The organism is Amycolatopsis sp. WAC 01375, assembly GCF_003947325.1.
In the GTDB taxonomy this organism is placed as follows: Bacteria; Actinomycetota; Actinomycetes; order Mycobacteriales; family Pseudonocardiaceae; genus Amycolatopsis.
In genome coordinates this window covers 224,819-266,809 of the sequence record NZ_QHHW01000025.1, presented here as the reverse complement: position 1 = coordinate 266,809, position 41,991 = coordinate 224,819, and the positions used below count along the sequence as shown (strand labels likewise).

The following is a 41,991-nucleotide window of genomic DNA, read 5'->3' as shown; positions in this document are numbered from 1 at the left end:
CTCACCCAAACCCACTGCGACGCCATCGCCCTACGCCTCAACACCCGACCACGCCCTACCCTCGACCTCCTCACACCAGCACAAGCACTCGACAAAGCACTACTTGCAACAACCAGTTGAAACCGCCGACCTTTCATGGCACCCGGCGAGCGGGTCAGCGCTCGGAGAAGAGCATCCCGCCCGCCGCCCAGTGTTCGGTGGGAATCTCGTTGATCGTCACCCAGACGCCTTCGGGCTTGCCGCCGCAGGTGCGGACGAAGGCATCGGTCACCTCGCGTACGAGGGCTTGCTTCTGCTCGGCTGTGCGGCCGGGGAACATCGAAACGCTGATCATCGGCATGGCCGGAACTCTAAAGGCCGCGGTCGTGCTTCCGGAGCCTGTCCACCGCGTAGGCGTCGCCCTCGAAGGTGAGGCGGACGGCGTCGCGGCCGAAGACGAACAGCAGCAGCTCGATCGGCGCGCCGATCACGGTCACCGTGTCCGGACCTTCCTTCACCAGCGCTTCGCGACCTTCGGGGGTCTTCAAGATCACGCCGACCGGCGATTTCCGCAGGTTCAGCTTCGAGGCCTGCTTCGCCGATTTCCACGCCGCCGCGTCCCGCGCGGGTTCGGCCGGACGCGGCTCCCAGCCGGACTGCCCTCGGCGGACGTCCTCGTGGTGCACCAGGAATTCCGGGCCGTTCACCAGTTCGTCGAGCGCGCCGATCGACGTCGGCCAGAACCAGGCGGGGCCCGACCGGACCTTGCCGACGACCTCGGACCAGGGCTGCGCGGCGTAGGAGTCCTGCACCCGCTGCGTGTACGACGCCAGCGCGGGGACCAGGATGCCGGGCGCCGCGTCGGGCCGCCGCTCGCGGACCAGCAGATGCGCCGCGAGATCCCGCGTCTTCCAGCCCGCGCACAGGGTCGGCGCGTCCGGGCCGACCTCTTCGAAAAGCTCGCTCAACGCACGACGTTCGTCTCCGGCGACTCCCATAGACCCCGACGTTACGCGCCGGTAGAGCCAGGGGAAATCCGGCGTGACGCAGGGCACCCGGCTCAGTGATGGAACGCGGTCCGCTGTCGCGGGCCGTGATCGAGCTCGGGAAGCAGGCGCCGGAGGTCGGCGAGTAGCAGATCCGCGAGGTCGTGCGTGAAACCGTTGCGCACCACGATCCTCAGCACCGCGAGATCGGTCCGGTGCGCCGGGAACGTGTACGCCGGGACAAGCCAGCCACGCTCGCGAAGCCGCCGCGATACGTCGAAGACGTCGAAGCTCTCGACGTCCGCCTTCGTCGTGAAGGCGAACACGGGCAGCTGATCGCCTCGCGTCAGCAGTTCGAACGGGCCCAGCTCGGCGATCCCGTCCGCCAGCTGGGTCGCCACGTCACGCGAAGCCTGTTGCACGGCACGGAAACCTTCACGGCCGAGCCGGACGAACGTGTAGTACTGCGCGGCCACCTCGGCGCCGGGGCGCGAGAAGTTCAGCGCGAAAGTCGGCATGTCGCCACCGAGATAGTTGACGTTGAAGACGAGCTCCTCCGGCAGCGCGGCCTTGTCACGCCACACCACCCAGCCGACGCCGGGGTAGACCAGCCCGTACTTGTGCCCGGAAGTGTTGATCGACGCCACCCTCGGCAGACGGAAGTCCCAGGTCAGCTCGGGGTCGAGGAAGGGCGCGATCATCGCGCCCGAAGCGCCGTCGACGTGCACCGGGATGTCCCAGCCGGAGCGTTCCGCCAGTCCGTCGAGCGCGGCCACGATCTCGGCGACGGGCTCGTAACTGCCGTCGAAGGTGGACCCCAGGATCGCGACGACGCCGATGGTGTTCTCGTCGCACCGGGCGATCGCCTCGTCCGCGGTGAGGTGGAAGCGGTCGCCGTCCATCGGCACCAGCCGCGGCTCGACCTCCCAGTATTCGCAGAACTTCTCCCAGCAGACCTGGACGTTCGCACCCATCACCAGATTCGGCTTCCCGGTGCGGCCCAGTTTCGACCAGCGGCGTTTCAGCGCCATCCCGGCGAGCATGCAGGCTTCCGACGAACCGGTCGTGGAGCAGCCCATGATCGCGGTGGGATCGGGCGCGTGCCACAGGTCGGCGAGGATGTTCACGCAGCGCCGCTCGAGTTCCGCGGTCTGCGGGTACTCGTCCTTGTCGATCATGTTCTTGTCGACGCATTCGGCCATCAGCTCGCGGGCCTGCGGCTCCATCCACGTGGTGACGAACGTGGCGAGATTCAGCCTGGCGTTTCCGTCGAGCATCAGCTCGTCGCGCACGAGCTGGAGCGCGGTATCGGGCGGCAGCGGGTCTTCGGCGAGGCTGTCGTGCGGGAGGCGGATACCCGCGGCGAGCGCGGGATACGCGCCGGCGTGCAGCGGGTTGGCTCCGCCCTTGCGATCCGGATCGGTCGCCTTCCCCTTGTGCAGCACCATGGACCGAACGTAGCCCGGCAGCGTGAAACCGGCACTCGGACTCGCCCTCCGCCAAGTGCAATGAAGGGGCCTTTCATAGCAAAATTTGCTATGAAAGGCCCCTTCATTGCACGCTAGAGCGGCGCGAGAGGGCGGGTCAGCCCTGCTGCGCCTGCCACATCCAGTGCGCCTTCTCGAGCTCCTGGGTGATCTCGATGAGCAGGTCCTGGGTGACCAGGTCGCTCTTGTCGGTCTCGTCGATGCGCTTGCGCAGCCGCTCGATCAGCGTGGCGAGGATGTCGACGATCGCGGCGACCGTGGCCTCGACGGACTGCCAGTTGTCGGGGTAGTCCGGCAGGCCGGAGCTCTCCACGACGGCCTTCGCCTGGCCGTTCGGCGAGATGCCGATGGCGTTGGCGCGCTCGGCGACCTCGTCGACGTACTGGCGCGCGGTGGCGACCAGCTCGTCGAGCTGCAGGTGCGCGCTGCGGAAGTTCGCGCCGACGACGTTCCAGTGGGCCTGCTTCGCGATCAGCGACAGGTCCACCAGATCGACCAGCGTGGCCTGCAAGGCGTTACCGGTGATCTCCTTGTCGGCTTCGCTCAGCGGACTCTTGATCGGAGACTTGCCCATATTCGGTCTTCCTTTCAGAAACTAGCCGGTTCGGGAATGGACCTGCCGCGGTCGGGATCAGACCGTCGCGGACAGCGCGACCTCGATGTTGCCGCGGGTCGCGTTCGAGTAGGGGCACACCTGGTGCGCCTGCTCGACGAGCTGATCGGCCTGCGCCTGCTCCAGGCCGGGCAGCGAAACGTTGAGCGCCACCCCGAGACCGAAGCCCTCGCCCTGCTTGAGCACGCTGACCTCGGCGGTCACGGTGGAGCCGTCCAGCGTCACCTTCGCCTGGCGCGCGACGAGCTGCAACGCGGAGTGGAAGCAGGCGGAATAGCCGGCGGCGAAGAGCTGCTCGGGGTTCGTCTTGTCCCCGCCCGGCCCGCCCATCTCCTTCGGGACCGCCAACGACTCGTCGATGACGCCGTCAGAGGACGTGACCTCACCGTTGCGGCCGTCGCCGCGAGCGGTGGCAACAGCGGTGTACAGAGCCTCAGCCATTCTTCGCCTACCTCCTGGTCTCAAGACACGCCCCGTTGAGCGTCTCTTCGGTGTCAACGTCCCGCAACCGCGAAACCTTGCCACCCCATGGCAGGCATCACGTCCGGGAATTACCCGGACGACGACGGAGGCAAACCGGCTAGTGACCGGCGCGACTCAAGGCGAACTCGGCGACCTGGGTTCCGATCAGGCGAAGGGTGCGGACGCTCTTCTCGTCCGAGGCGCCGCCCGCTTCGTCGAACTTGGTCTCCGCGGTGTTGATGGAACCACCCAATGGGGTGGCCCAGCCGCGCAGCGCGTGCGTGATCGTGCGCAGCTGCTCCAGCGTGGTCACCGCCGCCTGCCAGCCGAACGCGACGGCGGCGAGGCCGACCGCGCGGCCGTCGAGGTACGGACGGGCGTCGTCACGGAGGTCTTCGACGTAGTCCAGGGCGTTCTTGACCAGGCCGGACAACGCGCCGTGGTAGCCGGGCGAGACCACGATGATCCCGTCGGCGCGGCGGATCGCCTCGACGAGGCGCACGGCCCGTTCGTGCCGTTCCTCCAACGCGGTGTCGTAGAACGGCAGCACCAGCTCGGGACCGGAGATCAGTTCGGTGGTGACTCCCGCTTCGGCCGCGCTACCGAGCGCGATGCGCAGCGCGCGCTCGGATTGCGAGCCCTCCCGCAGAGAGCCGCCGATACCGAGGACATGCACCGCGTTCGTCGAAGTCACGCTTTCGAGGCTAACCCCTCTACTTAAGTGGAGGACCAGGATCTGGAACGGAGGTCTGCGTCACACCCGTTCGCCGCAACGGCGCCGGTTCCCGCTGGACGGCATACCTACTCGAAAGTAACCTGACCGGAAGCCCCCAGGAGGAAGTATGGCGATACCGCTCCAGATCCGTGCCGAGGCCGCGTTTTCGCAGCTGGCGTTCTGGCTCCCGAAGCCGGTCAGAAGGGCCATCGCCGGGCCGCCGCTCCGCCTCGACGGCCAAGAACTCGCACTGGACGCCCAGCTCCTGCTCCGCCTGCAGAAGCTTGCGAAGGCCTCGCTGGTGCGGGGAAGCGTCGAAGAGTCGCGCAGCATGCTCCTGGCGAGCAGGCATCTGGTCAGCGGGCCGACGATCGAACCGGTCGCCACCCGGGAACTGCTCATCCCGACGGGTGACGGCGACGTGCCCGCCACGCTCTACACGCCGGCAGGGCTTCCGGATCCGTCCGGGCTGCTGGTGTTCTTCCACGGTGGCGGCTGGGTGGTCGGCAGCCGCGCCTCCCACGACAACACCGTCCGCTACCTGGCGAAACAGGCGGGCGTGCGGGTTCTTTCGGTGGAGTACCGGCTCGCACCGGAGACTCGGTTCCCCGGCGCCACCGAAGACGCACTCGCGGCGTTCGAGTACGCCTTCGCGAAGGCACGCGACCTGGGCGCCGACCCGGCGCGCATCGCCGTCGGCGGTGACAGCGCGGGCGGGAACCTCGCGGCGGTCACGGCGCAGCAGGCGGTGAAACGCGGCGGCGGAGTCCCGGCGTTCCAGCTGCTGTTCTATCCGGCGACCGATTTCACCGTGCGCCGCCGCTCCCGGGAATTGTTCGCGGAGGACCTGTTCCTCACCGATACGGATATGACCTGGTTCGAAGGACATTACGTGCCGAAAGGCACCGATCTGTACAACCCGAAACTGTCACCGCTGCACGGCGACGTTTCCGGATTGCCGCCCGCGTATATCGCGACGGCCGGTTTCGACCCGCTGCGCGACGAGGGCGAGGCTTACGCGGAGAAATTGCGGAAGGCCGGGGTCCCGGTGGCGCTCAGCCGCCAGCCGGACCTGATCCACGGGTACATCAACTTCCTCGGCGTCGGGCGGCGGTTCCGCGAGGCGACGGCCGAAGCGGCGGGAGCCCTGCGGCTGGGCCTCGCACCGAAGTGAAAGCCGGAGCCCGAGTGAGGAGAAATGTCCCCACTCGGGCTCCGGCCCCCATATCGTGGCCCGCCGCCCTGCACGGCGAACCCTGACGATCCTCGACCGAACTAGGCCTGCCTCTCGGTAGCGCGTCAGCGCGCGGAAATATCAGGGCGTGGGAAGCGGAACGGGCGGGACCGGCAGCGGCGGGACCGGAAGTCCGCCGAGCAGCCCGCCGAGAATGCCGGTCACGGCCGCGAGCAGGGCTTTCACCAGGTCACTGACGATCTTCAGCGGTCCGGGCAGGTCCGGAAGCGACGGGATCGGCACCGGCAACGGCGGCAGCTGACGGGCCTTGGCCGCCGGGTCGGCCAGCAGCCTGCTGGACTCGACGGAACGGCCCTGTGCCAGGTCGCCGAGCTTCTGGGTCTCGGTCTGGATCTGGTAGCGCTTGCCCGCGGCGATGTCGCCGAGGACGGGGCTGAGCTTGTCCAAGTCCGCCCGCGTCTTGGCGACGTCTCCGGCGTAGGCCACCTTGGTGAGGCCGTCTCGCATCTGCAGCACCTGCGCGGCGAGTGCCTGCGTGTTCGACGAACCCTTTCCACCATCGGTGCTAGCCGTCGCGGCGCCGGCTGAGGCCACCGCCAACAGACTGCCTGCGGCGACCGCGGCAATCGTCCGGGCAATGTTGCCTTTCATTCCCTTACCTCCTGGCCTCTGGGACCTGACGAGGTAAATCGATACCCGCCGTATCGGCCGAACACCACCCGATCACCGGTTAGGACAGTTTTCTAACCCTTACGTGCCGGATTCATTCCAGGGGAAGACCCCCGCAATTGATTAACGTCGAAATCTTGTGCTTCCCCCTGAAGATCATCCTTTTCCCGCCGTTTTATGACCACCTGTGACCGATCGACCCGGTAGTGCGGTTCGTTCACCCACAGCGGTGTAAACGGTGATCGTTTCGCTTCATCACTCCGTCGGACAGGCGTGTCGCGCTGCTCCACTCGGGTTGTCCCCCACGCACGCCACGCCACCTTCTGGTTTCACATGCGAGTGGGGACATGGGAACGCCCCCGGTGCGGGCACCGGGGGCGTTCAGTGGTGGGAGCAGCCTCTCAAAGGAGGTCTTCTACTCACGGAAGGCGTCCGCGACCTTGTCGCCGAGGTCCTTGTCGACGTTTCGCCAGTACTCGAAGACGCGCTCGAGCACCGGACGCGAGACGTCGTTCGAGGCGTGGCCGATGATGTTGTTCGCGAGCCGCTCACGCTGCTCGTCGTCCATCACCTCGCGGACGAGCGTGCCAGGCTGGCCGAAGTCGTCGTCCTCGGCGTGGAGCTTGTACGCCGACCGGATGACCTCGTCCTCGACCCCGTAGCCCGAGGCGGTCTCGGAAGCGATCTCCGCGCTGGCGTGCGGGCCGCCGTAGGAGTTCGGCGCGTACACCGGGTCGCCCGGGTTGTTGTAGCGCATCGCACCGTCGCGCGAGTAGCTGTTGACCGGGGATTTCGGCGCGTTGACCGGCAGCTGCGTGTAGTTCGCGCCGATCCGGTAGCGGTGGGCGTCCGGGTACGCGAACAGGCGGCCCTGCAGCATCTTGTCCGGCGACGGGCCGATGCCCGGCACCAGGTTGGACGGCTCGAACGCGGCCTGCTCGATCTCCGCGAAGTAGTTCGCCGGATTGCGGTCGAGCACCCAGCGGCCGACCTTGATCAGCGGGTAGTCGCCCTTCGGCCACACCTTGGTCAGGTCGAACGGGTTGAAGCGGTAGTCCGCGGCTTCGGCGTACGGCATCACCTGGACGTACAGCGTCCAGCTGGGGTGGTTGCCCTGCTTGATGTTCTTGAACAGGTCGCGGATGTAGTAGTCCGAGTCCTCGCCCGCGATGCGGTCGGCGTCGGCCTGCGGCAGGTAGCCGATGCCCTGGTCGGTCTTGAAGTGGTACTTGACCCAGAACTTCTCGCCGCCGGCGTTCTCCCACAGATAGGTGTGCGAGCCGAAGCCGTCCATCTCGCGCCAGTTCGACGGGATGCCGCGGTCGCCCATCAGCCAGGTGACCTGGTGCGCGGATTCGGGCCGCAGCGTCCAGAAGTCCCACTGGATGTCGTGGTCGCGCAGGTGGTTGTCGGCGCGGCGCTTCTGCGAGTGGATGAAGTCGGGGAACTTGATCGGGTCGCGGATGAAGAACACCGGGGTGTTGTTGCCGACGAGGTCGTAGTTGCCCTCGGAGGTGTAGAACTTCACCGCGAAGCCGCGCGGGTCGCGCCACGTGTCGGGCGAGCCGTTCTCACCGGCGACCGACGAGAAGCGGACCAGGCTCTCGGTGCGCACGCCCGGCTGGAACAGGGCGGCCTTCGTGAACTGGCTGACGTCTTCGGTGACCTCGAGGAATCCGTGCGCGCCGCCCCCCTTGGCGTGCACGACGCGTTCCGGCACGCGCTCCCGGTTGAACTGGGCGTTCTTCTCGATCAGGTAGTGGTCCTGGAGCAGGATCGGGCCGTTGGCGCCCACCGTCAGCGAGTCGTTGTCGCTCGCGACGGGGATGCCCACGTTGGTCGTGGTCGGCAAGCTCACGCAGTGCCTCCTTGTTCGTGGTGGTGGAGCGGTCAGCTGCCTCCACCCTCTCGCTCAATCTGGAATCAGTCAAGAAAACACCCCGGGTCGGGTGACGGACCCCGCGAAATAAAGTTGCACGCGCGTACCAAGTTACGTTCTCATCGGACGTATGGCCCTCGCTCCGTACCGTCGCGTGTTAGCCGTGCCCGGAGTTCCCAGCTCGATGCTGCTGATGTTCCTGGCGCGGCTCCCGATGACGGCCATGGGCGTGACGATGACGCTGTACGTGGTCAACGACCTCGGCCGCGGCTACGGCGCGGCCGGGCTGGTCGGCGCCGCCACCACCCTCGGCAGCGCGATCGGGGCACCGCTCGTCGGCCGGTACGTCGACCGCTACGGGCTGCGGCCGGTGGTCGCGATCTGCGGGCTGGCCTCGACGACGTTCTGGATCAGCGCGCCGCATCTGCCGTATCAGGTGCTGCTGGTGGTCGCGCTCCCCGCGGGTGTGCTGTCGGTGCCCGCCGGAACACTCGCACGGCTGGTGCTCACCGCGCTCGTGCCGCTGGAGCAGCGGCGGGCGGCCTACTCGCTGGACACGATCCTGGTGGAGGCGTCGTTCATGATCGGGCCGTCGGCCGGGATCATGGCGATCACGCAACTGCCCGCGGTCTACGCGCTCACCGGTATCGGAGTCTGCTTCGCGCTTTCGGCGACGCTGATCTACCGGCAGAACCCGCCGATCCGCGCCGAAGCCGACGCCGGCGTGTTCACCGGGGAGCGGCCGACGGTGCGAAGCTGGCTCACCGGACGGCTCGTGATGGCGATGTTCATCGCCGCCGGCGCGCTGTTCTGCCTGGTCGGTATGGAACTCGCCGCCTTGGCGACGCTGCGCGCGAGCGGCGACATCGCCTGGTCCGGATTGTTGATCACGGTGATGTGCGTCGCGTCCGTGCTCGGCGGCGCGATCCACGGCGCGGTCCGGCGGTCACTCTCGCAGGGCACGCTGATGCTGCTGCTCGCGGTGCTCACCCTGCCGGTCGGGCTGATCGCCGGGCCGTGGTGGCTGCTGGCGATCGTGCTGTTCCCGAGCAACGTGCTGTGCGCGCCGACACTCGCGGCGAGCACGGAGACGGTCAGCGCGGCGGCGCCACCGCGGGTGCGCGGCGAGGCGATGGGCCTGCTGGACGCGGCCAGCCGGATCGGACTGGCGATCGGGAGCCCGATCATCGGGTTCGTGATCGACCATTCCAGCCCGGGCTGGGGATTCGCGGCCTCGGCGCTGGGCGCGCTGATGATCGCCGCGGTCGGCCTGTTCTGGCGTCGCTCCCGCACTCCCGCCCGGGTGCCCGCGCTCACTTCCTCCTGACGCGATTCGGCACCTGGTTGCGATAGTTGCGCACGCATCCATCGCAAGCAGGTGCCGAATCGCGGGAGACGAGCTAGGCGCAGACCTTGCGGAGGGTGTCGACCCGCTCGATGTTGCGTTTGGTCCAGTCCGCGATCTTGCCCGCGTCCTGGATGTTCTCCTTCTGGACCTGCAGATACGAGTCGGCCATGCCGGTGAGCGCGCCCGCCACGTTCTGCTCGCCGACGCTGTTCGCCAGCTCACGCAGGCGCTTTTCCTTGTCCGCGGCCCGCTCCTTGATGGTCGCCGGGTCCGGGTTGAGGTCGACGAGGCTGAGTGCCTCGGCGCACGCGCCGACCTTCGTCGCGGCCTTGTTCGTCTGATCGACGGCGTTCGTGACCTCGCTGCAGCCCGCCAGCGCGAGTCCGGCGGCCGCCAGGAGCGCCGCGATTCCCAACCTCTTCATGACGACCACAGTAGCGAGAAACGTGGGTGGTATGTCGGGTTCCCCCGGCACACCACCCCGCTTCACCCCTTGACGCAGACGACCTGCTTCAGATGCGCGACCACCTCGACGAGGTCGGTCTGCGCCTTGATCACCGTTTCGATGTCCTTGTACGCGGCCGGGATCTCGTCCACCACGCCGGAGTCCTTGCGGCATTCGACGCCGGCGGTCTGCGCGGCGAGGTCTTCGGCGGTGTACAGCTTCTTGGCCTTGTTCCGCGACATCCGGCGGCCCGCGCCGTGCGACGCGGACTGGAAGGACGACGCGTTCCCGAGGCCGCGCACGATGTACGAACCGGTGCCCATGCTGCCCGGAATGATCCCGAGGTCACCCGAACCCGCGCGGATCGCGCCCTTGCGGGTCACCAGCAGATCGACTCCGTCGTAGGTCTCTTCGGCGACATAGTTGTGGTGACAGCTGATCGCGTCGTCGAAGGTCGTCTGCGGGACGACGTCCTTCAGCGCCTGCTTCACGAGCGCGACCATGGTGGCGCGGTTACGCGCCGCGTAGTCCTGCGCCCAGAACAGGTCCCGCCGGTACGCCTGCATCTCCGGCGTGCCGGCGACGAACACGGCGAGGTCCGGATCCGGCAGGTCCGCGTTGTGCGGCAGCTTCCGCGCGACGGCCATGTGCCGTTCCGCGAGTTCCTTGCCGATGTTGCGCGAACCCGAGTGCAGCATCAGCCATACGCGGCCTTCGTCGTCGCCGCCCTGTTCGAGGCAGACCTCGATGAAGTGGTTGCCGCCACCGAGGCTCCCGATCTGGCGCGACGCGCGGTCGTGCAGGTCCTGGACGCCGGGATGCAGGTCGCCGAAGGACTTCCAGAACGCGTCCCAGCCACCGACACCGTGCACCTTCGCCGGGTTCACCGGGGTCTTGTGCAGGCCGAAGCCGACCGGAACGGCCGATTCGATCCGGCGGCGAAGCTTCAGCAGGTCGTCGGGCAGATCGGCGGCGGTGAGCGAGGTCCGTACCGCGCTCATCCCGCAGCCGATGTCCACGCCGACGGCGGCCGGGGACACCGCGTCGCGCATCGCGATCACGCTGCCGACGGTCGCGCCCTTGCCGTAGTGGACGTCGGGCATGACCGCGACGCCGTGCACCCACGGCAGGTTGGCGACGTTGTGCAGCTGTCGCATGGCCTGGTCCTCGACCGATGTGGGGTCCGCCCACATCCGGATCGGAACCCGCGAGCCTTCGACCGCCGTGTACATGATTTTCCCTTCGTGGAAACGTTTGTCGCCACAGAGCATGCACCGGCCGAAGGCCCCCGACAACGCAATTAGTCACCTACTTGCCCCCGACCGCGGTCAGGCGCCGGAGGGCGTGCAGGCAAGTAGGTGACTAATTGCGTTGTGGCGTCAGGAGTTCGCAGCGACCAGTTCCGCGATCTGGACGGCGTTGAGCGCCGCGCCCTTCCGCAGGTTGTCGTTCGACAGGAACAGCACCAGGCCGCGACCGCCGTCGACACCCGGGTCCGTCCGCAGGCGCCCGACGTACGACGGGTCCTGGCCGGCGGCCTGCAGCGGCGTCGGGATGTCCGACAGCTCCACCCCGGGAGCGCCGGTGAGCAGCTCGGTCGCGCGGGCGACCGAAAGCGGCTGCGAGAACTCCGCGTTGATCGAGATCGAGTGCCCCGAGAACACCGGCACCCGCACGCAGGTGCAGGAGACCAGCAGCTCCGGGATGCTCAGGATCTTGCGGCTCTCGTTGCGGAACTTCTTCTCCTCGTCCGTCTCGAACTCACCATCGTCCACAATGGACCCGGCCAGCGGGAGGACGTTGTGCGCGATGGGCCGCGCGTACTTCTTCGGCTCGGGGAAGGTCACCGCCGCGCCGTCGTGGGTCAGCGCGCCCGCGTTCGACGCCGCCGCGGCGAGCTGGCCTTCGAGCTCTTCGACACCGGCGAGCCCGCTGCCGGACACCGCCTGGTAGGTGCTCGCGACCAGCCGCACCAGGCCCGCTTCGGCGTGCAGCGGCTTGAGCACCGGCATCGCGGCCATCGTGGTGCAGTTGGGGTTCGCGATGATCCCCTTGCGCGCTTCCTTGATCGCCTCCGGGTTGACCTCGCTGACGATCAGCGGGACGTCCGGGTCCATGCGCCACGCCGACGAGTTGTCGATCACCGTGGCGCCGGCCGCGGCGAACCGCTCCGCCTGCGCCTTGGAGGTCGAGCCACCGGCGGAGAACAGCGCGATGTCCAAACCGGACGGATCCGCGGTCGTCGCGTCCTCGATGACGATTTCCTCGTCCTGCCAAGGAAGCTTCGAACCGGCGGACCGCGCCGAAGCGAAGTACCGCATTTCGGCGACCGGGAAACCCCGTTCGGCCAGCAGGCGGCGCATGACACCACCGACCTGACCGGTCGCCCCGACGACCCCTACCCGCAGACCTTCCGACATCAGCGACCACTCCCCGCGTAGACGACGGCTTCTTCGTCGCCGCCGAGTTCGAATGCCTCGTGGATCGCGCGCACCGCGTCGTCGAGCTGCGCGTCCCGGATCAGCACGGAGATCCGGATCTCCGAGGTGTTGATGATTTCGATGTTGACGCCCGACTGCGCGAGCGCCTCGCAGAACGTCGCCGTGACACCGGGGTGCGAACGCATCCCCGCGCCGACGAGCGAGACCTTGCCGACGTGGTCGTCGTAGAGGACCGACTCGAAGCCGATCTCCTCCTTGATCTTCTCCAGCGACCGCACGGCCTTGGCGCCGTTGGCCTTCGACAGCGTGAAGGTGATGTCGGTGCGGCCCGAGACGGTGCTGGACACGTTCTGCAGCACCATGTCGATGTCGATCTCGTCGTCGGCGATCACCCGGAAGATCCTGGCGGCGGCACCGGCGTGGTCCGGCACTCCGGTCACCGTGATCTTGGCTTCGGAGCGGTCGTGCGCCACACCGGTGATCAACGCTTGTTCCACGGGGATCTCCTCGATAGAACCGGTCACCGTGGTGCCCGGCTTGTCACTGTAGGAAGAACGGACTCGGATCGGGACGCCGTAGCGGCGCGCGTACTCGACGCAGCGGAGCATGAGGATCTTCGAACCGCTGGCGGCGAGTTCGAGCATCTCCTCGTAGGCGATGGTGTCCAGCTTGCGGGCGTCGGGCACGACCCGCGGATCGGCGGTGTACACACCGTCCACATCGGAATAGATCTCGCAGACGTCGGCGTTCAGCGCCGCGGCCAGCGCGACGGCCGTGGTGTCCGAACCGCCGCGGCCGAGGGTGGTGATGTCCTTGGTGTCCTGCGACACGCCCTGGAAACCCGCCACCAGCGCGATGTAGCCCTGGTCGAGGGCTTCCGTCACGCGGCTGGGGCTGACGTCGATGATCCGCGCGTTGCCGTGCACGGACGTCGTCACCACGCCGGCCTGCGAGCCGGTGAACGACCACGCCTCCGCGCCCTGCGCCGAAATCGCCATCGCCACCAGCGAGTTGGAGATGCGCTCACCCGCTGTGAGCAGCATGTCCATCTCGCGTTCCGGCGGCGCCGGGTTGACCTGCTGAGCCAGGTCGAGCAGCTCGTCCGTCGTGTCACCCATGGCGGAGCAGACGACGACCACGTCGTTGCCCGCCTTCTTGGTGGCGACGATGCGTTCCGCGACGCGTTTGATCCGGTCGGCACTTTCCAGCGACGAACCGCCGTACTTCTGGACCACGAGGGCCACGCCCGAACCTCCTCGACGGGCCGGGCGTGCTCCTGGTGGGCACCGAGGAGCCCCCGCGTCCCTTATTTGGGCGAAAGCCTACCGGGGTGACGCACGCTCGCCACCCTCGTAAGTGGTCCTGACCACCACTTCGAGGACTCCTGGAAGTAAATCTTCCTTAACACCAACGAAATAGTCGGAGGGCTTTCACTTTAGTGACGGAGAGCACCCCTTGTTATCGTCCCGTCGTGAAGAAACCCGCCGACACAAGTACCCCGATCGCGTCGATCCTGGCTCACCGCTGGAGCCCGCGCGCCTACGACGAGTCAGCGATCGTCACCGAAGACCAGCTCCGCGCGCTGCTCGAAGCGGCCCGCTGGGCGCCGTCGTTCGGCAACACCCAGCCCGCCCGTTACCTGGTCGGGCTGCGCGGCACGCCGTCGTTCGACCGCATCCTCTCGACGCTCAACTCGGGCAACCGCGCGTGGGCCCAGCGCGCCGGGCTGCTGCTGATCGGCGTGATGGTGACCACGAACGAGAAGGGTGACGTCCCGTACGCCGAATACGGGCTGGGGCTGGCGAGCGAGAACCTCGTGCTCCAGGCCGTCGACCTCGGCCTGATCGCGCATCAGATGGCGGGCTTCTCCGCCGAAGCGGCGAAGGACTTCTTCGGGCTCCCCGACGACGTCGTCCCGAAGGTCGCCATCGCCGTCGGCTCGCCCGCGGACGCCTCGGTGCTCGAAGAGGACTGGCGGATCGAGCGCGAGAAGGCGCCGCGTGAGCGAGTCCCGCTGGCCGAATTCGCCTACGCCGACACCTGGGGCACAAGCGCTTTCTCCGAGTGAGGAAGCCATCGCAGAGCGAGAGATCCCAGCCCGGCGTGCAGCAGGCTCAGCACGGCGACGGCGATGTGCAGACCCGAGACGAACGCCTCCTTCGCGTCAACGACGGCAGCGGACGCGATGCCGGGAACCTGGAGGGTTTCGCCGAGCGTCGGCGCGAGGCCCGGGCCCGCCAGGCGGAACACCAGCGCGGCGAGCGAACCCATGAGCGCGATGCCCAGCGCGTTGCCGATCTCGTTGCTCGTCTCGGCGATCGCGCCCGCCGCTCCCGCCCGGTCGGCGGGCACCGCGGCGACGGCCGTGTCGGCCACCACACTGAACGAGATGCCGTAGCCGGCACCGGCGACCACGGTCGACGCGACGTACCAGCCCGCTCCGCCCGTGACACCGGTCATGAGCAGCAGGGCGAGCCCGGCGGCGATGGAGAAGTGGCAGACCACCAGCGCCACGCGTTTGCCGATGCGGTCGACCAGCGCGGGTGTGGTGACGCACATGATCGTGAGCACGGCCGCCCCCGGCAGCGCGAGCAGCGCCGCGTGCAGAACGGGGAGGCCGAGCACGGACTGCAGGTGGATCCCCGACAGATACGCGGCCGCCGACCACGCCGCCAGCGGCAGCAGCCCGGTGACGATCGCGATGGTGAAGACGCGGTCGCGGAACAGGGAGAAGTCGACCAGCGGGTGGTCGAGGCCCCGCTGACGCCGGGCGAACCACACCAGCAGCACCGCTCCGGCGATCCCCGCGGAGACCGCGACCACGGACAGGCCGTCGGCGGCCGCGTGTTTGATCCCGTAGATCGCGAGCAGGAGACCCGCGGCGGAGAGCACCACGCTGAGCACGTCGACACGTCCCCGTCCCGTGGCCCGCACCTCACGCAGCAGCACCGGCGCGAGCGCCAGGAACACCACGATCACCGGCAGGTTGACCAGGAAGACCGAACCCCACGGGAACCGCTCCAGCAGGATCCCGCCGACGACCGGGCCGATCGCGAAACCGGCGGCGAACGCGGCCGCGAAGACGCCGATGGCCTGCGCCCGTCGCCGAGGGTCGGTGAAGAGTTCGCTCAGCACCGCCAACGCGGACGGCAGCAGCGTCGCACCCGCGAGCCCCATCAGGGCCCGGAACGCGATCAGCAGCTCCGGGCTCGGGGCGAACGCCGCCCCCGCCGAACCGATGCCGAACACGGCCGCGCCGATCATCAGCAGCTTCAAGCGGCCGTACCGGTCGCCGATGGTGCCGAACGCGACCAGCAGCGAGCCGACCGCGAACCCGTAGACGTCCAGGATCCACAACGCCTGATCGGCCGTCGGGGTGAGCGCCTGGCTGATCCTGGGCATCGCGAGGAACAGGATCGAGCCGTCCATGGAGACCAGGAAGACCGGGCAAAGGATCACCAGCAGGCCGAACCAGGCCCGGGAATGCTGTCGTGTCATGCCGTCGACGGTGCGCGGTCGCCGCCGCGGCAACCATCCCCGTGGCGTGGGTACACCCAGCAGGTACACCCACGAGGCGGGCGAAGTACTTAGGCTCGGAGTCATGGAAAGCCTCGGCGTGTACCTCAAGAGCCGTCGTGACCGGGTTACGCCCGACGAGATCGGCCTGCGCACGTACGGCACTTCCCGCCGCGTGCCCGGTCTGCGCCGCGAGGAACTCGCCCAGCTCGCCGGAGTGAGCGCCGGGTACTACACGCGGCTGGAGCAGGGCCTGGCCGAAACCGCTTCACGACAGGTGCTCGACGCGCTCGCCCGCGCGCTCCGGCTCGACGACGTCGAGACCGTCCACCTGCACAACCTCGCCCGGCAGTCCCCGCTCCCGAAGCTGTCCGACCCCGGCCAGGAGGATCCGCATCCCCGCGTCCTCGCGCTGCTGGAGAACCTCGGCGAGGCCGTACCCGCGCTCGTCTTCGGCCGTCGCGGCGACGTGCTCGCGTGGAACCACGCCGGGCACGTGCTCATGGCCGAACACCTCGATTTCGGCGCGCCGTCGGATCCGGAACGGCGGCCTTCGCTGCCGCGCATGTTCTTCCTCGACCCGCTCACCCGCGACCTGCACCGGAACCGGGCCGAACTCGCCCGCGTCCACGTCGCCTATCTGCGGTTGACCGCGGGCCGCCACCCCACCGACGCCCGGCTGGCCGCGCTCATCGGCGAACTCTCGATGCGCAGCGACGAATTCGCGACCCTTTGGGCGACCGGCGACGTCGCCGACTGCACCGTCGGCGCCATGCATCTCCAGCATCCGACGGTCGGCACAGTGAGCGTCGATTACCAGGTGTGGCTCCAGCCGGACAGTCGCGACCACCGGCTGGAGATCTACACACCGAAGGATCCGGGTTCCGCCGACGCACTGAAGATCTTGACGCATTTCGATCGGGAGTCGTGAGTGGCGACTCCTATGTCGTGAAGGGTCTCGTCTCAAAGGGACCCTTCACGACATACCCAAGACCGCGGATCATGGGGCTTTACACGGTCTCGTCCGCGTCGTGAAGTTCCAGGCGGACGACCCGAAAGCCGCCATCGAGGCCTACGAACGGCTCGCGCTCAGGTGAGGCGATAAGTCCCGGCCACGATGGCCTGAGCGAGTTCGGTGACGCTCTCCTCCCGGGCGAAGGCGTGCGCCCGGAGCATGGCCTGCGCGTCCGAGACCGAACAGTCGTGGGCCGCCATCACCATCCCGGTGGCCTGATGCACCACGACCCGGCGGTCCAGGTCGCCGAACAACGGGTGCACAGGAAGTCCGTCGGCGAGGTCGAGCCGCACGGCCGGGTTCAACGCGGTTTCGGTCAGCGCTTCGGCGAACACTCCCACGGACCGGGCCACCCCGACGTCCGGTTCGGCCTCGGACCGATATGCGGTGAAAGTCCCCAACAAGGCTTCCGGCAGGCCCAGCGGCGCCGAAACCACCGCGTGGATCCCGAATTCCCGCGCGGCGGGGCCGAACCGGGGCCACCGCCAGGAGAGCTCCGGTTCGCTGCAGACACCGGCTCTCAGCGGCGTATCCCGTGACGGCCCTTCACCGAGGACTTCTTCGAGGTCGTGCACGCGGGCGGCGACGGGATCGGACACCACGACCGCCGAATCCCGCCCGGCGATGCCGAACAGGGTCACCACCAGGCTCTCGACGCCGGACGCGTCGGCCACCGCCGTCATGAACGCCGGGGGAACGACGGCCGGTTCCGCCGGCCGGTCCGCCCAGCGCCCGACGGCGTCGAGGTAGCCGGAGTGCAGCGTCGCCGCGGCACGGTGTTTGCGCTCGGTCGCCCGGTGGAGTTCCGCCATCCGGCGATGGAACGGCCGCATGGCCTCGGTGGCCGTGCCCAGCAGGCCTTCATGCCGCCGGGCGACGGCGGCCGCGCGATCCGCGCGCCCGCGCTCGGTTTCGATCAGTCCGCGCAACGCCGACGGGTCGTACCGGCCACCAGTGCCGTCCCACATGGGCTGAGCGTACGCCCGCACCAGGCCGGCCGAAGTGACCCGAATGGCTGAGCCCCAGGGGTTTTCGGTCTTCCGGCGGAGGACTAGCGTTGAGTGCACAGCGCCTCTGACAACTGCAATCCGCAGGAAGGCCGCTTCTGATGCGAAAACGCGAAAGCTGGGTCGCCGATACCTTGCTGGAACTGGCCGACACGCTGGCCCCGGCCCTCGACCCGGTGAATTATTGGCTTTGTGTGGCGGATCGGTACGCCCAATTGATTCCCTCGTCGTCGATCCGGCTGGCCGCCTTCGGCGTCCACGACGCCTTGCCCGTCGTGGTGAACACGGACGAGCGGCTCGGCGAACCCGGGATCGGCGGCATCCTCGCCGAAGAGGGCCCTGGAATCGACTGCTGCGAAAGCCGGGGGCCGGTCGTCGGCGTCCGGCTCGACGAGGCGGCCGAACGCTGGGAACGGCTGGCGCCCGCCTCCCTTTCCCTCGGTTTCCGCACCGTGCACGCGTTTCCGTTCAGCCGCCACGGAGAGGTCCTCGGCGCGGTGACGATCCTGACCACGGACACCACCCGGCTGCCGGAAGCCGACGTGCGCATCGCGGTCGCGCTCGCCGACGCCGCGACGATCGGCATGCTCAACCACCGGGCGATCACCGGGCTGACCGCGACCTCGGAACAGCTGCAAGGGGCGCTCAGCAGCCGGGTGATCATCGAGCAGGCCAAGGGACTCGTGTCCGCCCGGCTGGAGATCGGCACGGACGACGCTTTCCTCCTGATCCGCCGCTACGCGCGCAGCCACAACCTGCGGATCGGCGAGGTTTCCGAAAGCCTCGTCGGCCGCCGCACGACCGCGGCCGACCTGGTGGTGGCGCTCAACGAGCACGTGATGAAGGCGAACCGCCGCCCCTGACTCAGTTGGGCTGCCGCTTCTCGATCATCAGCACGACGCCGCCGCCCGGCCCCCGCAACGGCGAACAGCTGACCGACGCGACGAGTGACCTGCCCTTCCTGTCCACCGCGTCGATCTCGACCGGATCCGCCCGGTGCCCGGTCTCGTTGCAGGCCTCCACGACACCGCGGAGCGTGGTCGTGGGCAAGCCGAAGTCCAGGTCGAAGAAGTCCTGCCGGTAGACCTCGCCGGTACGGAGGCCCCACAGTTCCTCCGCGCCGCGGTTCCAGCTGCGTATCTGGAGTTCGCCGTCGAGTACGACCACGCCCGCCTCGACGCTGGCCAGCACCCCTTCGAAGAACATGCGCGTCTCGTCGAGCTCCGCGGTCCGGATGCGCATCTCCTCGTTCATCGTTTCGAGTTCTTCGTTGCCCGACTGGAGCTCTTCGTTGGTGGTCTCCAGCTCTTCGTTCGTGGACTGGAGTTCCTCGTTCGTCGTCTCGAGTTCCTCGATGCTCGACTGGAGTTCCTCGTTGACCGTCTCGAGTTCCGCGTTGGTGGACTGGAGTTCGGTGTAGGCGGTCGCCAGATCCTCCTGCACGCGTTTCACCTCGTGCTGCAGCCTGGTGGCTTCGGTGGTGTCGACGAACGTGATCGCCGCACCGATGTCCTCGCCGTCGACGGTGATCAGTGGCCGGACGATGACGTCGAAGTACTGCGCCTCTTCCGCGCCCCTCCGGCGCCACACGGAGTCGAGCCGGATGCTGCGGCGCTCGCTGTGCGCCTGGTCGATCACCGCCCGGAGCTCGATCGGCCGGTAGGACACCTCCAGATCGTGGAAAGGCCTGCCCACGTCGTGCGGGGAGAGCCCGAATTGGAGCCTCGCCGTACCGTTGATCAGGGCGACCGTGCCGTCGCGGTCGAGCCCCAGCACGGAATCCGGTGAGGACGCCAAGGCGAGCTCGCACACCTGCCGCCGCCGGGTCGCGTCCCGCGTCCCCGCGCCCGCCCGGGCGTCGAACCGCGCGGACTTCACCGCCGGACCGCTCGATCGCAGCTTGAACACCCGGTTCCGGATGTTGGCGACGTCGAAGCGGACGCCGTCGGAAAGCAGCATTTCGGCCTTCCCGAGGAACAGGTGCCCGCCTTCGTTGAGCGCGAAATGGAACCGTTCGATGATCTTCGCCTGCGCCTCGACGTTGAAATACATCAGGGTGTTGCGGCAGGCGAGCAGATCGACCCGGGAAATGGGGGCGTCGCGCGTGATGTCGTGCCTGCCGAAGATCACCCGGCGGCGGAGGTCGCGCCGGAAAGCGAACAGGTTGCCGGTCGGCTCGAAGTACTTCTTCTTCAGTTCGCCGGGAAGGTGCTCCAAGGACTTCGCCGGATACAGCCCCGTCCTCGCCTCGCGTAAGGCTTCTTCATCGACGTCGGTGCCGTAGATCTTGACCCGTCTGGTGCTTTCCTCGATACCGAGTTCTTCCGCGAAGATGATCGCGAGGGAATACGCCTCTTCCCCGCTCGAACAGCCGGCGCTCCAGATCCGGATCTCCTCGTCGGCCCCGACCTTCGCGACGAGTTCGGGTACGACGGTCTTCCGCAGATAGCTCCAGGCTTCGGCGTCACGGAGGAAACTGGTGACGTTGATCAGGATGGTGTTGAACAGTTCCGGGAACTCGTCGGCGTTGGTCTCCAGGAAATCGCGGTACTCGCCGTACCCGGCGATCTTCACCGTCTGCATCCGCTTCTGGATCCGGCGGGCCAGCGAAGTGCGTTTGTAACCGGTGAAATCGAAACCACGGGAGTCCCTGATGAACGCCAGCAGGGTTTCGAGTTCCTGACTGTCTTCGATTTCGCCGTCCGGCGCGGTCATACCGTCCTCGTTCCGTTGACCAGGCCGACGAGCGCACCGGCGACTTCGTCCAGTGGCAGCACCAGGTCGACCGGCACGGCCTTCGCCACCGCGTGCGGCATTCCCTTGAATTCGGCGGTCTCCGGATCTTGGGAGACAACGGTACCGCCACCGGCCTTGATGGCCGCGGCGCCCGCCGCACCGTCGGAACCCGTCCCGGTCAGGACGCAGGCGAGTGCCGCCGGACCGTGCACGGCGGCGACGGACTCGAAGAGCAGATCGGCCGACGGCCGCACGAACTTCACCTGATCGGTCACCGTCAGACCGGCCACGTCGCCGGATTCCACCAGCAGGTGGCGGTCCGGCGGCGCGACATAGACGACACCGGGCCTCAGGACGTCACCGGCCTCGGCCAGCTTGACGCTGAGCGAAGACCGGCGGTCGAGGATGTCGGCGAGGAGCGTTTCGCGGCGAGGGTCGAGATGCTGGACGACGACCACGGGCACGGGAAAGTCCGCGGGCAGCGCACCGAACACCTCGATCAGCGCCTTGACCCCACCCGCCGAGGAGGCGATCGCGACGATCTCGTAAGCCGCCTCGTGGCGGCTGGGCCCGGGCATATTCCGAGCGTAGTGCCCCCGGCCCCACGAAGCGCGCTTCCGAATGGTTAGGCGGAACCGCCTACGCGCCGGATGATCTTCGCGAGGATGCCCGTGACGACCATCCAGAAGATCGCGGCGATGCCGTAGTTGATCAGCACGCGGAGCTTGGCGTCTTCGGGCATGAAGAGGTCCTTGAAGCCCAGCAGGAGCCCGTCGGCCCAGCCGCGGACGAACGACACGATGCCGTTGTCGGGGTTCGCCTCGCCGATCACGAAGACGACGTGCAGCACCAGGATGGCCGCGAAGACCAGGCCGACCCAGCGGACGACGCTCGCCAGTATCCCGGCCGCGCGCCCGCCGCCTGCCCGCCAGTCGACCTTGCGTCTGGTCGGCTGATCAGCGGTTTCCTTCTCTTCAGCGTGGTCGCCCATGCCGGGCAGTGTGGCACGCCTCCTGGTCCGATTGCTACCCGCGAGTAACCCGAATGGGCGCCACCGTGGTCACGGTTCGATCGCGGCCCGGGTTTCCTTTCGGGAGATCTCGCGGTTAAGGTGGCGTCGTGGCTCGAGCTCTCCTGCTTCGCTGCCGCGACGGGGCCTGATCGGACCGGCTCCCCGTCGCGGGGCTTCGTGGTGCCGGTCGTCGCACCCGATTCTTCAGGAGAACCCTCCCCTCATGAGCATCCGTAAGCCCACGCGCCCGGCCCCTTCAGAGCAGGCTTCGTGGAACACCCAGCGCGGCACTTCGATGCCCGTACACCGCTATCGCCCCTGGTACGACCTGGTCGAGGACATCTCGCTGCCCGACCGCACCTGGCCGGACAAGCGCATCGACACCGCGCCGCTGTGGTGCGCGGTCGACCTGCGCGACGGCAACCAGGCCCTGATCGACCCGATGTCGCCCGCGCGCAAGCGCAAGTTCTTCGACCTGCTGGTCCGCATGGGCTACAAGGAGATCGAGGTCGGCTTCCCGGCGGCGTCGCAGACGGACTTCGACTTCGTCCGCGAGATCATCGACGAGGGCGCCATCCCGGACGACGTCAGCATCCAGGTGCTGACCCAGTGCCGCCCGGAACTGATCGAGCGCACCTTCAAGGCGCTCGAAGGCGCGCCGCGCGCGATCGTCCACATCTACAACTCGACCTCGATCCTGCAGCGTCGCGTCGTGTTCCGCGAGGAGCGCATCGGCATCACGAAGATCGCTTCGCAGGCCGCTGAGCTGGTCGTCGACTACGCCGCGAAGCAGCCGGACACCGACTTCCGCTTCCAGTACTCGCCGGAGTCCTACACGGGCACCGAGCTGTCGTACGCGCTCGAGGTCTGCAACACGATCACCGAGATCTGGCAGCCGACGCCGGAGAAGCCCGCCATCCTGAACCTGCCCGCCACCGTCGAGATGGCGTCCCCGAACGTCTACGCCGACTCGATCGAGTGGATGCACCGCAACCTGGAGCGCCGCGATTCGGTGATCCTGTCGCTGCACCCGCACAACGACCGCGGCACCGGCATCGCCGCCGCCGAACTGGGCTTCCAGGCAGGCGCGGACCGGATCGAAGGCTGCCTGTTCGGCAACGGCGAGCGCACCGGCAACGTCGACCTGGTCGCGCTGGGCATGAACCTGTACAGCCAGGGCGTCGACCCGCAGATCGACTTCTCCGACATGGACGAGATCAAGCGGACCGTCGAATACTGCAACCAGCTGCCGGTGCACGAACGCAGCCCGTGGGCCGGCGATCTGGTGTTCACCGCGTTCTCCGGCAGCCACCAGGACGCGATCAACAAGGGTCTCGACGCGATGAAGGCCGCCGCCGACAAGGCGGGGGCGCCGGTCGACGAGCACCCGTGGGAGGTCCCGTACCTGCCGATCGACCCGAAGGACATCGGCCGCAACTACGAGGCCGTCATCCGGGTGAACTCGCAGTCCGGCAAGGGCGGCGTCGCCTACATCATGAAGGCCGAGCACCAGCTCGACCTGCCGCGGCGCCTGCAGATCGAGTTCTCGAAGGTCGTCCAGCGCCACACCGACACCGAGGGCGGCGAGGTCGACCCGACCACGATGTGGAACGCGTTCTCGGCCGAGTACCTGGAGCTGAAGACGCCGCTGGAGCTGGTCCGCCAGCACGTCAGGGACAACGGCGACGGTGAGTACGACATCACCGCCACCGTCCGGGTCGAAGGCGACGAACACGAGGTCACCGGCCGCGGGAACGGCCCGATCGCGGCGTTCTTCGACGCGCTGTCGACCGTCGGGTTCGACCTGCGACTGCTGGACTACAGCGAGCACACGCTCTCGCCGGGCGACGACGCGCGCGCCGCGTCGTACATCGAGTGCGCGATCTCCGACCGGGTGTACTGGGGCATCGGGATCGACCCGTCGATCGTGACCGCTTCGCTGCGGGCCGTCGTCTCGGCCGTGAACCGGGCTCACCGGTAGTTTCGCTTCGCGCGTCAAGGCCCCCTTCCCTCGGCTGAGCCGAGGGAAGGGGGCCTTCACGCGCTTCACCCCGGAAGCTTTGCCGTATCACGCGTGTCTGAAGGCGTAACTCGCGTGATTACAGCCGTAACTCGCGTGATTGAAGCCGTAAGACACGGTGCGATCCAGGCTCGGGTGAGTTACGCCTTCAATCACGTGAGTTACGGCTTCAATCACGCGAGTCGCGTGATCCGGCGAGAGGACGGGAGCGCTAGAGGGCCTTCACGGCGGCCAGGATGTCGGCCGGGTCGGTGCGGGTGGTGTAGTCCGGGTGCACGTCGATGTAGCGGATGACGCCTTCGCCGTCCACGACCAGGACGGTCGGGTACGGCAGTTCCCATTCCGCCGCCCCATTGATCTTCTCGACGTCGCCGATGAGCGTGTCGAAAGTCGGCTTCGTCTCCGGCGTCAGCCGGAACGTGATGCCGAGTGCGCGCCCGAGCCCGTTGTCCACATCGGACAGCACGGCGAACTCTAAATCCTTTGTGGACAGTGAATCGTCCGGCAGCTGCGGGCTGACCGCAACCAGCTTCACGCCCAGGTTTTCCAGCTCCGGCAACAGTTCCTGCTGATACGTGCGCAAGGCCAGATTGCAGTACGGGCACCACGCGCCGCGATAGAACACGACGACCGCGGGCCCGTCCGCGACCCGGACCTGATCGCCGCCGGCGTCCGGCAGCGTGAGCTCCGGCATCGCCGTCCCCGGCTTCGCGGCCGCCTCGGCGACCACTCCGACGAACGTCTCGCGGTCGGCCTTGAGCACCTCGGCGACCTCCGCCGGAACGTGGCTCGCGACCGAGGTCCGCAGCTCGGCGAGGTCGGTGTTGAGATCCCCCATGGTCGGCTCCTTCTGTTGTACTGATCGGTACAGTGTGCTCGACTGTACTATCCGGTACATGAGTGGTCAACCGGCGAAGACCCCGCGAGGGCGGATGACTCGGGACGCGATCGTCGACGCGGCCGCCGAGCTGATGTACGTCAACGGCGTGGCCGGGACGAGCGTCGACAAGGTGCTCGCGGCCAGCGGCGCCGGGAAATCGCAGATGTACCACTACTTCAAGAACAAGGACGAGCTCGTCGAAGCGGTCATCGCCCGCTTCCTCGAGAAGATCCTCGGCAACCAGCCGACCATCTTCGAGCTGCACGACTGGGCCGATTTCGACCAATGGGCGAGCGAGATCCTGGCCATCCAGACCACCCCCAAGGGACCGATCGCCTGCCCGCTCGGCAACCTCACCGGCGAACTCGGCGACGACCCCAAGATGGCGCCCCTGCTCGACAAGGCCTACCGCGAATGGGAATCACATCTCGAACGCGGACTGAAGTCCTTGCAAGCGAAGGGAAAGCTCGTCGACGACGCCGACCCGGCCAGGCTCGCGCAGGCCGCGATGGCCTGCGTCCAGGGCGGCCTCCTGATGGCACACGTGCGGCACGACATCACGCCGATCGCCGACGCGCTCCGGATCGCGCTGGACCACCTGAAGAGTCACGCTCGCGCGTGAGCGCCGCGACCTCGTCGGCGAGCGCGTCGAGCACCTTCGCCACCGCAGGCCGCGAAGACGCACCAAGCCGGTAGACCGCCTCCACATGCCGCGCCGCCTTGATCCCGGCGAGCGGACGGCAGACGAGACCACTGCCGCGACGAGTGTCCATTGTGTACCGGGGCAGCAGCGCGATCCCGTGCCCGGCGGCGACGAGCCGCTCGGTGATGCGGAAATCATTGATGCGCTGGACGACCTGCGGGCGCACGCCGGTGCGGATGATCAGCGACTGGAGGATGTCGTCGACCGGGAAGCCGGCGTTGACGCTGATCCAGCGTTCGTCGGCCAATTCGGCGAGCTCGATGCGGCGCCGTTTCGCGAGCCGATGCCCCGCGGGGAGCGCGACGTCGAGCGGTTCACGCAGCAGATGCCGCGTCTCCAGCCGGTCCGAGCCGAGCGAAGGCGCGTGTTCGTCCCGGTGCGCCACCACGATGTCGTAATCCGCGACGAGCCCGGGGACCTCGGGCGGGGTCATGTCGACGTCGCGCACGATGACGTCCAGTCCGTCGAACTCCGCCGTCCGGTGCAGCAGTCCGGGCAGCAGCATCAGCCCGGCCGACTGGAAGATCGCCATCCGCACGCGGCCGCGGGGAGCGCTGCGGTAAGTGTCCAATTCGGACTCCGCGCGTTCGAGGGCGGCGAGCACGTCGTCCGCGCGGGCGACCAGCGCGCGGCCCGCGTCGGTCAGCCGCAACCCTCTCCCGGCGGGTTCCGTGAGCGCGAGACCGACGTCACTCTGCAAGGCGCGCAACTGCTGGGAAACCGCGGACGGGGTGCAGTGCAACGCCTTCGCGGCCGCCGTCACGCTGCCGCGGTCGGCGAACTCCCGCAGGGTCCGCAACCGGCCGATGTCCATGCCGCCAGCATATGTGAAGCCGAACTGAACGATCGCTGCAAATATTCTCGCTGGTCCTAAATGGTCGTTACCCGTAAGAGTGAAGACATGCCCGCCCGCGATCGTCTGCTCGCCCTGCTCGTCGCCGTCCTCTGGGGCTGCAACTTCCTCGCCATCCACGCCACCCTCGGCCAGTTCCCGCCCGTCTTCGCCGGCGGGCTGCGCTTCGCGGTCATCGCCATCCCGACGATCCTGTTCGTGCCGTGGCCGAAGGTGAAGATCCGCCACTTGCTCGGCTACGGGCTCGGGTTCGGCACCGGGCAGTTCGTGTTCCTCTTCATCGCGATGGACACCGGCATGCCGACCGGTCTCGCGTCGCTGGTGCTGCAGGCTTCGGCCCCGTTCACCGTCCTGCTCGGCGCCGTCTTCCTGCGGGAACGCGTGTCCGGACGGCAGCTCGCCGGGATACTGCTCGCCGTCGCCGGAATGGCGACGATCGCCTGGCAGCAGGCGGGGAACGCCGCCCTGCTGCCGGTGATCCTGACCCTGCTCGGCGCGCTGAGCTGGGCGTTCGGCAACCTGAGCACCCGGCAGGCGGCACCGGACAACCCGCTGAACTTCGTCCTCTGGATGTCGGTGGTGCCGCCGCTGCCGATGTTCGCGCTGTCGCTGGTCATGGAGGGCCCCGCCGAGATCGGGCACTCGCTGAGCACGCTGGGTACCCCGACCGGCCTGATCGGCCTCGGCGGGCTCGCCTACGTGGTGCTGTTCGGCACGATCGTCGGCTCCGGGATCTGGACGTCGCTGATGCGCCGCAATCCGGCGGGCGTGGTCGCGCCGTTCTCCCTGCTGGTGCCGGTGGTCGGGCTGTCGATGGCGTTCCTGGTGCTGGACGAGCGGCCGTCGCCGCTGGAGATCGTCGCGGCGGCCGTGGTCATCGGCGGGGTCCTGTTCGGTTCGGCGAAACGCCGTGTGCGCGAGCCGGACTTCCTCCCTGAAGCCGAAACACCTCAGCCCACTGGCGTGCGGTGAGGGTTTTGGGCAGGGCCGTCGGCGGGATCCGCTCCTCCTGAAGCCAGCGCCGGGTCTCGCGGGACGCGCCGAGCATCTCCGCGATCCTCCGGCCCCGGCCGGTGAACACGCGCCGCACGAAATCCTGATAGCGCTCGCGGTCTTCGACGAGCGGACGCTCCCGGCGGGTCATGGTCAACAGCCCGCCGTCGACGCCGGGCCGAGGCCGGAACGCCGTCGCCGGGACCCTGCTGACCAGCCGGAACTCGAACCACGGCCACCACTGCGCGGTCATCATGGTCGCGCCGCCGACACCCGCGCGGCGGCGCGCCACCTCCCACTGCGTGAGCAGCACGGCGTCCGTCCACATCGGAGCGGTGAGGACACGGCGCAGCAGCGCGGTGGTCAGGTGGAACGGCAGATTGCCGACCAGCACGTACGGCGTCGGCGGCGGGGTGAACCGCAGGAAGTCCGCGGTGACGATCTCCGTCGGCGGCTGGACGCGGCCCGCCAGCCTCGCGGCGCGGCGGTCGTCGACTTCGACGCCGGTCAACCGCCTGCCCAGCCGTTGCAGGGGCAGGGTCAGCGCGCCGTCGCCAGGGCCGATCTCGATGATCGGCCCGTCGGTGACGGCGACGAGCCGCACCACGGTTTCGATGGTGTTCCGGTCGATGAGGAAGTTCTGGCCGAGTTCATGACGGCCAGGACGTTGTGTGCGCAAGGGATCTCCGCGGCTTCGAGGTGAGCCGGGCAGCACGAGGCTGGCCCGGCGATGACTCGCTCGGGCGGCGGTTCCTTGCTGGACGCTGGGGATCCGCCGCTAGGCGCGGCGGGTCCTGGTGAACGCGGAAGCACACATGGCGGCGAAACTACCTCGGGCCGGTGTGCTCCCGCGAACGGTTTTACGCGCCGATCCGGCTCGTGCCGAGGTGCTCGACCGGCCCGGACAGCGCGGCCTTGACCCGGCGCGTGAGGTCGTCGGTGAGCACTTCGGTCTCGCCCTTTTCGAGCCCGTCGACGACCTGGCGGGCGACGTCACGCGGGTCGTTCTTGGGGATGTCGAGGCCCTGGGTCATGTCGGTGTCGATGTAGCCGAGGTGGACGCCGACGACGTGGGTGCCCTGCTCGGCGAACTCGATCCGGAGCGAGTTGGTGAGTGACCAGAAGGCCGCCTTCGACGCGCCGTAGGAACCCGAGCCCGCCGCCCACGACAGGATCGAATGCACGTTGACCAGCGCTCCGCCGTCTTTGAGTCGCGGCGCAAACGCTTGCGCGATCCGGAGCGCACCGAAGACGTTCGTCTCGAAGACCGGGCGGTGCGCGTCGACGTCTTCGGTGAGCAGCGAGCCGAGACCGAGGACCCCGGCGTTGTTGAAGACGACCGTGGCGTCACTCGCCCGCCCGGCCAGCGCGCGGACGGATTCCGGATCGGTGACGTCGAGCGGGAGCGGCACGATCCGCGGGTCGGTCTCCTCGCGCGGCGACCTGGCGGTCGCGTAGACCTTGGCGGCGCCGCGGTCGAGCAGTTCGGCGACGAACGCCTTGCCGAGTCCGCGCTGTCCGCCGGTGACCAGGACGACGGCGCCTTCGATGGAGGTCATGACTTGCTCCTTTGACAGAAGTGTTCGGCTTTTGCCTCTGTCGTCAGAATGGAGACGCGGGCCGACAGAGTCAAGTACGCTTGACCTATGTCATGGACCGCGACCGACCGATACCGGTTACGCACCGCCCCGTCGGGGTTGGCGCTCGTTCAGGACTTTCTCAACACGAAGGCGATCAAGACACACGGCCTCGACCTGCTGAGCGACGCCGACTTGGCGCGCCCCTGGGCCACCGAAGCACTGGCGGAATGGTCGCGGACCCGGGACGCCGACGTGCCCGAGATCACGTTGGGTCCGGGCGACCTTCGCGCGCTTCGAGAGCTTCGCGGGTCGTTCGTTTCACTCCTGGACGGCGTCGACGTGGCCGTCGAGAAGCCGATCAAGGCGGATCTTGCCCTGCGGGACGGCGTCGTCCGGCTGTTCCCGTCCGGCACCGGGCGGCAGTGGCTCACTTCGGCGCTGTGGACGGAAACGCTGCTCGCGCAGCAGGCCGGGATCTGGCCTCGGCTGAAACTGTGCCGGCTCGACGGCTGCCGTTCGGCCTTCTACGACGTTTCGCGCAACAACAGCGGAGTCTGGCACGACGTGCGGACCTGCGGGAACGTCGCGAACCTGCGGGCGGCGCGGGAGCGGAAGAAAGCGCTCAGCTGAACGAGGCCAGCGCCGACGGGATCGGGATCTCGCCGCCGATGACGTCGAAACCCTGGTTCTCGGTGAGCGGCTCTTCCAGCGTGCCGACCAGGACGGCGGCGACGTCCGCGCGGGAGACGCGGCCCGGTTCGAGATGACCGGCGACCTTGACGTGCCCGGTGGGGTGGTCGTCGGTGAGGGTGCCGGGGCGGACGATCGTCCAGTTCAGGCTCGAACGGCGGAGGACGCTGTCGGAGATCTGCTTCGCCATCAGGATCGACCGCACCAGCCGATCGCCCTGATCCGGCGCGTCCGCGAACTGCGCGGAAAGCTGCACGAACCGCGAGACACCCGCCTTCTCCGCCGCGCGGATCGCGGTGATCACGCCGTCGCGGTCGACGAGATCGACCGAGGCCTGATCCGGATCGGGCGCGCCGATCGCGCTGATCACCACCTCGGAGCCGGCGAGCGCCTCGACGAGGTCGTCCGCGTCGGCGGTGACGTCCGCGACCACGGTTTCGGCGCCGAGACCGGCGACCTCCTCCGCACGGCGACGGCTGCGCAACCCCGCCCGCACCTGATGTCCCCGCCCCCGCAGAAGCCGGACCACGTGGATCCCCGTCCGCCCCGACGCACCCAGCACTGTGACCCGCATTACACGAGTCTGTCCGAAGACCGCCGCTTTTGCCCGGTCACGCGCCCGCCGCAATTAGTCACCTGCTTGCGGTGCGGCTTGGCCTCGCGGCGGGCTTGGCGCCTCTCCGACCGGGGGGCCGCGCGTGTTGCGAAAGCCACTTTCGCAACCTTGAGCGTTGCGAAAGTGGCTTTCGCAACGCGTCCGGTCACGCGCCCGCCGCAATTAGTCACCTGCTTGCGGTGCGCGTGAAGGCCCCCTTCCCTCGGCTGGTCACTCAAAACCACGGCCGAGGGAAGGGAGCCTTCACGCGCTTCACAGCTGGAGCTAGAGGATCTCCGCCGCCGAGCCGACGTCCGGCAGTCCGCCGACGTCGGGGTTCAGGTCTCCGGCGTCGACGAGTTCCGCCTTGACCTCGTGCGGTTTGATCCGGCCATCGCGGATGTCCTCCGCGTAGTGGCAGGCGACCCGGTGCCCGGCGCCGATCTCCCGCAGCTGCGGGCGGTCGGTGTCGCACAGGCTCTGCTGCTTCCACGGACAACGCGTGTGGAACCGGCAGCCGGACGGCGGCCGCGCCGGCGAGGGCAGGTCACCGGCGAGCAGGATCTGCTCCCGGCTGTCCTCCACCACCGGGTCCGGCACCGGGATCGCCGAGAGCAGCGCCCGCGTGTACGGGTGCAGCGGGTTCTCGTAGAGCGCGTCGGCGTCGGCCTCTTCGACCAGCGAGCCGAGGTACATCACCCCGATGCGGTCGGAGATGTGCCGCACCACCGCGAGGTCGTGCGCGATCACCAGGTAGGTGAGCCCGAGCTTCTCCTGCAGATCCTCCAGGAGGTTGACCACCTGAGCCTGCACCGAGACGTCCAGCGCGGACACCGGTTCGTCGGCGACGATCAGGTCCGGCTCGACCGCGAGCGCCCGCGCGATGCCGATGCGCTGACGCTGGCCGCCCGAGAACTCGTGCGGGTACTTCCGCAGCGAGGACTCCGGAAGACCGACGGCGGCCAGGAGTTCGCGCAGCCGCTTGGCCGTCGCCTCCTTGTCGCTGGCGAGGCCGTGCGCCCTCATTCCTTCGGTCAGAATGGATTCCACCGACTGCCGAGGGTCCAAAGAGGACATCGGGTCCTGGAAGACCATCTGCATCCGGCGGCGTGCCTTGCGCAGGTCCTCGCCCTTGAGGCCCGCGACGTCGGTGCCGTCGAAGACGACGTTGCCGTTCGTCAGCTCGGTCAGCCGGAGGATCGCCCTGCCCAAAGTGGACTTCCCGCAGCCGGATTCCCCGACCAGACCGTAGGTTTCACCCTTGCGGATGGCCAGATCGACGCCGTCCACGGCGTACACATACCCGACGGTGCGGTCGAAAACGATGCCGCGTTTGATCGGGAAGTGCACCTTGAGGTCGTTGACCTCGAGCAGTACTTCCTGCTCCGGTACCGCGTGCGTCATCGGGCCCCTCCTCGTGCGGCCACGGCCGGGATCACCGGGTTGTGGCAGCGCAGCAGTCCACCGCGATCGGGGGTCAGCTGCGGTGAAACCTCCCGGCACACGCCGAGAGCGTTCGGGCAGCGGGGCGCGAAGGCGCAGCCGCCGTCCCACGGGATGTTGTCGGAGACGGATCCCTTGATGGGGATCAGTTTCTCGCCGCGGCCCGCGTCGAGCCGCGGGATCGAGGCGAGCAGGCCGTGCGTGTACGGGTGCCGGGGCTCGGCGAACAGCGAGTGCCGCTCGGCCCGCTCGACGATCTTGCCGCCGTAGAGCACGTTGACCTCGTCGCAGAGTCCGGCGACGACACCGAGGTCGTGCGTGATCATGATCAGCGCGGTCCCGGTGTCCTGCACCAGTTCCCGCAGCAGCGCGAGGATCTGCGCCTGGATCGTCACGTCGAGCGCGGTGGTCGGCTCATCGGCGATGAGCAGCCGGGGACGGCAGGCGAGCGCGATCGCGATCAGCGCGCGCTGCCGCATCCCGCCGGAAAGCTGGTGCGGGTACTCGGAAAGCCGCCGTGCCGGGTCGGGGATGCCGACCTTGTCCAGCAGTTCCGCCGCCTCCACCGACGCCGCCTTGCGCGACATCCCGCGATGCCGCTCCAGCACCTCGGTGATCTGAAGGCCGATCGGGATGACCGGGTTCAGCGAGGACAGCGGATCCTGGAACACCATGCCGAGGTCGCGGCCGCGGCGGTCCCGCATTTCCTTGTCCGACAGGCTGAGCAGATCCGTGCCTTCGAACGACACCGAACCGCTGACGTGGTTGCCGCGTTTCGCGAGCAGCCGCATGATCGCCAGCGAGGTCACGGACTTGCCGCAACCGGACTCACCGACGAGGCCGACCGTCTGGCCGGGTTCGACGTCGAAACTGACCTCGTCCACCGCGGTGAACGGCTTCTCACCGCGCCGCTGGAAAACGACCTTGAGATCGCGTACTTCGAGGAGTGCCATCGTCACATCACCGCCTGTTCTTCGGATCGAGGGCTTCCCGCAAGGACTCACCGAGCAGCGTGAACCCGAGCGCGACGATGATGATCGCGATGGCCGGGTAGTACGCCAGCTCGGGGCGGATGTCGAGGAACTGCCGAGCGCTGCGGCTCAGCATGATGCCCCATTCCGCCCGGTTCGGGTCCGGGTCGCCGAGACCGAGGAACGACAGCGCCGCCGCCTCGAGGATGGCGGTCGCCAGGGTCAGCGTGGCCTGCACGATGACCGGGCCGAGCGAGTTGGGCAGCATGTGCCGCAACACGACCGCCCTGCGTTTGACGCCGAGCGACGTCGCCGCGAGCACATGGTCGCTGTTCCGTTGCGCGAGCATCGAACCACGCAGCAACCGCGCGAAGATCGGCACGCTGACCATCGACACCGCGACGATCACCGTCCACTGGCTCGGCTTCTGGAACAGCGCGGCGACCGAGATCGCCAGCAGCAGCGACGGCACGGACAGCATGACGTCGACGAGCCGCATCAGCACGGTGTCGACCCAGCCGCCGAAAGCACCGGCGAGACCACCGATGATCATGCCGACCACGACGCCGATGATCGTCGCGAGCACACCGACCAGCAGCGTGTTCTGCGCGCCGACCAGCAGCCGCGAAAGGTAGTCGCGGCCGAAGTCGTCGACACCGAGCGGGAAACCGGGCTGAGCGCCCGGAATGATGCCCTGGCCGAGGATGACCTGGCTCTGCAGATACCGCTCGTAGGGATCCTTCGGCGCCAGAAGCGGCGCGAAGATGGCCACCAGCAGGAACAGGCCGGTGATCACGGCGCCGGTGATGGCCACCGGGCTCCGCATCATCCGGCGCAGCGCCTCGCCACCGAGGCTGTGCCCCTTCGCCGACGAAGCCGCGAGCTTGTCGATCGGCTCCTTCTTCTTGTTCAGCAAAGTGTTCATCGGACACGCACCCTCGGGTCGATGAGCCCGTACGAGACGTCGACCAGCATGTTCACCAGCACGTAGACCAGCGCGCCGAACAGCAGCAGCGCCTGCAGACGCGGGTAGTCACGCCGTTCGATGCCTTCGGCGAGCAGGAAGCCGAGGCCGCGGAAGTTGAACACCCGCTCGGTCAGCACGGCGCCACCGAGCAGCGCGCCGGTCTGGAGACCGATGACGGTGACCACCGGCAGCAGGCCGTTGCGGAGCACGTGACGGCGCCGGACGATCGGCTGGGTCAGGCCCTTCGAGTTGGCCGTGCGGATGAAGTCCTCGTTCAGCACGTCCAGCACCGAAGCCCGGGTGATCCGCACGATGACCGCGAGCGGGATCGTGGCCAGCGCGAACGCCGGGAGGATCAGGTGGGCGATCGCGTCCCAGGCGGCGTCCCATTCCTGGGTGATGATGCCGTCGAGGACGGCGAACCCGGTGACGGTGGTGGCGTCGAGGCCCGCCATCTGACGGCCCTGCGAGGGAAGTCCCAGCGGGGCGGCCAGCAGGTCCTGCATCATGTAGCCGAGGAAGAACACCGGCACCGCGACGCCGACCAGGCTCAGCACGATGATGACGTTGTCGACGGCCCCGCCGCGGAAGCGGGCGGACAGGTAGCCGAACGGGATGCCGAAGCCCACCGCGATGAGCATCGCGCAGAAGCCGAGCTCGAGGGTGGCGGGCAGGAAGTTCCCGATCTCCGACATGACCGGCTGGGCGGAGACCAGCGAGTTGCCGAAGTCGCCGGTGATCGCCCGGCCGAGGAACTTGAAGTACTGGACGAAGATCGGATCGTCGAGGCCGAGGAGCTTGTTCAGGTCGGCGATCTTCTCCGGGGTCGCCTTGTCACCCAGGAGGGCGCCGGCGGGGCCGCCGGGAAGGGACCGAAGCCAGGCGAAGATCAAAATGGACAGGATCAAGAGCGTCGGTATCGCTTGTAGCAGCCGACGCACGAGAAAACGGAGCACGTGCGTTCCTTTGTTGCCAGCCCGGGAATGGGCCACAGGGGGCGGGCGCGGTAGCGCCCACCCCCTGGTGGCTTAGTGGTGGTGGATCAGTTGACCGTGACGGTGTAGAAGCGCTCGTCGGTCAGCGGGCTGGCGACCAGACCCTTCACCTTCGGGCCGACGACGATCGCCGGGGGGCCGTAGGAGATCGGGATGGCGGGCAGGTATTCCATGATCTGCTTGTTGACTTCCTGGTACGCCTTGGTGTGCGCCTCGCCGGCGGGCGCGGCGTCCGCGGCGGAGAGGGCGTTGAAGAGCTCGGGGTTGCTGAAACCGAACTCCGCCTTCTCGCGGCCGAAGAAGGTGCCGACGAAGTTACCGGCGTCGTTGTAGTCACCGGTCCAGCCGAGCAGGTGCACGTCGTGCTTGCCCGCCTTCTGGACGTCGTCCTTGTAGCCACCGTTCCACGGCTTGGCGATCGGCTCGACCTTGATGCCCATGGCCTTCATGTCCTCGGACAGCGAGGTGAAGATGTCGGCCGGGTTCGGCATGTACGGCCGGGTGACCTCGGTCGGGTAGTAGAACTTGAGGGTCATGCCCTCGGCGCCGGCCGCCTTCAGCAGGTCTTTCGCCTTCTGAAGGTTGTAGTCGTACTTGGTGACGTTCTCGTTGTAGCCGTCGATCGCCTTCGGCACGAACTGCGTCGCGGTCTCGGCGCCCTCGGGGAGCTTCGACTTCACGAACTGCTCACGGTTGAGGCCGTACGCCAGCGCCTTGCGGACGTTGGGGTCCTTCAGCTTCGGGTTGTTCTTCTGGTTGATGCCCAGGTACAGGATGTTGAACGACGGGCGGATGAGCACCTGCTCGCCGTCGTTGCGCAGCAGGCCGTAGTCCGCGGGCGACGGGTAGTCGTAGCCCTGGATGTCGCCGGCCTTGAGCGCCTGCTTGCGGGCGTTCTCATCCGGGATGACCTTGAAGACCAGCTTGTCGAGCTTGGCCGTCTGGGTCGGCGAGTCGGTGGCCTTGACCAGCGTGATCTCACCCTTGGCCTGGTCCCAGCTCTCGAACTTGAACGGGCCGGTGCCGGTCGGGTGCTTCAGCGCGTACTCCGGGTAGGAGAACGAGTCACCGCTCTGGGTGACGGCGTCGGCGTTGTACTTCTTCAGCGCGTCCGGGCTCTGGATGGACAGCGACGGAAGGGTGAAGGCCGCCGGGAAGGCGCCCTTGGCCTTGTTCAGGTTCAGGACGGCGGTGGACTCGTCCTTGGCCTGGCAGTCCTTGAACACCGGGTCGCCGGAAGCGTCGCCCTCGTTCTTGGCGAAGCCCTCGAAGACGTCGCCGTAGTAGATCATCTGGCTCTGGGCGGCGGCGCCCTTCATGTTGAACATGCGGTTGAAGTTGAAGCAGACCGCTTCGGCGTTGAACGGGGTGCCGTCGTGGAACTTCACGCCCTTCTTCAGGGAGAAGGTCCAGGTCTTGCCTTCGTTGCTGCCTTCCCACTTCTCCGCGAGACCAGGCTCGAGGTCCGCTGTCCCCGGCTTGTTCATGATCAGCGTGTCCATCATCTGGCGGATGATGCGGAAGGTTTCACCGTCGTCGTTGAAGAGCGGGTCGAACGTCTTCGGGTTACCGGCGGCTCCGAAGACCATGGTGCCTCCCGAGCCACCCCCTGCGCCTTCTTCACGCTTCGATTCGGCACAGGCGGAAATGGAGACCGCGAGTGCGCCGGCAAGCCCGATCAGGGCCACACGGCGTGCTCGGGTCACCCGCAGTTGCTGCATCTGGCACCCCTTGAGGAGATATTCGGTGTTTAGGCACCGTCGGCGTCGATCGGTCGAAACTCGAACTCCGCGGACGATCGGTGTGCTCGCCGACACTAGCGGGAACTCAGCCCGCACTTAAGCACGCGAGGTTACGATCGCGCTACACGACGGCCAATACGACCGCAAAGTGTCCGCAATTCTGGACGGAGTGTAATCAATTCCGGACCACTAACGCGCAGAGTGCCGGGTCACTGACTCAAATGGGTGCTTACCGCTACTACCAATGGGTCACTGACAAAACAGGACATCCGTGGGTATCGGGCCCCTCTCACAAGTGGTAGGGCCTCCCTGCACAAAGGTGCCGTGCCGAGTCCTGAAGTCCGTGAAGGCCTCCTTGAGGGACCCAGAGTCCCTCAAGGAGGCCTTCACGGACAGCTGAACGTGTGCACGGGCGGTAAGTGTCGGCCCGCAGCCGGCGCCCTCTTGCCCGGCCTGAGGTACATGAAGGACTCCTTCCTTGCGCCAGGCGCAAGGAAGGAGTCCTTCATGTACTCGGCAAGGTGTGAAGGTCGAGTTTCCTCGGCTGAGCCGAGGGAAGGGGGCCTTCACGCGCAGCCGGAACCCACGTAGGTACCCAAGACACCCTTGGCTCTAACCCGAATCGCCACTCACGACCACCTGCACCCGGTCCGCCGCGGCACGGGTCCCGTCCACGGCGAACCACCCGCGTTCGAACAGTTGCCAGCGCCGGAGGTCCACACGGGATTCCTCGCCGTCGCGGCCCGTCGCACGGTCGAGGCGTTCGGCCTCGTTCCCGCCGTCGAGCCAGGTCAGCAGCGACAACGACGGCCGGATCCGCGCGCGGCCACTGGAAACGCCTTCCAGCACCAGGACGTCGGGGGCCGGGATCTCGACTTCTTCACCCGGTCGAGGGGTGCCGCTGGTCCAGTCCACGCGCCGGTAGCGGCCGGGCCTGCCCGCGCGCAACGGTTCCAGTACCCCGGTTTCCAGGCGCGGCCACCATGAGACGGGCTCGTCCCAGGTGGCGAACTCGTCGGTGCTCACCAGCGCGACGTGAACGCCGCGGCCGGCGAGTTCGGCCACGATCTTCCCGGCCAGCGTGGACTTCCCGGAGCCGGACGGGCCGTCGACGGCGAGCACGCGGACGGCGCCCAACCTCGGCGGGGCCGCGAAAAGGGCGTCGATCAGCGTGCGCGTGCGGGGCTCACTTCGGGGAGCCCTTTGACGTTGTCGGGCGCGGCCGTCCTGGCTTCGAGCGCGGCGACGCGTTCTTCCAGGTCACGCTGGGCGTCGGCGAGTTCGCAGCGGAGCAGCGCGATCTCCTCGACGGAGGTCCGGACCTCTTCTTCGAGATGCCCGACCTCGGTCGACAGATGCAGCGCGACCAGTGCGAGCACCACACCGGCCAAGAGGAATACGAAGTTCGACGGCGTCTGAACGCCGGTTACCCGGGCCAGGAAGTCGGCGGCCTGCGGAACGAGGGCGAGCACGACCACGCCGACGGCGAGGACGAGCCAGACACCCGCGTACTTTTCCCGCAGTTTCCGCCGTCGCATCATCTCGAGGACGACGAACAGCACGAGACAGGCGACGACGATGCTGAGAATGCGCCAGCCAGCCATAATCAGCTCCTTTTACGCCGAATCCGACGAGTCGACGGCGGGGCGGCGGCGCACCAGCGCCAGCAGCAGGGCGAGTCCGGCGCGGCCGAGGTAGACGGCCGATTTCACCGGCGAATGGCTCGGCGTTCCGGCCGCCCGTTCGCGCATGATCACCGGGATTTCCTTGATCTTCAGTTCGGCGCGGATCGCCATCACGAGCGATTCGACCGTGTCGCCGAGGTATTCGGCCGGGTAGTACGCGGCGAACAGTTTGATCGCGCGCGGGCCCATCGCCTTGAACCCGGAGGTCACGTCGGTGAGCTTGGTCTTCCCGAGCCGGGAGAAAACGAGCGAGAGCGCGACCATCGCGTATTTCCGCGGGCCGCTCGCCTTGTACGAACCCTTGCCGGCGAACCGCGAGCCGATCGCGATGTCGGCGTCGTCGAGCGCGTCCAGCAGGGCGGCGACCTCGTCGGGATCGTGCTGGCCGTCCGCGTCCACCTGCACGACGACGTCGTAGCCGCGGGCGGCGGCGTACCGGAAGCCGGTGCGCATCGCCCCGCCGACGCCGAGGTTCACCGCCAGGCGGGCCACCTCCGCGCCCGCCGCGCGGGCGAGTTTGGCCGTGTCGTCGGACGAGCCGTCGTCGACGACCAGCACGTCCATGCCCGGCAAGGACTGCTTGACCTGGGAAATGACCGCGCCGACACTGGCCTGCTCGTTCAACGCGGGCATCACGATGAGTACGCGGCGGGTGGTCACGGACGTACTGGACACTGGATCACTCTATCTTCTTACTGGCCGTGAGCGGTGTCGGACCCGGCGGGCGCGCCATCGGCGACCACACCTTGCTGACCTTCGATTTCGTAAACCGACGCGTCGAGGTTGTGGAAGACGCGTTTGAAACCCGGAGTGATGTCGAGGCGCTGGAGACCCACCGCGGACTGCGCGTTGGAGGCCACCTTGCCCTTGCCGACGAGCACGTAACGCACCTTGAGGTCGGTGAGCGCCTCGCGCACGCGCGGCTCGCGGTTGATGTCGTTCAGGAAGACGCTGAGCCAGCCCGCCTTGGTGGTGAACTCGGCGCCGTAGTTGGTCCACTCGACCGGTTGAACCCCCGAAAGGGCGTACATCCACACCGAGCCGTCGGCCTTGTCGTTCATCACGCGCTCGCCCGGCACGACGTGCTTCCCGAGCCAGGCGTAGGCCTCTTCCTCGCCCTTGCTGACCGAGGGACCCTCGCCGTAGTTCATCGCGAGCCGCGCGGAGTTGCGGCCGATGTAGCCGCCCTTGCTCAGCACCGTGACGACCAGGCCGACCACCACCGCGCCCGCGATGGCGGCGGTGACCGGGTTCAGGCCGGGCCTGCGCTCGCCGAGCTTCTCCGCGATCTTGCCCGACGTGGTGTGCACGAACTCGCCGAACGCGACGGCGCCCGCCAGCGGAACGAGCGCGCCGATCCGCCAGTGGTCGTTGTAGAACACGCCGGTCAGGGTGTGGATGAGCGGGGTCTCCAGCGAGATCGTCGCGGCGAACAGGCCGCCGAGTACGACGTACGCGCCGACCATCCAGAGCATCCGCCGGTGCCGGACCAGGAAGAACACACCGATGATCGCCGGGATGCCGATCCACCACTGTGGGAACGACGCCATCGGCGAGAACGTGATGGTCTGCCCGAGCGCGCCGGACACGCTGGTCTCCGACGCCCAGAACGCGCTCGTCACTCCGCCCGCGTTGTAGAGCGCGGGCAGGACCTGTGGCACGCCGAGTACGACCGCCACCACGATCGTGGCCACCAGGGAAGCAGCGCTGCGGCGCCAGTCGATCTTCTCGAAGCGGAACAGCACCGCGAGCAGGATCAGCAGGAAGTAGACCATGATCACGAAGATCAGGCTGGTGTGCAGGCCGGCCAGCCCGGCGACGCCGACGCCGATCGCGACCGGTCCGGCGACGCCGTTCGGCTTGAGCAGCAGGCGGGCGAGCGCGAGCATCGCGGGCACGAGCGCCACCCCGGCGACGTACGGCCACAGCGGACCGCGCCACAGCGAGTCGTACGGGAACGCGGTGAACCAGGTGGACACGGCCGCGGCGGCGGCGGTCGCGAGGACCGGCATGCGCCAGGCGCGGCACATCGCCGCGACGCCGACCGGGACGGTCAGCACGACCATGAGCGCCGCCAGGTTCAGCGTCGGCATCATCGTCAGGCCGCCCTTGCCGAAGATCAGGGCGAGCAGCGCGTGGTAGGTGTCCGGGTAGAAGTAGTCGTGCTGGTTCGGCAGGTTCGCGATGGTGCCGACGGTCGACGCGCGTGCGTCGCCGTGCTCGGCGATCCAGCGCACCAGGTTGCCGTGGAACGGGGCGTCCCAGCCCTGCTGGACGTTCTCCAGGGTGTGCGAACCACGCAGGAAGGTGACCAGGCCGACGCCGAGGCCCACCACGACACCGGCGCCGATCAGCAGGTGATCGCGCAGAGAGCGTTTCGTCTCGTCGTCGTCGTCTTCTTCGTCCTCGGCCCACTCTGGGTGCCGCTTCGCGGTGAAGCGGAGCACGAGGAACGAAAGGCCGAAGCCGACGAGGGACAGCAGCAACACCCACAGGCCGACGTTCAGCATCGTCCAGCGGATGCCGAAGCGGCCGAGGATCGGGACGCCGATGGCGACGAGGCCGAAGGTCAGCAGCGGGGCCGCGGCGGCGAGGGTCCAGCCGCGCAGCCTGATCGCGGCGCCGAAGACGAGCCCCGGCAGCCAGAACGCCAGCAAGACCAAAAGAACGTTCATCGAATTCGCTGTCCAACCCTATTCGGCGTCAGGAACGCCACCGAAGTTCGCGGCGCGCGATGGCGCCGCCACACTATCGAGACGTTTCGGAAGGCCGCGCGTTGCCCGGCCCGGGCGTGCCGCGCACCACGAACGCCATGACGACAAGCAGGCCGACGGTCGGTCCGGCGGCGAGGCCGACGACGGCGCGCACGACGGTGTCGCCCGGGAAGAACAGCAGGACCAGCGCGGTCGCGACGACGACGGCCGCCCAGGTGATCAACACCTTCGTGGCCTTGGCCTGCGCGACGAGGACGGCGGCGAGCAGCTGCATCGCGGCCAGCAGCACCGAGGACCAGACGAGCCCGGCCATCCACCAGGCCTCGGGGTTGTTCTTGGCGTCGTAGACCAGGCGCACGACCCACGGGCCGATCAGCCAGCCGATCAGCGCACCGAGTGCCGCGAGCGCCAGCGCACCCACCGAACCGAGCGCGAGCAGCTTCCGCAGCCGGTGCTTGCCCTCCTCGGTGCTGGACAGACGCACCACGGTCGGCACCGCGAGGGCCTGGACCGGCGCCATCAGCGTGAGCGGCGTCCTGGCCACGAACAGGGCGAGGAAGAGCACGCCGAGCTTGTCCTTGTCGCCACCGGGGGCGAGCAGGCTGACCAGCGCGGGGTACCCGGTGATGACGCTCGCGGTGAGCCCGGCGCCCGCGAGGAGCATCAGCATGTTCTTGACGATCGGCTTCGCGGGCACGTCGGCTTCGAGCTTGGGATCGACCAGCTTGGCGGCACCACGGGCGAAGAGCAGCCAGGCGAACGAGCCGGTCGCGGCGGCGATGGCGAACCAGTAGACCTGGGTGAGCCCGGCGACCACCAGCGCGGCGACCACCAGGATCCGTACGGCCGCCTCGACCAGGATCAGCCAGGAGTAGGACCGGACGTGGTCCTGGCCGATCAGCAGCCCGCGCGCGGCGAACTGGAAGGCGAACGAAAGCCCGCCGGCGAGCACGATCACGGCGAGCGCGAACTGGCCGCCGTAGACCTTGTCGGTGATCGGCGGAAGCAACGTGACCAGTCCGACGATCGCCACGGCGATCGCGCTGGTGACGAACGCGACCACCGCCGGGCGCCCTGCCTTGCGCCCCTCGAGCGCGGCGTGCGCGGACTGGCGCGAGATCTCCTGCTCAAGCGGGGACAGGGCGGCGCCCAGCCCCATCAACATGCCCCAGAAGGAGAGCAGGATGGCGTTGTCGGCCTTCGACAGCGTCCGGCCCCAGACGACGGTGAGGACGTAGCCGAGCGCGATCGCGATCAGCAGGTAGACGCCGATCCGCCCGGCGGATTTCCCGGTGTCCTTCGCCAGTTTTTCGCTGCTCACCGTGCTGCTCATCGCCGCAGCCGGGCCCGCAGCGCCATGAAGAGGCCTCGGAGCGCTCCGGCGCCGAAGCCGGCGGCGAACACCGGGGTGAGCTGGGCGACCGCCTTGGCCTCGGCCTTGGTTGCGCCGAACTTCGTCACCGCGAACCCGGCGGCCGTGGAACCCGCGGCGGCCAGCGCGACAGCGGTCTTCGGGCGCTTCGCGGCGACACCGAGTCCGAGCACTCCGACAGCCATCGCGGCGAACAGGCCGTTGCGCGCGGGGCCGGGCGACGCGAGATACGAATCGACGAACGTGGTGCCGCGGAAATACGACTGGCCGATGAACTTCTTGA

42 protein-coding genes (1 of these 42 running past the window's edge) are annotated in these 41,991 nt (G+C 68.1%); 9 read left to right on the top strand and 33 right to left on the bottom strand.

Going from position 1 to position 41,991, the window contains the following annotated elements; all coding sequences use genetic code 11:
* Positions 1 to 154: 154 nt before the first annotated feature.
* The 6 genes from DL991_RS15510 to DL991_RS15485 form a co-directional block, all read right to left on the bottom strand.
* Positions 155 to 340 carry a 2-hydroxymuconate tautomerase gene (locus DL991_RS15510; protein ID WP_125784996.1) on the bottom strand — a complete coding sequence of 62 codons (186 nt, stop codon included), beginning with the start codon at positions 338 to 340 and terminating at the stop codon, positions 155 to 157.
* A gap of 10 nt (positions 341 to 350) precedes the next feature.
* Positions 351 to 977, bottom strand: coding sequence for a TIGR03085 family metal-binding protein (locus tag DL991_RS15505; protein WP_125784995.1), 627 nt, complete (start codon positions 975 to 977; stop codon positions 351 to 353).
* Between the two features lie 62 nt (positions 978 to 1,039).
* Positions 1,040 to 2,413, bottom strand: a complete 1,374-nt coding sequence (locus DL991_RS15500) for a glutamate decarboxylase (RefSeq protein WP_125784994.1) — start codon at positions 2,411 to 2,413, stop codon at positions 1,040 to 1,042.
* Between the two features lie 136 nt (positions 2,414 to 2,549).
* Positions 2,550 to 3,026, bottom strand: coding sequence for a Dps family protein (locus tag DL991_RS15495; RefSeq protein ID WP_125784993.1), 477 nt, complete (start codon positions 3,024 to 3,026; stop codon positions 2,550 to 2,552).
* Positions 3,027 to 3,083: 57 nt separating this feature from the next.
* Entirely contained in the window at positions 3,084 to 3,506 is a 423-nt protein-coding gene (locus DL991_RS15490; protein WP_125784992.1) for an organic hydroperoxide resistance protein, read from the bottom strand.
* A 139-nt stretch (positions 3,507 to 3,645) separates the two neighbouring features.
* Positions 3,646 to 4,221 carry an NADPH-dependent FMN reductase gene (locus DL991_RS15485; protein WP_125784991.1) on the bottom strand — a complete coding sequence of 192 codons (576 nt, stop codon included), beginning with the start codon at positions 4,219 to 4,221 and terminating at the stop codon, positions 3,646 to 3,648.
* Positions 4,222 to 4,369: 148 nt separating this feature from the next.
* Between DL991_RS15485 and DL991_RS15480 the strand changes: the two genes are divergently transcribed.
* Positions 4,370 to 5,416 carry an alpha/beta hydrolase gene (locus tag DL991_RS15480; RefSeq protein ID WP_125784990.1) on the top strand — a complete coding sequence of 349 codons (1,047 nt, stop codon included), beginning with the start codon at positions 4,370 to 4,372 and terminating at the stop codon, positions 5,414 to 5,416.
* Between the two features lie 141 nt (positions 5,417 to 5,557).
* Here the strand turns inward: DL991_RS15480 and DL991_RS15475 are convergent, their stop codons facing one another.
* Both DL991_RS15475 and DL991_RS15470 read right to left on the bottom strand, forming a co-directional pair.
* Complete coding sequence (locus DL991_RS15475) at positions 5,558 to 6,088, bottom strand: hypothetical protein (protein ID WP_125784989.1); 531 nt, start codon at positions 6,086 to 6,088, stop codon at positions 5,558 to 5,560.
* Between the two features lie 433 nt (positions 6,089 to 6,521).
* The gene (locus DL991_RS15470; RefSeq protein ID WP_125784988.1) at positions 6,522 to 7,964 is read right to left on the bottom strand and encodes a catalase; all 1,443 of its coding nucleotides are present in this window, start codon (positions 7,962 to 7,964) and stop codon (positions 6,522 to 6,524) included.
* A 205-nt stretch (positions 7,965 to 8,169) separates the two neighbouring features.
* On the opposite strand from DL991_RS15470, the gene DL991_RS15465 reads away from it, so the two are divergent.
* Positions 8,170 to 9,312 (top strand): MFS transporter, encoded by a 1,143-nt coding sequence (locus DL991_RS15465; RefSeq protein ID WP_125785026.1) that lies wholly within the window; start codon positions 8,170 to 8,172, stop codon positions 9,310 to 9,312.
* 73 nt (positions 9,313 to 9,385) lie between these two features.
* Here the strand turns inward: DL991_RS15465 and DL991_RS15460 are convergent, their stop codons facing one another.
* The 4 genes from DL991_RS15460 to DL991_RS15445 form a co-directional block, all read right to left on the bottom strand.
* The gene (locus DL991_RS15460; RefSeq protein ID WP_125784987.1) at positions 9,386 to 9,757 is read right to left on the bottom strand and encodes a hypothetical protein; all 372 of its coding nucleotides are present in this window, start codon (positions 9,755 to 9,757) and stop codon (positions 9,386 to 9,388) included.
* Positions 9,758 to 9,819: 62 nt separating this feature from the next.
* On the bottom strand, positions 9,820 to 11,010 hold the full coding sequence (locus DL991_RS15455; protein WP_125784986.1) for an RtcB family protein: 1,191 nt from the start codon (positions 11,008 to 11,010) through the stop codon (positions 9,820 to 9,822).
* 147 nt (positions 11,011 to 11,157) lie between these two features.
* On the bottom strand, positions 11,158 to 12,198 hold the full coding sequence (locus DL991_RS15450) for an aspartate-semialdehyde dehydrogenase (RefSeq protein WP_125784985.1): 1,041 nt from the start codon (positions 12,196 to 12,198) through the stop codon (positions 11,158 to 11,160).
* On the bottom strand, positions 12,198 to 13,463 hold the full coding sequence (locus DL991_RS15445) for an aspartate kinase (protein ID WP_125784984.1): 1,266 nt from the start codon (positions 13,461 to 13,463) through the stop codon (positions 12,198 to 12,200). The genes DL991_RS15450 and DL991_RS15445 overlap by 1 nt, the downstream gene beginning before the upstream one ends.
* Positions 13,464 to 13,690: 227 nt before the next feature.
* Here DL991_RS15445 and DL991_RS15440 point away from each other — a divergent pair, with 227 nt between their 5' ends.
* Positions 13,691 to 14,287, top strand: coding sequence for a nitroreductase family protein (locus DL991_RS15440; protein WP_125784983.1), 597 nt, complete (start codon positions 13,691 to 13,693; stop codon positions 14,285 to 14,287).
* On the opposite strand, the gene DL991_RS15435 is transcribed toward DL991_RS15440, so the two are convergent.
* Positions 14,248 to 15,717, bottom strand: a complete 1,470-nt coding sequence (locus DL991_RS15435) for an MFS transporter (protein WP_125784982.1) — start codon at positions 15,715 to 15,717, stop codon at positions 14,248 to 14,250. The genes DL991_RS15440 and DL991_RS15435 overlap by 40 nt on opposite strands.
* Before the next feature lie 103 nt (positions 15,718 to 15,820).
* Between DL991_RS15435 and DL991_RS15430 the strand changes: the two genes are divergently transcribed.
* The gene (locus DL991_RS15430) at positions 15,821 to 16,666 is read left to right on the top strand and encodes a helix-turn-helix transcriptional regulator (RefSeq protein WP_125784981.1); all 846 of its coding nucleotides are present in this window, start codon (positions 15,821 to 15,823) and stop codon (positions 16,664 to 16,666) included.
* Between the two features lie 158 nt (positions 16,667 to 16,824).
* On the opposite strand, the gene DL991_RS15425 is transcribed toward DL991_RS15430, so the two are convergent.
* On the bottom strand, positions 16,825 to 17,718 hold the full coding sequence (locus DL991_RS15425) for a GAF and ANTAR domain-containing protein (protein ID WP_125784980.1): 894 nt from the start codon (positions 17,716 to 17,718) through the stop codon (positions 16,825 to 16,827).
* A 140-nt stretch (positions 17,719 to 17,858) separates the two neighbouring features.
* Between DL991_RS15425 and DL991_RS15420 the strand changes: the two genes are divergently transcribed.
* Complete coding sequence (locus DL991_RS15420; RefSeq protein WP_125784979.1) at positions 17,859 to 18,620, top strand: GAF and ANTAR domain-containing protein; 762 nt, start codon at positions 17,859 to 17,861, stop codon at positions 18,618 to 18,620.
* A 1-nt stretch (position 18,621) separates the two neighbouring features.
* On the opposite strand, the gene DL991_RS15415 is transcribed toward DL991_RS15420, so the two are convergent.
* From DL991_RS15415 to DL991_RS15405, 3 genes are read right to left on the bottom strand one after another with little or no spacing between them, the layout of a single operon-like run.
* Complete coding sequence (locus tag DL991_RS15415; protein ID WP_125784978.1) at positions 18,622 to 20,472, bottom strand: protein-glutamate O-methyltransferase CheR; 1,851 nt, start codon at positions 20,470 to 20,472, stop codon at positions 18,622 to 18,624.
* Positions 20,469 to 21,071, bottom strand: coding sequence for a chemotaxis protein CheB (locus tag DL991_RS15410; protein ID WP_125784977.1), 603 nt, complete (start codon positions 21,069 to 21,071; stop codon positions 20,469 to 20,471). Before DL991_RS15410 ends, DL991_RS15415 begins: the two co-directional genes overlap by 4 nt.
* A 47-nt stretch (positions 21,072 to 21,118) precedes the next feature.
* Positions 21,119 to 21,484: a hypothetical protein gene (locus DL991_RS15405; RefSeq protein ID WP_125784976.1), complete on the bottom strand. Its 366-nt coding sequence runs from the start codon at positions 21,482 to 21,484 to the stop codon at positions 21,119 to 21,121.
* A 244-nt stretch (positions 21,485 to 21,728) separates the two neighbouring features.
* Here DL991_RS15405 and leuA point away from each other — a divergent pair, with 244 nt between their 5' ends.
* Positions 21,729 to 23,486, top strand: a complete 1,758-nt coding sequence (gene leuA / locus DL991_RS15400) for a 2-isopropylmalate synthase (RefSeq protein ID WP_199753960.1) — start codon at positions 21,729 to 21,731, stop codon at positions 23,484 to 23,486.
* A 250-nt stretch (positions 23,487 to 23,736) separates the two neighbouring features.
* Here leuA and DL991_RS15395 read toward each other — a convergent pair whose 3' ends face one another.
* Positions 23,737 to 24,363, bottom strand: a complete 627-nt coding sequence (locus tag DL991_RS15395; RefSeq protein WP_125784975.1) for a peroxiredoxin-like family protein — start codon at positions 24,361 to 24,363, stop codon at positions 23,737 to 23,739.
* A 58-nt stretch (positions 24,364 to 24,421) separates the two neighbouring features.
* Here DL991_RS15395 and DL991_RS15390 point away from each other — a divergent pair, with 58 nt between their 5' ends.
* Entirely contained in the window at positions 24,422 to 25,027 is a 606-nt protein-coding gene (locus tag DL991_RS15390; RefSeq protein ID WP_370306338.1) for a TetR/AcrR family transcriptional regulator, read from the top strand.
* Here the strand turns inward: DL991_RS15390 and DL991_RS15385 are convergent.
* A complete protein-coding gene (locus DL991_RS15385) occupies positions 24,963 to 25,922 on the bottom strand; it encodes a LysR family transcriptional regulator (protein WP_125784974.1) in 960 nt (319 codons plus the stop codon). The two genes, DL991_RS15390 and DL991_RS15385, sit on opposite strands and share 65 nt — an antisense overlap.
* An 87-nt stretch (positions 25,923 to 26,009) precedes the next feature.
* On the opposite strand from DL991_RS15385, the gene DL991_RS15380 reads away from it, so the two are divergent.
* The gene (locus DL991_RS15380; protein WP_125784973.1) at positions 26,010 to 26,933 is read left to right on the top strand and encodes an EamA family transporter; all 924 of its coding nucleotides are present in this window, start codon (positions 26,010 to 26,012) and stop codon (positions 26,931 to 26,933) included.
* On the opposite strand, the gene erm is transcribed toward DL991_RS15380, so the two are convergent.
* Together erm and DL991_RS15370 are read right to left on the bottom strand one after the other, a co-directional pair.
* Entirely contained in the window at positions 26,836 to 27,633 is a 798-nt protein-coding gene (gene erm, locus DL991_RS15375; protein WP_125784972.1) for a 23S ribosomal RNA methyltransferase Erm, read from the bottom strand. The genes DL991_RS15380 and erm overlap by 98 nt on opposite strands.
* Positions 27,634 to 27,814: 181 nt before the next feature.
* Positions 27,815 to 28,513, bottom strand: a complete 699-nt coding sequence (locus DL991_RS15370) for an SDR family oxidoreductase (RefSeq protein ID WP_125784971.1) — start codon at positions 28,511 to 28,513, stop codon at positions 27,815 to 27,817.
* 87 nt (positions 28,514 to 28,600) lie between these two features.
* Between DL991_RS15370 and DL991_RS15365 the strand changes: the two genes are divergently transcribed.
* Complete coding sequence (locus tag DL991_RS15365) at positions 28,601 to 29,164, top strand: CGNR zinc finger domain-containing protein (RefSeq protein WP_125784970.1); 564 nt, start codon at positions 28,601 to 28,603, stop codon at positions 29,162 to 29,164.
* Here the strand turns inward: DL991_RS15365 and DL991_RS15360 are convergent.
* The 12 genes from DL991_RS15360 to DL991_RS15305 all read right to left on the bottom strand — a co-directional run.
* Positions 29,157 to 29,798 carry an SDR family oxidoreductase gene (locus tag DL991_RS15360; RefSeq protein WP_125784969.1) on the bottom strand — a complete coding sequence of 214 codons (642 nt, stop codon included), beginning with the start codon at positions 29,796 to 29,798 and terminating at the stop codon, positions 29,157 to 29,159. The genes DL991_RS15365 and DL991_RS15360 overlap by 8 nt on opposite strands.
* A 306-nt stretch (positions 29,799 to 30,104) precedes the next feature.
* Positions 30,105 to 31,223 carry an ABC transporter ATP-binding protein gene (locus DL991_RS15355; protein ID WP_125784968.1) on the bottom strand — a complete coding sequence of 373 codons (1,119 nt, stop codon included), beginning with the start codon at positions 31,221 to 31,223 and terminating at the stop codon, positions 30,105 to 30,107.
* Positions 31,220 to 32,215, bottom strand: coding sequence for an ABC transporter ATP-binding protein (locus tag DL991_RS15350; RefSeq protein WP_125784967.1), 996 nt, complete (start codon positions 32,213 to 32,215; stop codon positions 31,220 to 31,222). Before DL991_RS15350 ends, DL991_RS15355 begins: the two co-directional genes overlap by 4 nt.
* A gap of 7 nt (positions 32,216 to 32,222) precedes the next feature.
* Positions 32,223 to 33,158, bottom strand: coding sequence for an ABC transporter permease (locus DL991_RS15345; RefSeq protein WP_125784966.1), 936 nt, complete (start codon positions 33,156 to 33,158; stop codon positions 32,223 to 32,225).
* Positions 33,155 to 34,156, bottom strand: a complete 1,002-nt coding sequence (locus DL991_RS15340) for an ABC transporter permease (RefSeq protein ID WP_125784965.1) — start codon at positions 34,154 to 34,156, stop codon at positions 33,155 to 33,157. The genes DL991_RS15345 and DL991_RS15340 overlap by 4 nt, the downstream gene beginning before the upstream one ends.
* 86 nt (positions 34,157 to 34,242) lie before the next feature.
* Positions 34,243 to 35,784 (bottom strand): ABC transporter substrate-binding protein, encoded by a 1,542-nt coding sequence (locus DL991_RS15335; protein ID WP_125784964.1) that lies wholly within the window; start codon positions 35,782 to 35,784, stop codon positions 34,243 to 34,245.
* A 765-nt stretch (positions 35,785 to 36,549) separates the two neighbouring features.
* Positions 36,550 to 37,107 (bottom strand): uridine kinase, encoded by a 558-nt coding sequence (locus DL991_RS15330; protein ID WP_125784963.1) that lies wholly within the window; start codon positions 37,105 to 37,107, stop codon positions 36,550 to 36,552.
* Positions 37,104 to 37,541 carry a DUF2304 domain-containing protein gene (locus DL991_RS15325; protein ID WP_125784962.1) on the bottom strand — a complete coding sequence of 146 codons (438 nt, stop codon included), beginning with the start codon at positions 37,539 to 37,541 and terminating at the stop codon, positions 37,104 to 37,106. Before DL991_RS15325 ends, DL991_RS15330 begins: the two co-directional genes overlap by 4 nt.
* Positions 37,542 to 37,553: 12 nt before the next feature.
* Positions 37,554 to 38,297: a glycosyltransferase family 2 protein gene (locus tag DL991_RS15320; RefSeq protein WP_255431295.1), complete on the bottom strand. Its 744-nt coding sequence runs from the start codon at positions 38,295 to 38,297 to the stop codon at positions 37,554 to 37,556.
* A 17-nt stretch (positions 38,298 to 38,314) separates the two neighbouring features.
* Positions 38,315 to 40,297, bottom strand: a complete 1,983-nt coding sequence (locus tag DL991_RS15315) for a DUF6541 family protein (protein WP_125784961.1) — start codon at positions 40,295 to 40,297, stop codon at positions 38,315 to 38,317.
* Positions 40,298 to 40,370: 73 nt separating this feature from the next.
* On the bottom strand, positions 40,371 to 41,669 hold the full coding sequence (locus tag DL991_RS15310; protein ID WP_125784960.1) for a hypothetical protein: 1,299 nt from the start codon (positions 41,667 to 41,669) through the stop codon (positions 40,371 to 40,373).
* Positions 41,666 to 41,991, bottom strand: the 3' end of a protein-coding gene (locus tag DL991_RS15305) for a glycosyltransferase family A protein (protein WP_125784959.1). Its footprint extends 691 nt past the window's final position; only the last 326 of its 1,017 coding nucleotides appear in the window; the start codon falls outside the window, past its right edge — the gene reads right to left on this strand; it ends in the stop codon at positions 41,666 to 41,668. The genes DL991_RS15310 and DL991_RS15305 overlap by 4 nt, the downstream gene beginning before the upstream one ends.

Coding starts and splice junctions, on each gene's coding strand:
- DL991_RS15325 (WP_125784962.1), bottom strand. CDS start 37,541: ATGGCTGGCTGGCGCATTCTCAGCATCGTCGTCGCCTGTCTCGTGCTG.
- DL991_RS15405 (WP_125784976.1), bottom strand. CDS start 21,484: ATGGGCGACCACGCTGAAGAGAAGGAAACCGCTGATCAGCCGACCAGA.
- DL991_RS15450 (WP_125784985.1), bottom strand. CDS start 12,198: ATGTCGGAAGGTCTGCGGGTAGGGGTCGTCGGGGCGACCGGTCAGGTC.
- DL991_RS15390 (WP_370306338.1), top strand. CDS start 24,422: ATGAGTGGTCAACCGGCGAAGACCCCGCGAGGGCGGATGACTCGGGAC.
- DL991_RS15510 (WP_125784996.1), bottom strand. CDS start 340: ATGCCGATGATCAGCGTTTCGATGTTCCCCGGCCGCACAGCCGAGCAG.
- DL991_RS15480 (WP_125784990.1), top strand. CDS start 4,370: ATGGCGATACCGCTCCAGATCCGTGCCGAGGCCGCGTTTTCGCAGCTG.
- DL991_RS15465 (WP_125785026.1), top strand. CDS start 8,170: ATGCTGCTGATGTTCCTGGCGCGGCTCCCGATGACGGCCATGGGCGTG.
- DL991_RS15395 (WP_125784975.1), bottom strand. CDS start 24,363: ATGGGGGATCTCAACACCGACCTCGCCGAGCTGCGGACCTCGGTCGCG.
- DL991_RS15415 (WP_125784978.1), bottom strand. CDS start 20,472: ATGACCGCGCCGGACGGCGAAATCGAAGACAGTCAGGAACTCGAAACC.
- DL991_RS15385 (WP_125784974.1), bottom strand. CDS start 25,922: ATGGACATCGGCCGGTTGCGGACCCTGCGGGAGTTCGCCGACCGCGGC.
- DL991_RS15370 (WP_125784971.1), bottom strand. CDS start 28,513: ATGACCTCCATCGAAGGCGCCGTCGTCCTGGTCACCGGCGGACAGCGC.
- DL991_RS15505 (WP_125784995.1), bottom strand. CDS start 977: ATGGGAGTCGCCGGAGACGAACGTCGTGCGTTGAGCGAGCTTTTCGAA.
- DL991_RS15500 (WP_125784994.1), bottom strand. CDS start 2,413: ATGGTGCTGCACAAGGGGAAGGCGACCGATCCGGATCGCAAGGGCGGA.
- DL991_RS15345 (WP_125784966.1), bottom strand. CDS start 33,158: ATGAACACTTTGCTGAACAAGAAGAAGGAGCCGATCGACAAGCTCGCG.
- DL991_RS15350 (WP_125784967.1), bottom strand. CDS start 32,215: ATGGCACTCCTCGAAGTACGCGATCTCAAGGTCGTTTTCCAGCGGCGC.
- DL991_RS15435 (WP_125784982.1), bottom strand. CDS start 15,717: ATGACACGACAGCATTCCCGGGCCTGGTTCGGCCTGCTGGTGATCCTT.
- DL991_RS15310 (WP_125784960.1), bottom strand. CDS start 41,669: ATGAGCAGCACGGTGAGCAGCGAAAAACTGGCGAAGGACACCGGGAAA.
- DL991_RS15490 (WP_125784992.1), bottom strand. CDS start 3,506: ATGGCTGAGGCTCTGTACACCGCTGTTGCCACCGCTCGCGGCGACGGC.
- leuA (WP_199753960.1), top strand. CDS start 21,729: ATGAGCATCCGTAAGCCCACGCGCCCGGCCCCTTCAGAGCAGGCTTCG.
- DL991_RS15495 (WP_125784993.1), bottom strand. CDS start 3,026: ATGGGCAAGTCTCCGATCAAGAGTCCGCTGAGCGAAGCCGACAAGGAG.
- DL991_RS15335 (WP_125784964.1), bottom strand. CDS start 35,784: ATGGTCTTCGGAGCCGCCGGTAACCCGAAGACGTTCGACCCGCTCTTC.
- DL991_RS15315 (WP_125784961.1), bottom strand. CDS start 40,297: ATGAACGTTCTTTTGGTCTTGCTGGCGTTCTGGCTGCCGGGGCTCGTC.
- DL991_RS15355 (WP_125784968.1), bottom strand. CDS start 31,223: ATGACGCACGCGGTACCGGAGCAGGAAGTACTGCTCGAGGTCAACGAC.
- DL991_RS15455 (WP_125784986.1), bottom strand. CDS start 11,010: ATGTACACGGCGGTCGAAGGCTCGCGGGTTCCGATCCGGATGTGGGCG.
- DL991_RS15430 (WP_125784981.1), top strand. CDS start 15,821: ATGGAAAGCCTCGGCGTGTACCTCAAGAGCCGTCGTGACCGGGTTACG.
- DL991_RS15420 (WP_125784979.1), top strand. CDS start 17,859: ATGCGAAAACGCGAAAGCTGGGTCGCCGATACCTTGCTGGAACTGGCC.
- DL991_RS15360 (WP_125784969.1), bottom strand. CDS start 29,798: ATGCGGGTCACAGTGCTGGGTGCGTCGGGGCGGACGGGGATCCACGTG.
- DL991_RS15460 (WP_125784987.1), bottom strand. CDS start 9,757: ATGAAGAGGTTGGGAATCGCGGCGCTCCTGGCGGCCGCCGGACTCGCG.
- DL991_RS15425 (WP_125784980.1), bottom strand. CDS start 17,718: ATGTGGGACGGCACTGGTGGCCGGTACGACCCGTCGGCGTTGCGCGGA.
- DL991_RS15410 (WP_125784977.1), bottom strand. CDS start 21,071: ATGCCCGGGCCCAGCCGCCACGAGGCGGCTTACGAGATCGTCGCGATC.
- DL991_RS15475 (WP_125784989.1), bottom strand. CDS start 6,088: ATGAAAGGCAACATTGCCCGGACGATTGCCGCGGTCGCCGCAGGCAGT.
- DL991_RS15365 (WP_125784970.1), top strand. CDS start 28,601: ATGTCATGGACCGCGACCGACCGATACCGGTTACGCACCGCCCCGTCG.
- DL991_RS15380 (WP_125784973.1), top strand. CDS start 26,010: ATGCCCGCCCGCGATCGTCTGCTCGCCCTGCTCGTCGCCGTCCTCTGG.